The organism is Salinicoccus luteus DSM 17002, assembly GCF_000712035.1.
Lineage (GTDB): Bacteria > Bacillota > Bacilli > Staphylococcales > Salinicoccaceae > Salinicoccus > Salinicoccus luteus.
On sequence record NZ_JONV01000007.1, the window covers coordinates 115344 to 173014 of the forward strand.

The window sequence follows — 57671 nt, forward strand, 5'->3', positions numbered from 1 at the left end:
ACCTGCTTGGTAAACCGCTTCAAAATCCTCAAGCTCCGCAACCATATTGTTCGGATTCTGTCCGAGGTCGATCAATTCTTCCTCTCCATCGACCACCACTTCGACCGAGTCGATGATATTGGCGGAGCCATTGACTTTGATGTATCCCGCGTCCCCCTGGAGGAGGACGCTGTTTTCGCTTTTTGTATCCTTCGAGCCGATGCATGTAGCGACACTATTCCCATACTGCAGCACGCAGGCACCGGATGTATCGACGCCCCCTTCAAATTTGTTCGGGACATAGGTGACCGCTTCCGGCCGGCCAAGCAGCCTGATGACGAAATGCAGATTGTAGATATTCAGGTCGGCGAGTGCCCCGCCTGAGAATTCCAGATTGAACACGTTCGGGACCTCTCCGCCCTTCAGCTTGTCATAGCGGCTCGAGTACTGGGAGTAGTTCGCCTGGATGATTTTAAGCTCCCCGACCTTGTGCAGTTCCCGCCCAATCGCCTTGAAGTGCGGCAGATGGATGCCCGTTACGGCTTCAAACAGGAACAGCCCCTTATCCCTGCTCAATTCGATGAGGGTTTCGAGTTCCTCCACGGTGGAAGTGAACGGCTTCTCACATATGACATGCTTGCCCGCTTCCAGGGCCGCTTTTGCATATGCATAGTGGAGGCTGTTCGGCGAAGCGACATAGACCGTGTCGTACCCACCGTCAGCAAGCATCTCCTCTGCATCCGTAAAATAGTTCTGAACCGTATGCTTCTCCGCAAATGCCTTTGCCCGCTCCTCCGTGCGTGAATATACACCGTATACTTCAATTCCCTCGACCTGCCTGGCCGCCTCCATGAAACGATCTACGATGAACCCTGTACCGATGGTTGCTATTTTCATTGGAACCCTTCCTTTTTCTGTTTTATCTATAGTTTAACACATCAATATCACTCAAGTGCACACTTGAATAACGACGGGAATAGGATATAATATAATCAAATACTCATTTGAATGAGGGGATACGATGGAAATAAAAACATGTGATATAGAAAGCGTTGATGTCGACAAGGTTTCCCGGGTGAAAGCGCGTATTGATGCAGATGCGGTGGGAAAAGTCGCTGCCATCTTCAAGGCCCTCGGCGAGGTGAACCGCACACGGATCGTCAAGGCCCTGAGCCTGGAGGAGGCACTCTGTGTATGTGATATCGCCACCATCATCGATGCAACCATCGCCACGACTTCCCATCATCTGCGTTCATTGCACAGACAGGGCATCATAAAATCAAGGAAAGAAGGAAAAATGGTGTACTACAGTCTCGACGACGACCATATCCGACAGATTGTCAGTATGGCCTTCCTTCACCAGGAGGAGCTGACCCATCATGGCGAATGACAAGACAACCTACCGTATCGATGGATTCTCCTGTGCAAACTGCGCCCGCACCTTCGAGAAGAATGTTCAGCAGATAAAGGGCGTCGAAGATGCCCAGGTCAATTTCGGCGCTTCGAAAATAACCGTCCAGGGCGCCGCCACTGTAGAAGATATTGAGAAGGCAGGCGCCTTTGAACAGCTCAAAGTCGTGAATGCCAGCGGTCCTGCACCAGAAAGGCAGTCCTTCTTCAAAAAACACCGCATGGTCATTCTCTCAGCCATATTGATGCTCATCGGTTTCGGCCTCGTCATCTACTATGGCGGACAGAACCCCGTGACCACAGGCTTCTTTCTGGCCTCAGTCGTCACCGGCGGCTACAGGATGTTCTGGACCGGCTTGAACAACCTGACAAGACTGCGCTTTGACATGAAGACATTGATGACCGTCGCCATCATCGGCGCCGCCCTGATTGGGGAGTGGCCGGAGGCCTCAGTCGTCGTGGTGCTGTTTGCTATCAGCGAGGCCCTGGAGAGATATTCCATGGATAAGGCCCGGACCTCCATCCAGTCCCTTATGGAAATCGCTCCGAACACCGCTTCCGTGAAAACACAGGACGGCATCCGTGAAGTTGAAGTCGGAGATGTACAGATCCGGGACACAATCGTCGTCCGACCAGGTGAAAAACTGCCGATGGACGGCGTAATCTCCTCCGGGCATTCAAGCATCAACCAGTCCGCCATAACGGGAGAATCGCTGCCTGTTGAAGTATCCGGCGGCGAAGAAGTCTATGCCGGTACGCTCAACCAGAATGGCTACTTGGAAATTGAAGTGACGAAGAATGTAGAAGATACGACCATTGCGAAAATCATCCAGCTTGTGGAAGAGGCGCAGGAGAAGCGCGCCCCGGCACAGCAGTTCGTCGACCAGTTCGCCAAATACTATACGCCGGCAATCATGATGATTGCGGTGATGGTTGCGGTCATCCCCCCTCTCCTTTTCGGTGCCGAATGGATGACCTATATCTATCAAGGACTCGCGATACTCGTCGTCGGATGCCCGTGCGCCCTCGTCATCTCCACCCCGATTGCGATCGTCTCCGCCATTGGAAATGCTGCGAACAGGGGCGTATTGATCAAGGGCGGCGTCCACCTGGAGAAGATTGGCCAAAGCAGCCTTGTGGCCTTCGATAAGACGGGCACATTGACGAAGGGCGAGCCGCATGTCACAGACTTCGAAGCGGCTTCCGGCCGCTCACGGGAAGAAGTGCTCGCCATCACAGCTGCACTTGAATCCCACTCCGAGCATCCCATCGCCCAGTCGGTCATCAAGTATGCAGAGTCGGAAGGCATCCGTTATAGCGATATCGATATTAACCGGTTCAAAGCTGTGACAGGCACAGGTATTTCCGGGGAAATAGGACAGCACTTCTACGAAATCAGAAAGCCTGATGATGATGCGTTGTCGGTACAGTACCAGGACGCCGGCAAGACTGCCATGATCATCACAGAAGATGGCCATATCATCGGCCATATTGCCGTAATGGATGAGCTGAGGGAATCAAGCAGGCCAGCAATAGAAAAACTTCATAACCTTGGCATCCAGACAGCCATGTTGACCGGGGACAATGGAAACACAGCCGGCGCGATTGCACGTACACTCGGCATTGACAAGATATACGCAGGTCTTATGCCGGAAGACAAGCTCGATACCATCGAGGACCTGAAGAAGGATCATACCGTAGCGATGGTCGGAGACGGCATCAATGATGCACCAGCACTCGCGACCGCCAATGTCGGTGTCGCCATGGGCAAAGGGACCGATACTGCGCTTGAAACTGCGGATATGGCACTGATGGGCAACAGCATCCACCATCTCCCGTTTGCCATCGGGTTGAGCAGGAGAACATTGAACATCATCAAGGCCAATATCTCCTTCGCCATCATCATCAAAGTCATCGCACTGCTGCTCGTCATTCCAGGATGGCTGACTCTATGGATCGCCATCTTATCCGATATCGGCGCCACACTCATCGTTGCATTGAACGGGCTCAGGCTCCTGCACATGAAAGAGTAATGTATGCAAAGAAGGCGGTCATACCATCATGGTATGACCGCCTTCTTCTATTCTTCCTGCTTGATGATATGCACTTTTCTGATCATCTGATCTTCCATCACAGTGACCTTGAACTTCAAACCGACTTCCTCCAGTGTATCCCCTTCAGTGGGGAAATCGTTGAATTCCTTCAGCAGGAAACCGGAAAGGGTATCCTCCTCTTCGGGAATATCGGTATCGAAAATGGAGTTCAGACGGTGCAGGGTGATTTTCCCGTCACAGACGATCTCTGTTTCAGTCAACGATTCAACCAGCGCATCATTTCTGAGATCAGTCTCATCTTCTATTTCAAAACCAAGCATGGATTCTATAATGTCTTCGTGTGTCAAAATGCCTTCCGTACCGCCGAACTCGTCGATGACGACTGCCAGATGACGTCTTTCCTTCGTCATCTTCCTCAATACATATTCGACCGGTTGGAACTCATGGACGGTCAATGGATCGGCATCGCAGAAATCCATCAGGGGCCTGTCCGGGTCTACAGACCATTGGAGCAGATACTTCGAGTGGAAGACCCCGATGATATCATCCATGTCTTCACCATATACCGGATAGCGTGTAAACATATTATTGATTACATGGTCACGGACCTCCTCATATCCTGCAGTGGAGGATATGGCTTCCATCTCCGTCCTGGGAGTGGTCAGCACATCCTTTACGTTCAGATTGCGGAAATCGAGCACACCTCTGATCCTGTAGGATTCATCCTTCGCAAGCATCCCTTCGGAATCGGCAATATCCACGATGGTGCGGAGTTCATCCTTCGATACGGTGCCCGCCCCTTCAAGCTCTCCTTTCGAGAGCACTCTTGCTATCGCATCTGTCAGCCAGTTCAGTACTACTGTAATCGGCTTGAAAATGACGACAAAGAAAGTAATGACAGGTGCCACCGTTTTCGCAATCGGTTCGGGGAATGTAGCCGCAATCGATTTTGGAATGACCTCTGCAAACACGATGATTGTGACTGTGAGCACAGCTGAGGCGATCGCCACACTGATGCCGTAGTCAAGCGCCATTGTGGTCACCAATGTCGGCAGCAGGATGTTCGCAATGTTGTTGCCGATGAGTATGGTCGTGATGAATACACTTGGCCTGGAGATCAATCGGAGCAGCCGTTTGGCGCTTGCATCCCCATTATTCGCCCTCGACTGCAGCCTCATCTTATTCACTGCCGTCAGTGCGGTTTCACTCCCTGAAAAGAACAGGGAGACGAAAAGTAATATAATGATCGCAATGATCATTCTTTATCCTCCTTAAGTATGGAACTCTGATTATTTCATGATGCCTACTGTAAATGACTTTCTTCCAGTTTACCACTTATCAGCATAAATGTTTAACCGTTATACAACATCCTCCACAAAAAAATAGCCCGCCCCTTTCAGGAGCAGGCAGCATTTCCCGGTTATTTCCTGACGTCGTATCCCTGATCTTCAATCGCTTCGACCATGGATGATTCCGTCACTTTCGATTCATCATATTCAACATTGACATTATTAGCCTCCAGATTGACATCTGCGGATTTGACACCCTCCAGCCCTGAAAGGGCACCTTCTACGGAACTCTTGCAATGTCCACATGTCATACCTTCAACTTCAATTGTCTTTTGAGCCATTCAAAATCTCCTCCTAATTGTTTATATCCATATATTATATCTTTACCCGCTTCAGCCTCAATGAATTCGTCACGACACTGACCGAACTGAACGCCATTGCCGCACCTGCAACCCATGGGGCCAGGAGGCCGAGTGCTGCAATCGGAATGCCCGCACTGTTGTAGGCAAACGCCCAGAACAGATTCTGTTTGATATTGCGGATGGTTTTATGGCTGAGCCGGATGGCCTTCGGTATCAGTGTCAGTTCTCCGCCGAGAATTGTAATGTCTGCCGCTTCGATGGCTACTTCCGTACCGGTGCCGATTGCGATGCCGATATCTGCAGTAGCCAAAGCAGGTGCATCATTGACGCCGTCCCCGACCATTGCCACCGTTTTGCCTTCCTGCTGCACACTTTTCACCTTATCGGCCTTTTCTTCCGGCAGCACTTCGGCAATGACATTATCGATGCCGACACTGCGGGCGATGGCCTGGGCGGTACGTGTATTGTCCCCGGTCAGCATGATGACTTCCAGCCCTTCATCCTTGAGTGACGCGATCGCTTCTGCAGCACTTTCCTTCACTGTGTCCATGACGGCAACGATACCTTTGATCTCGCCATCTACAGCGACGATCATCGCAGTCTTGCCATCGTACTCGTACTGTTCCATTTCACTGGATATGGTTTCTTCGTCCATATTGTTATCCGTCATCAGCTTGCGTGTACCGACGAGTACTTTCCTGCCTTCAATGACTGCTTCGATACCGTGACCCGGTATCGCTTCGAAATCATCGACTTCTCCAAGCTCAATGTCCTGCTCTGCAGCATAGGCAACAATGGCTTCCGCCAATGGATGCTCGGAGCCCCTTTCGGCAGTCGCAAGCAGCTTCAGTGTCTCGGCATCCCCGGTGAAGTCGGTCACTTCAGGCTTGCCTTTGGTGATTGTACCGGTCTTGTCCATAATCACTACGTCCAGGGAATGGGTCTTCTCAAGATGTTCCCCGCCTTTGAAGAGGATGCCGCTCTCGGCACCTTTCCCTGTACCTACCATGATGGACGTTGGCGTCGCGAGCCCAAGGGCACATGGACATGCGATGACCAGTACCGCTATGGAAGCGACAAGCGCCGGTTCGATATTGCCCGGCTGGACGAGGAAATACCATGCCAGGAAAGTGATGATGGCGATGCCGACTACAATAGGCACAAAGTAGCCGGAAATGATATCCGCCATACGCTGGATTGGCGCTTTCTGTCCCTGTGCTTCCTCTACGACTTTGATGATGGAGGCGAGTGCTGTATCCTTGCCGACACGTGTCGCCTCGAATTCTATCGTGCCATTGACATTCAGCGTAGAGCCGACCACAGCACTCTCTGCTTCTTTTTCAATCGGGATGGATTCGCCGGTGATCATGGATTCATCAATGGCCGTCCGTCCTTTGACGACAGTCCCATCGACCGGAATCTTTTCGCCCGGTTTGACGACGATGCGATCCCCGACGATGACATCTTCCACAGGTATCATCATCTCGTCCCCGTCCCTTACCACACGTGCCTGCTTGGCCTGCATATCGAGCAGCTTTGAGATCGCTGTTGTGGTTCTGGACTTCGCCCGGTGCTCAAGATACTTGCCGAAAAGGATCAGTGTGATGATCAGGGCACTCGTTTCAAAGTACAGATGCGGATGATGGCTCGAGTCAGCCATCCATCTGGTCATTTCATATACACTGTAGAAGTATGCCGCACTTGTTCCCATCGCAACCAGTACATCCATATTCGCACTGCCGTTGCGCAGGTTCTTGTAGGCACCGTCATAGAACTGCCACCCGATGATGAACTGTACCGGCGTGGCGAGCGCGAGCTGGAACCATGGGTTCATCAGGATTGCCGGCATCTGCATGCCGAACAGGTGGTCCAGCATCGTCACGAGGAGCGGAAGTGAGAGGAGAGCCGAAATGATCAGCTTGATCTTCAGGCGGTTCAACTGCTTGTCTTTTGCATTCACCCTGTCCTCGGCACTCTGCTTCGGTTTTGCCCCATAACCGAGTTTTTCGACACGTGCAATCAGATCCCGGTCCGTCAGCATGTTCGGATTGTACTCGATGACTGCATTTTCCGTCGTCAGGTTGACTGTTGCAGATTTGACACCTTCCTGCCTGTTCAGCACCTTCTCGATACGGCTCGAACATGCTGCACATGTCATGCCCGTGATATCGAACTCCGCCTTCTCCATCTCGACACCATAGCCCAGTTTCTCGATTTTCCCTGTGATGTCTTCAATATTTACACTACTGCTGTCATACTCGACCGTCGCCTTTTCGGTCGTCAGGTTGACCGAAGCATCGACGTCGTCCATTCTATTCAAAACCTTCTCTATCCGGCTCGAACATGCAGCGCATGTCATGCCCGTGATATTCAGGTTGACTTGCTTGTCATTGCCCATTCCATTTCCCTCCTATTTGGAGAACTGCTTGAGTACCGCCATCAGTTCTTCGATGGAATCTTCGCCTTCACCTTTGGTGATGGCGTCTGTAACACAATGCTTCATATGACGCTCCGTCACTGTATAGCCGACGTTCTTCAATGCCGACTGTATCGCACTGATCTGAACAAGGATATCCACACAATAGCGGTCTTCATCGACCATCTTCTGGATGCCCCGCACCTGGCCTTCAATCCGCTTCAGCCGGTTCATCACCTTGTCCTTCTCCTCATCCGTGCGCGGCACGACAGCATGTTCATGGAGATGCTCACCCATTATGATCACTTCCTTAGTTTTTTCCTTATGTACATGATACCCCCATAGGGTATATTTGTCAATAAAAAAATCCGGAACATACGTCCCGGTCATTTGAACCTGTAATTGTTTATTTTTATCTTGTCGTTCGGCACGGCCGGAATATCATTGAATTCAAAACTGAAATCCTGTTCCGGCACATCATATTCCAGTCTGTTGACGAGAAAATCAAGCGTCGCCCGCATCATGACGATGGTCACGAATTCACCGGCACAGCGATGGCCGAAATCATAATCCCCTCCGCCCTGAGGAATGAAATTGAATGGTGTCTGCTGCCAGCCCTCAAACCTTTCCGGCATGAATGTCTGCGGATGCACCCAATCCGCCGGGTGACGGTTTGTACCATAGAGATCGAGCAGTGTCAGAGTGCCTTCCTCGAAATGGTATCCTTGCCATTCAAAATCCACATCGGTTCTTGCAGCTGCAAACGGGAAGAACGGATAGTACCTGCGGACTTCCTGGATGAACCATTCAAGCCGCTCCTGACCGGCGCCTGTAAGCTTCTCCCTTTCCTCGGGGAACTCATGCATCGCAAGTCCGATCATCGCAACCCATACACTGACTGCAGTCATCGGTCTCAGAAGGTTGAGGATTTCCACCGCTACAATCCCTTTATCCAGCAGCTCACCCTTTTCATCCCTGTGCCAGCTGAATGTATAGAGCGCCTTGCCATGGTCTATTTCCAACCGCCCTTCCCTGACGTCCTCCACAAATCCTTCAATCCAGTCGTTCGCCTCAGAACGTGCCCGTCTGCCCTTCCAGTGCTGGAGGCCGAGCGCCGCTGGGGACTCGAACAGATCTGAAATCTGTGCAGCACGCTCTTCCGTCTCCGACGCTTCCAGCGGGACACCCGTCCATTTGGCTGCAACCTGGAGAAAGACGACTTTGGCCGCTTCATAGAGCGCCACCGTCTCAAGACTCCCCGCCTCTTCAAAATATTGCTGCCAATAATGGAGGACCAGCATTTCTATTTCTTCCATCGCTTCATTGTCCATCAAGGCCATCATCATGGCTTTCCTGTTTTTATGCGCCTCTCCATCAAGCCCCTGTACGCCCCCTTCCCCAAACAATGTCTTCTTGACACGGGAGGGCGCAGCGTCCCTTCTTCTGAAGCGTGTATCATCATAGAACAGCTCTGCTGCTTCACTGCCCGTCAGACAGATTGCCTTTTCACCCATGATCCGTGTCTCAAACACATCCGAATCCAGGGATTCACTTCTGTTCATAATGAATTCGTATCCTTCTTTCAGTACACTCAATGTCCGGTCAAAGCCCGCATCTTCGGGCATTTTCTGTGCCACACTACCCCTCCTCGACCATTTATTATTATTGTACTCTTCCCGTTAATATACCCTTTATGCATGTAAAATAAAGTAAAGGAGTAGACCCGATTCCAGGTCTACTTCTTTTTTCCATCCGGTCTGAATACGATGAAATTCGTGATGGCGAAAAATAATCCTGCAATGATGCCAATCAGCCAATTATCAAACATGGTGCCGAAAAGCACCAGGAACAGTATTCCAGACCCTACGGTTATCGCAATATGCATACATCCTCACCTTTCCCTTGAACTGGCGATGAAAGACCTGCTAAAGTGCACTGAATATGCCTCTGACAAGTCTGAAGATCAAACCGATAGAGCTCAGAAACATTTCAAAAAGAAAATCGTACCAGTACCCATTCCTATGAAGCGGCTCTTCGTGATGGCCCTTTTTCCGATCTTTCCTTCCTCCCACAGCGCATCTCCTCCATCTCACTCATTTTATTCTCCTATACCCGGAACCTGGCGTCTCTACTGATGCTTCTCAAGAAACTCAAGCATGGTCCTATAGACGTTGATTTCATTTTCCTTCTTCGAAAAGCCATGACCCTCATCATCCAAGACAAGATAGTCGATCTCCCTGCCGGCATTCCTCAACTCTTCTACAATCTGGTCCGATTCCTCTTTCACGACCCGGGGGTCCTTTGCACCCTGGATGACGAGCATCGGCCTGGACATTGTACTGAGATAGGTGATTGGCGAATCTTTTTCGAAGCGCTCCCTGTCCGTCTCAGGATCACCGACCCAGCGTGTCATGATGGGCTTCCAGTGCTCCGGTACGGAATTGTAGAAGGTGAATAGGTTGGAGACGCCGAATATATCGACGACCGCCCTGAAGTACTCAGGATGCCTCCCGTGAAGGAGCAGTGCCATGTAGCCGCCATAGCTGCCGCCGACAAGGAAGAGCTTCTCGGGGGACGAGATGCCATTATCGAACAGCCACTTGATGCCTTCCACGTTATCCAGCCGTGGGCCTTCGCCCCAATCCTGCTCGACGAGCTTCACGAATGAAGCACCATATCCCGTACTTCCCCTGAAGTTCGGACAGAATATGTTGTAGCCGCGGTTCAGGAGCATCTGGAACATGGCACGGTAGAACTTGCGCTCGGCCGCCTGCGGCCCGCCGTGCGGCCAGAAGATCGTATAGCCATTCCGATTCTCCTCCTTTGCCCGGAACAGCAGCGCTTCAATCTCCATATCGTCAAAGGACTTGTAGCGTACGGTTTCAGGTTCCACCATGTCTTTCGAAGTAACCCCAAGTACCCGGTTCTTTGTAAGGACGGTCCACTTCTCAAGCTGATACTTCCATATGTTGAACGGCTCGGTCGCACTCCCGGCAAGGGCATAGAGGCTGCCGCTTTTCGTCACGGCAAGCTGCCTGATGGCATCAAAAGGCGTCTTTATCTCATCGGAGATGTCATGGTTCAGATCATAGTAGTACAGCTTATCTGCCACACCCTTCTCCGTCGTGATATACAGCATGTTCGTATGCCGGTTGAACTGCAGGCCCGACACCGATTCCTCGCCGAAATCCATCACTTTCGAGAACTGCTTCTCCGACAGGTTGTATTTTGCCAGATAGTCGTATTCACTCTCATAGTTCGTGCTGAACCAGACTTCATCGTCCTTTATGAACGTCATGTCGCCCACCGTATGGATCACTTCCGGATCGGGTGTAATGTATTCGGTCCCGTCCTTCGTTCTGATGAATCCGAGGATGTACGTATTCGCACGCACCTGCATATGTGCACTGTTTTCTTCACCGGCCGAGACATCCGTCAAATATGTCGGTGCCTCCGCCCCTTCATGGATCAGGCGTTCATCGCCCGTTTCGATATCAAACACTTTCGCATTCAGGAAACTTGGATTGCCTTCAGAAGTCACATAATAGACCTTCTGCCCGTCCTGGGACAGTTTGGAGAAGAAATATTTTTCATCCGCTCCCCCTGTAATCAGAGGTTTGGGAATCCCTCCGTCCGGGCCGATGGCATAAATCTGGAAATTCTCATCCCCATCATGATCAAACCCTGAAAGTACAAAACGATTTTGCGGATCATATTTGATGAAGTTTGCATTCTGGTCCTTCTGTGCAAACAGGTATGGATACGTCTCGGGGGTATCCATCGCCCATATATTCACCTTTCCGTTGAGGTTCGTTGTGAACAGGATGCGCTTCTCGTCCGGGCTCACAGTAAAGTTGTTGATGTTGTAGGATGTGAAAAACTGTTCCACTGTCGGTTTCGGAAATTCAATCATTGGCCAGACCCCTTTTTGTATAATTAGTTTCTCCTCCATTGTAGATTAAAATCATTTTTGTGACAATTTTGATAAATTGTTTTGTTATCTGCATGAAAAAAGCAGCATGCCAAATGGCATGCTGCTTCTCCCATTACTTGATGTTGATGACGACATCGTCATTTGTAACTGAACCGAGTTCCCTGGCAGCGATTTCCGTACCGGCCGGTCCTGTAATGATGATTGGAGTAATATCGCTCTTCGCGTTCTCCCTGATGTAGTCGAGGTCGACTTCCATCAATACGTCACCTTTTTTGATTTTGTCTCCAGCTGCGACTTTGAGGTCGAAGCCTTCGCCCTTCAGGTTGACTGTGTCGAGTCCGAAGTGGACGAGGAGCTCGAGTCCGCCTGCGTTGGTCAGACCGAGTGCGTGTTTTGTCGGGAAGTCCGTAACGACTTCACCGTCGAATGGTGCGCGGACGATACCGCTTGTCGGCTTGATGGCCACACCATCGCCCATCATCTTCTCGCTGAAGACCTGGTCCGGCACTTCAGTGAGCTCGACCGCTTCCCCTTCGATCGGGGAATAGATGTCCTTGTTGGCATCATCCATCATCTGTGTGCCTTCCGCCTCTTCGACATCGTCTTCCGTCGATTCCGTCACTGTCGCTTCGGCCGGTGAAGTGATTTCTCCATCGATGATCCTCTGCATGTCGTTTCTGATCTGGTCGGATTTCGGCCCGAAGATGGCCTGCATGTTCTTGCCGACCTTCATGACACCGGAGGCCCCAAGCGCCTTCAGTTCCGCCTCATCGACGGCAGCAGTATCTTTAACTTCAACACGGAGACGTGTGATGCAGGCGTCGAGGTGTTTGATGTTCTCTTCCCCACCCATTGCTGTGAGCACGTTGAACGGCAGTTCCTGTGCTGTGGATGTGGTGGTTTCCGCATTCGCATCTTCACGACCCGGCGTCTTGAGGTTCATCGTCTGGATGAGCACCCTGAACACGACATAGTAGATGACTGCGTAGACGATCCCTACGACAAGCACCCACCACCATTCCGTACGGTTCTGAAGAATACCGAACAGGAAGAAGTCGATGAATCCGCCCGAGAATGTATAGCCGAGATTCACATCAAGCAGATAGAGAATCAGGAAGCTCAGTCCATCGAGCAGTGCGTGGATGACATAGAGCAGTGGTGCAACGAACAGGAATGAGAATTCCAGCGGCTCAGTGATACCTGTCAGGAAACTTGTCAGTGCTGCAGATATCATGATACCGGCAACATACTTTTTGCGTTCAGGACGTGCGGCATGGTACATCGCCAGAGCCGCTGCAGGCAGACCGAACATCATGACCGGGAATTCACCCTGCATGAAGTTTCCTGCAGTCAGTTCAACGCCGTCACGCAGCTGGGCGAAGAAGATGTTCAGGTCGCCACGTACAATTTCTCCGGCTGCATTCGTATACGTACCGAATTCAAACCAGAATGGTGCGTGGAATATATGGTGCAGCCCGAATGGAATGAGCAGCCGTTTGATCGTACCGAATGCAAATACGCCGATTGCCGTATTCTCCTCCATCAGCCAGAGTGAAACTTCATTCATTCCGCTTTGGATCGGCGGCCAGATGACGAACATCGCCAGCCCGATGATGAATGAGAATACTGCTGTCACAATCGGCACAAAGCGTTTCCCGGCGAAGAATCCAAGGAAGTCCGGCAGATTGATGTTGTAGTATCTGTTGTAGGCCCAGGCGGCGATGACACCGATGATAATACCACCGAATACACCTGTCTGGATTGTCGGGATGCCGAGCACGTTGGCATAGGCAGGGTTTTCCGCTGCCATTTCCGGTGTGACTCCGGCAATCTGTCCCATTGTAACGTTCATGATCATGTAGCCGACGAAGGCCGCGACGGCTGCAACACCGTCACCCCTCGCAAGTCCGACGGCGACACCGAGTGCAAACAGCAGCGCCAAGTTGTCGAAGACGACGCCACCGGCTGCCTGGAGCATATCTGATAGGGCAATGAGCCAGCCGGCTTCAAGGAATGAAAGCCAGTCGACCATCGCTTCAGTCTGCATGGCGGCACCGATACCGAGCATGAGGCCGGCAGCAGGCAGTATGGCAACCGGGAGCATCAATGCTTTACCGATGCGCTGCAGCTGTCCAAAAAGCTTTTTGAACATAAGTATTTCCTCCTAAGTATGAATATTATTGTTTCATGAAGAATCCACAGAAAAAAGGACATGAGAATACAGGTATAGTTAAATAAACCATTCCTATAAACTCATGCCCTTGCGGTAACACGTCTATTTAGAATAATGCTTGAAATGCTGTATGTGCATCGTAAGATAGACGACTTCCGAGTCGTACACCTTGCGCTGCAGTTTGTTCTGTATCATCTTCACAATTTTTACAGCTATATTATAGCACACGGGGTATTCCGTTTTCAACAGTGAATCGAAAGCATCCTGCGACGGCACACTCTCACCCTTCATCACCCGCTGAACACAGAAGCTGATATGCCGCACGAAGCGGTCATACTGTATTGAGGACTGGTCGATCGTAGTATCAAGCCCCTGCTCGATGATGACGATCGCCTGATGGACGACTTCAGACAATACATTCATATCCCGGAGCGAGCGGTTGTATATGGACGAATGCACATGGAGGGCGATGAAGCCAACCTCCGCCTCGGGCAGATGGATGCCGTATTTCCTGTTGAACATGTCGACCACCGCTTCGGCGATGCTGTACTCCTTCGGATAGAGTGCCTTCGTCTCATTGACGAACGGATTGCTGATCTCGATGCCCTCCTCCAGCCGCTTCATGGCAAACAGGAGATGGTCCGTCAGTGACAGGAGGATCCTGTTATTGATGTCTTCTGTCGTCATGTCATCAATCAGCTCGATGGCTTCGAGCGTCGACTGGAACAGCTTCTCATCCGCCATCGTCAGGAGGGTCTGGTATCTGCTCGTATCCTGCTGACCTTCAAGCTTATATACCTTGTCCGCCTCTTCAATTTCGAGCGTATCCCCCTGCTTCTTCCCGAAGCCGATTCCACGGCCGATCAGCACGACTTCTTCAAATTCATCTTTTCCGATCACAACATTATTGTTCAGTGCCTTTTCAATCATTACCAAGTGAATATCCCACTTTCATCATCTGCTGTATCAAATACTATAGCAGGGGGCCCCAGGACGCAAGAAGCACGGCCGGATAAAAGACCGGCCGTCTGAACTTTTATTTCTAATGTGCTTTTGTGGCAAAGTTGACCAGGGCCCGGATGCCCGTCTCCAGACTTTTTTCGGAGAACACGATCTCGGGGCTGTGGAGTGAATAGCTGCTCTTCTCCTCATCCTTCATCCTTGTACCGATGCGGAATGCGGCACCGACATAGTCCTGCATGTAGAATGCAAAGTCCTCCGAACCCATGGACGGCTCTTTGAGTTCATGGAATTTCACATCGTCACCACTGTTGATGAAATCGTCCACGAGTTCCGGATTATTGATGACCGGCGGGCAGTACCGGCTGAATTCGACATGGCATCCGGCCTCTGCCATCTTCATCAGCCCACTCGTATAGTTCTCGATCATATCCTGCGCCAGTTCAAGCGACTTCTCGGAGAAGCTCCGGATGGTTCCACCGAAATTGCATTCATCCGGGATGACATTGTTCTTCTCTCCGGCATGGATCTGGCCAACGGTGATGACGACGGGTGTCGACGGGTTGTTGAAGCGCGACGCTATCCCCTGCATGAACTGGATGATGTTTGTTGCAAGATATACCGGGTCGGCCGTCTTTTCCGGGTGGGCTGCGTGCCCCCCTTTCACTTTCAGCTTCACATCGAAGCCGATCGATCCTGCCATCATCTCTTCCTCCCTGTATCCGACGAGCCCCTCTTCAAGGTTCGGCCACGTATGATACATGATCATTTTGTCGATCGGCACCTCGAGGCGCTTCAGTTCCTCTTTGATGTATTCAGCACCACCAAGTGTCTCTTCGGCAGGCTGGAAGATGAATACGAGGTTATATTTGAGGTCGTCATAGAGGTCGTCTATGACTTTTGCGAAGCCATAGACGATGCTTGTGTGGATATCGTGTCCGCATGCATGCATGACCCCTTCATTTTCAGACTTGAAATCGAGGTCTGTCTGCTCGGTGATCGGCAAAGCATCCATATCCGCACGTACACCGATATATTCGTAGCTCGGATCCTTCTCGAGCATGCCGATCAGCCCGGTCTTCTCCGAAAGCTCATAAAATTCAATGCGCGTATCCTCCAGTCCATTCGCCACGAGCTTCGTCGTCTCGTACTCTTCAAAACTCAGTTCCGGCGCCTGATGAAGCCGTCTCCTGAAATTTGTGACATGCTTCAGATGCTTGTCGATTGCTTCGTCTTTTGCAGTTGTTTGCGTGTCGGTTGCTTCGTCTTTCGCAGTCATTGAAAATCCACCTTCTTCATTTATTTTTTCGTTCTTATTAATAAGGGTTTCATATAATGTTTAGCCGATTCGGATATGCTTAAACGCACCTGTGAAATTTTATATCAGGAGGCACGCTTCCAAACATTTGTAATATGGGTAAAAAAAGAGGTATACTGTTTCTCAAGGAGTGATGATATGGATTATTCGATCTGTCCTAAATTTGAAAATGCCATGGGTGTTCTCGGTCAGAGATGGACAGGACTCATCATCCATCAGCTAATGGATGGACCCAAACGTTTCTGCAACCTTGAATCGTCCATGGGCGTCAGTGGCCGCGTCCTTTCGGAGCGCTTGAAGACGCTCGAAAAGGAAGGCATCGTCAAGCGTGAAGTCTACCCGGAAACCCCGGTCAGAATAGAGTATATGCTTACCGACAAAGGCAGGGCAATGGAGCCCTTCATGAAGGAGCTCCAGAAGTGGGCAGAGGAATGGTTTGAAGTTCCGCAGAATGTCTGAAACCTGGTGTGCCTGCAACAAAAACAGCGTGTGTCCGATTGGACACACGCTGTTTTTTATGGCCACAGGCCGAAAACATTCCAGAATGTGAAGGCGACAAGGATCGTGGCAAGGGCACTGATGATGGTGATGACGATGCCCGGCTTCACAAGGTCCTTCTGCCTGATGCGCCCCTCATTGTAGATGATGACATTCGGCATCGACTGGATGGCCAGGATGAAGCCGAACAGCAGGGTGATGGATGTGACGAAGGTCATCATGACTGGATTGAGGCCCACTTCGACTGAAATCGTAATGATGATCGGCACGAGTGTGACGACGGCAGTCGAGATATTGGTGACGACCATGTGGTAGAGCTGGGAGATGATGATCACCGTCACCATCGCAATCCAGGGGTTCGAGAACAGCTGGACCAGGGTATCCGTCAGCAGGGCGTCCGTCAGGACATCCAGTGCACCGGATTCGGTCAGGGCATACCCGAGTGACAGAGATGCGCCGATCAGCAGGATGAGGTCAAAATTGATGTTGACGACCTCCTTCCATTTTACGAAGCCGATCTTCGGCAGTGTAATCAGGACGACCGCGAGCATCGCCGGGATGACCGGGTGGAAGCCATGCACGGATTCGAGCATCCACAGCACCACAGTGAGGATGAGCACGGCGATGCATTTCCATTCGGCCACGGACAGTTTCCCGAACGCCCTGTAGGCGGTTTCCATCTCCTTATGTAACGACTCCGTATCGACCTCTTCCGGTGGGTAGAACCATAGCAGGACGAACGGGATGACGATTGTCAGTATGACCCACAGCGGCAGGGCGTAGAGGAACCATTGGAGGTAGGTGATGCTGTACTCCGTATAGGCGTTCAGCAGCTCGACGGCAAGTATATTGCTGACGGCACCGGTCAATACACCGACGGCACTGAGGTTGGTGGCGAAAGCGATGCCGACCATGATCAGCCTGCTGTAGTTCGACGACTCCCCCGCCCCGATGCTGTCCACCACCCGTGTTGCCAACGGCAGCAGGAGCGTGGCCCGTACACTATTGGTCGGGATGAAGAATGCAAGGAGCTGGATCAGCACGAATATCCCGATGAAAAGCCTCTTGAGCGAGGTTCCGAGCCTATAGACGAGCCCGTATGAAATCCTTGGAATCAGCGTCGTCTGACCGACTCCCTGGACAAGCATGACTCCTGCGACCACGAGGAAGACGGCCGGTGAGGAGAACCCGGAGAGCATGACATCGATGCTTACTGTCTGCAGTATGACGAGCAGGACCATGATGACCATCGACGTCATGCCGAAAGGGATCGGCTCGAAAGCCCACAGGATGAGTCCGAGCAGCAGAATCGACAGGGCGCTGCCTGCCGTCCAGCTGACTTCCGGAGTGATGGCGGCATATGCCAGTGAAATGAGGAATACGGCGGCCGCCAGCGACAATATGATGTTTTGGCGGGTGATGACGAATTCCGTCAAAAATTTATGACCGTTTTTCACGTGATCATCTCTTTTTCGTGAGTGTAGTTTTTAATGGATCATGCGCTTTTGCCTTCATGCCTGCCGTATACCATGTAGTACACGACGGCCCCTGCTGCGACAAGCAGGACCATCGAACTGTACAGTCCGCTGTAGCCGAGGGTCGGCACCAGTGTGCCGAGAATGTATGAGCCCACACCGAGGCCGAAATCGAGGGCGATGAAATAGGTGGAGGTTGCAAGACCGACATTCTTTGCATCCGCCACCTTGATGCAGAGCGCCTGGGTGATCGATTGGAAGTTTCCGTACCCGAAGCCGAGCAGTACGCCAGAAAGCAGCAGCATGAAGCCGGAAGTCGTCTGTCCGAGCACCAGGTACCCGATGCCCAGTACGGCAAAAGCCGGGTAGATGACGATATTCGCCCCCTTCTGGTCCATGAGGCGTCCCGTTATGGGCCGCGTAATCAGTATGACGATGGCATAGACGAGGAAGAAGTAGCTCGAAGCGGCGAAGATGTTCTGTTCTTCTGCAAACAGGGCGATGAACGAGAGCACCGTCGAATATGTCATGCAGATGATCAGCACCACAATGCCGATCGGCATGGCGTTCCTGTCGATCCATTCAAATTTCGGCTTCGGTTCTTTTGTCAGGTCGATTGTAGTGTTGTCGGTCCTGATGAAGATCGTGAACACACTTGCGATCAGGACGAGCGTGAATACGATCAGAAACAGCATCTGATAGTCGATGTGCTGAAGGAGGAAGAAGGCCATGAAGGGCCCGAGGGCCGTCGCCATGACGAAGCTCAGACTGAAGTAACTGATCCCTTCCCCCCTGCGCGACCTCGGCAGGGCAAGTGCTGCAATCGTCCCCACCGCTGTCGTTGCAACTCCGTTGGCCAGCCCGTTGAAGAAGCGGACGATCAGCAGCAGTTGAAGATTGTCTGCGACAAAATACAGTCCATAGGTGACGATGAACATGGCGGTACCGATATACATGATCTTTTTGGCGCCCATCAGGCTCAGCTGATGTCCGGTCAGCACCCTGCCGATCAGCGATCCGACGATGAAGATGCCGGCAACCAGTCCGGCCGTACTGGTCGATACTCCGAACTCATCCACTGCGTAGCCACTGATTGTGACCATCAGCAGGAACATCGCAAGCATGATGAAGAAGTTGAATATGAATACAATGATAAAATCCTTCGTCCAGAGACGTTCTCTATCCATTTGACCATTCCTTAATATGTAAGACTCTTTGAATATGACTAGTCATATCATACCATAATTGCCCTGCAGACCAGAAAAAAATACCGGCTCCATGAGCCGGTATTCCACTTATGAGTATATTTTGTTCTGCACTGCAAACTTATGTGCCTGACGGGCAACCTCGCGTCCTTCCTTGATCGCCCAGACGACGAGGCTCTGCCCACGCCTTGCATCTCCGGCAGCGAAGACCTTCCTTTTGTTCGTCTTGTAGTCATTGTCGTCAGCTGCGATCTTGTTGTTCGTCATCTGCAGCTGGAACGCTTTCGGCAATTCGCTCTCCACGCCTTCAAAACCGATGGAGAGGAGTACAAGGTCCGCCTTGAAATAGCGTTCCTGGTCTTCCATTGTGATGTCATTCAAAGGCTGCTGGCTGAGCACCTGCGTATTGATCCCCTTCAGGTCGCCGATGAGATCGACATCATATGCCATCGTCTGCACGCCGTAGGCGCGCGGCTCCTGGCCGAATGCCCCCTCGTATTCAGCATGGGCATAGTCGAGTTTGAACACCTGCTTCTGAAGCGGCCAGAATGGATTGCCATCCACCTTGTCCGGCAGACGGTCATATTTGTTCAGCTGGAAGACGGATTTGCATCCTTCCCTCAGCGACATCGCTACACAGTCGGCTCCGGTGTCCCCGCCGCCGATGACGATGACATGCTTGTCCTTTGCGGTGATGCTTGGTTCTTCGATTTCGCCGAACTGGTACTGCGTCTGTTCAGTCAGATAGTCCATTGCGAACTGTATATCCTTGCTCTGTCTGCCTTCAAGCTTCAAGTCCCTCTGCTTGCGTGCACCAGTCGCCACAATGATGGCATCGTACTTTTCATCGAGTTCGTCATATGTCACATCTTCGCCGACGTTGACATCACAGATGAACTGGATGCCTGCGGCCTCCATCAGTTCCACCCTGCGTTCCACTACAGCCTTATCAAGCTTCATGTTTGGTATGCCGTATCTGAGCAGACCACCGGGCTTGATGTCCCTTTCATACACATCGACATTATGTCCCCATGAATTCAGTTCGTCTGCAGCAGTCAGGCCGGCAGGTCCGCTTCCGATGATGGCTATGCGTGTATCCAGTCTGTGGTTCGGCATTCTTGGCTCGACCCATCCCTGCTCAAAGGCTTCATCGATGATTGTGCGTTCAATGCCTTTGATTGCGACCGGATCGTTGTTGATCGAAAGCACACATGAAGATTCACACGGCGCCGGACATACATTTCCGGTGAACTCCGGGAAATTGTTTGTTTCGGAAAGGCGTCTGTAGGCCTCCTTGAACTGCCCTTTATAGACAAGATCATTCCATTCGGGAATGTAGTTGCCGATCGGGCAGCCGACGGTCTCCTTCCCTACACCGACACCTGTCTGGCAGAATGGCGTGCCGCATTCCATACAGCGCGCCCCCTGCTCTTGTGCATCTTCATTACAGAAGCGATGCTGGAACGCCTCATAATTCGAAACTCTTGCTTTCAGATCTTCTTCCGACTGAGACTTTCTCTGATGTTTCATAAACCCTTTGAACTCACCCATCTCACATCGCTCCTTCCTAGAATATATTCATCTTCTCAAGTTCTTTTTCTTCAACTATCAATTCGCCATTGAACGCCTTCAGTTCTGCATCCTTCAGGGAGTAGCTGTTCTCGAGGCCATACCTGATCCTCTGCTGCATCCTCCTGTATTCGACAGGGATGACCTTGATGACTTCAATTTCACCGGATTCGATTTTTCCAATCGCCTCCTGGGCCCTCTGGCTGTTCGTGAAGTACTGGTGTCCGTAGAGCAGATGCTTCACCTTCTCCATTTCTTCATGGTCCTCCACCAGGCCGACTTCGATCATTTCATGGTTCATGTTGACCTGATTTTCGATGACCGACTTCCCATTTATGATATAGGCAATACCCCCGCTCATGCCCGCAGCGAAATTCTTCCCAATATCCCCGATGATGACTACACGGCCGCCTGTCATATACTCCAGCCCGTGGTCTCCAATACCTTCTACGACCACTTCTGCCCCACTGTTCCTGACGCCGAAACGCTCTCCGGCGACACCGTTGATGAACACCTGGCCCTTGATGGCGCCATACAGGCAGACATTGCCGACGATGATGTCACGGCTTCTTTCCTTGACCGGTGCCTGGACGATGACACGCCCACCGGATATGCCTTTGCCGACATAGTCGTTCAAGTCGCCCACATGGTGCATCGTCAGCCCTTGTGGAATGAAGGCGCCATAGCTCTGTCCGCCATGACCGAATGTATTGACCTTGTATGTGTCATGGTCGAGTGCCTCCATGCCCTGGACGTTCGTGATCAGGCTGCCGAGTTGTGTACCGATGTTCCTGTGTCTGTTTTTGACATGATAGGCCGCTTCATGCGGTGCCCCTGCCTCCACTTTTTCCTTGAAATCAGGAAGAAGGTTGAGATCATCAAGAGACCATTCGAATGGATGCTTCTGCACGTCGACTTTCCTTCTGTCTCCATCGATAGGTGTCAGTATTGGCGTAAGGTCGAGCTCACCAAGATGATGGTTCGCCGTCTTCTCCTTGTCCACTTCCAGGTGCTCCACGGCACCGACGAGATCATCCATAGACTTCAAGCCGAGTTCCGCCAGTATTTCACGGATGTCTTCAGCAATGAAGTGCATGAAGTTGACGACATGTTCCGCCTTTCCGGTATATAGTTTGCGCAGGTCGCCATTCTGTGTGGCGATGCCGACCGGACACGTATCCTTATGGCACACACGCATCATGACACAGCCGAGTACGACAAGCGGTGCTGTCGCAAACGCGAACTCCTCGGCACCAAGTGCACATGCGATCGCAACGTCCCTGCCCGTCATGAGCTTGCCATCCGTCTCCAATGTCACTCTGGACCTCAGGCCATTGAGCTGCAGCGTCTGATGCGCTTCCGTCAGTCCGAGTTCCCAAGGCAGACCGGCGTGCTGGATGCTTGTCAGCGGAGAGGCGCCAGTACCGCCATCGAACCCGCTGATGACAATTTTATCTGCATAGGCTTTCGCAACACCCGCAGCAATCGTCCCGACACCATTTTTGGCAACCAGCTTTACGGAAATGTCCGCTTCCTTGTTGGCATTCTTAAGGTCATGTATCAGCTGTGCCAGGTCCTCGATGGAATAGATGTCGTGGTGCGGCGGTGGTGAGATGAGTCCGACGCCCGGTGTGGAGTTCCTGATTTCAGCCACCCAAGGATAGACCTTCTGCCCCGGCAGCTGTCCACCTTCACCCGGCTTCGCCCCCTGGGCCACCTTGATCTGGATCTCCTTCGCACTGTTCAGGTATTCGCTGTTCACACCGAATCGTCCGGAGGCCACCTGCTTGATGGCACTGTTCAGGTTCCTGCCGTCCGCTTTCGACTCAAACCGTTCCGGATTCTCTCCGCCCTCGCCACTGTTGCTGCGTCCACCGATCTGGTTCATCGCTTCGGCAAGCGTCTCGTGGGCTTCCTGCGACAGGGAACCGAAACTCATTGCGCCCGTCTTGAAGCGCTTGACGATTTCCTCCTTCGGTTCCACCTGGTCGATTGGAATCGGCCGGCGGGACTTGAACTTCAGCAGATGACGGATGCTGGAATGATGGCTGTCATGCATGTTTTGCCTGTATTCCTCATATGCCTGCTTGTCATTCGTCCGGCAGGCCGCCTGAAGCAGACGGATGGAATTCGGGTTGATGACATGATCCTCTCCCTGCTGGCGCCACTGGAACCTGCTTCCGGACTCCAGATACTCGAGTCTCCTGTCCTGCATCTTTTTATTTCTGAAATCGATATCCTCGATGGAGAGTCCACCGATTTTCGATACGGCACCGCCAAAGTACTGGTCCATGACAGATTTTCCGATACCTACGGCTTCGAATACCTGGGCACCGTGATAGCTCTGCACCGTAGAGATGCCCATCTTCGCCATGACTTTGATGAGCCCCTCGGTCAATGCCTTGTTGTAGGCGCCGACCACCGTCTCATCCCCTTCCGATACGGAGACGAGCGTCTCCTGTGCAATATGCGGATAGACTGCATTGGCACCGAAGCCGATCAGTGTCGCCACATGATGCACTTCGCGCACTTCCGCCGTCTTCACGACGATGCTTGTGAGCGTACGGCGTTCGTGGTCGATCAGTGCCTGATGAACCGCACTTGTCGCAAGGAGCGAAGGAATGGCATATCGCCCCTCCTCCTCAAGGATGCGTGCATCCGTCAGTACGAGCACGCCATGTTTTTCAGCCAGTTCTGCAGCCTGTGACTGGATATGGGACAATGCATCCTTCAATGCACCTGTATATGTGATGTCGATTTCAGCAACCCCGAGCCGCTTCACATCTTCACGCGCAAGCACCCGCCCGTCGATGACAGGCAGTTCGAGCTGTACACGGTCGACCGCCTTGACTCCAGGGTCGAGCAGATGCCCTTCCCTGCCGAGGTATGTGATCTCACTCGTGACGATCTTCTCGCGATAGGAATCAAGCGGCGGATTGGTGACCTGTGCAAAGTGCTGTTTGAAATAGTCGAACAGCAGCTTCGAATGGCTCGACAGGAAGGCGAGCGGCTGGTCGAAGCCCATCGCCCCGATCGGATCCTTCACCTGCGAAGTCAAAGGCTTCATGTACTTCTCTATATCTTCCTTCGTATATCCGAAGCGTACCAGTACATTGTGCAGTGTATCCTTGTCCAACGAACTGCGTTTGAATGGCGCCGGTTCCACATTTTCGCTGCGCTTCTGGTTCATCCATTCACTGTATGGCTTCGATGTTGCGATGCCGTGCTTCAGCTCATCGTTTTCGATGATCTTCGACTGGTCGAAATCGACAAGCAGCAGCTTGCCCGGACTGAGCTGCCCTTTATAGAGGATTTCGGACTCCTCGATGTCCACGACACCCACTTCCGAGGAGTAGATGATTTCATTGCTTTTCGTTACATAGTATCGTCCCGGACGCAGACCGTTGCGGTCTGTCAGCGCACCGAGCTTATGATTGTCACAGAAGCTGATCATCGTCGGCCCATCCCACGGCTCCATGAGATAGCTGTAGAATTCATAAAAGTCCTTGATGACCGGATTATCGTAGTCCTGATACTTCCATGGTTCAGGAATCATGATCATCGCCGCCTGTTCAGGCGGCATGGAGAGGCTCAGGAACTCCATGACATTATCGACGATGGCGGAGTCACTGCCCGATTCGTCAATGATCGCTTCGACCCTTCTGCCCCTCTCACCGAACGTATCCACCAGCCACTGCTTCGTACGCGCCTTCATCCAGTTCGAGTTGCCTTTGATGGTGTTGATCTCACCGTTATGCATCAGAAGACGGTTTGGATGGGCCCTTGCCCAGCTTGGGAATGTATTCGTACTGAAACGGGAGTGGACGGAACCGAACTTCGATACGTAGCGCGGGTCACTGAGGTCCACATAGAACTGCCTGATCTGATCCGAACGCAGCCAGCCCTTATAGACGATCGTCTCATTGGAGAAGGAAGCGACATAATGTTCGACATCAGCCGCTTCAAGCGCCTGCTCGATCATTTTCCTCATGAAGTAGAGGTCGAGGGCGTCACTGCAGTCCGTAATCACCTGCATGAACTGCGGGAGTGTTTCACGGACGTTATCCGCCAGGGCACCTTCGTCGACCGGAAGTTCCCTGAAGGAAATCACATGCTGCCCCTCCGCTTCCACCGTCTTCTCTACAATTTCCCTGAAAGTTTCAAGAGATGCCTGACTGTCGATCAGGTACATCCCGACAGAGTATTGACCGAATTCCGGCAGCGCCTCCACTTCCTCTTCCAGGAGCGCATGCGGAATTTCAGTCATGATACCAGCGCCATCACCAGTGATGCCGTCAGCGCCGACACCTCCCCGATGATCTAACCTCTCTAACATTTCAAGAGATTTGATGACAATTCCATGGGAGCGCACATTATCCATGTTGGCATAGAATCCAATACCACATGCATCATGCTCGTTCATGAAATGATATAAACCTTCTTGTTTAATTGGCTGATACAAACTCATATCAGGTCACCTCTTTTTCAGAATATTTTAGTAAGTATATACTACCATTAAACCTACCTATACAATCAATATATCAATGATATAATATTAATATCAGAATTAGATTGATGGTGAAAATATGGAGATAAAACAGTTGAAATACTTTATCGAAACCGCCAGGCAGGAACACATGACGGAAGCTGCCCTGTCCCTGAACGTCGCCCAGTCGGCACTTTCAAGACAGATTGGGCTTCTGGAGGAAGACTTGGGGATCAAGCTTTTCAAAAGGGTCGGACGGAACATCAAATTGACAGATGAAGGAAGAATATTTTTTGAAGATGCTGTCAATATCATGGAATCGGTGGAAAAATCGAGGGAGAAGCTGAATGCAGAGGCCATCCAAAAAAGATATACATTAAATATCCACCTCACCCGTTCAGATATGACCTCCAAGGTGCTGCAGTCGCTGAACCAGTTTCTGAGGCAGAATGAAGAGATCGAATTCAATATCCACACATTGGATGAATCATCCATTGAAGACAGGCTTTTGGATGAAACACTCGATATCGTCATTTCTGCCCAAAGGACTGAAGATCCTCTCATACAGAGTGCCCTTCTATTCGAGCAGAACTATCATTATGTATTCCGTGAAAGCAACAGGGTCCAGCTGCCGACACAGGCATCCCTGAATGAACTGGAGGAATTTCCACTCATCTCCTTCCAGCCGGTATTCGACATCAGTCAGATGTTCAAGAGGCGCAGCATCGAAATATATCAGGATATGACGATCATCCAGCATCTGCTGATCGAGCATGGCCACGTGGCGATACTCACTCATGAAGAGGCAAAGCAGCTCACCTACAGCTATCCGAAGTTCACCGTCCACAGCCTCAATCATCTGAACATCAAGCATCCCATGTATGTCAGCATGCGCAAGGATAACCAGAAACCCTTCGTGAAGAGATGGTACAGCCAGCTGCGCCAGACCTTCAGCCCTTTATTCGACCCCTACTCCGATTAGGGGACCGAAGAATTGGGTAGAAGGGATACAGTTATCAAATAGGAGGGAATTTCATGGACAGGGAAGAATTCAAGGATACACTGAAAGAAATTCTGGACAATAATAATATCGGTACGATGGCGACAATTCGTGACAATAAGCCGATGAACCGCTACATGTACTTCTACAATGACGAACTTACGCTTTACACGTACACAAGAAAAGATACGTATAAGATCGACGACCTGGAAGCAAATCCATACGCCCACATCCTGCTTGGATATGAAGAGCGGGAAGACAGGGGTGAGAGCTATGTCGAAATCCTCGGAAAGGCCAGCCTGCCTGAAGAAGTAACCCCTGATGTCGACGAAATGCTCGCCAAGCTCGGCAACCTCTACCAGAAACTGAAAGGCGAGGACGACCTCCAGGCAATAAAGATCGACATCGAAACGGTACGGATCATGAACGATGACGATGCGGAATCCGTTACTGTAGAACTATAGAAACCGAATAAAAAGCCTGCCCGTTGAACGGGCAGGCTTTTTGAATGCCAATTTTCGTATTTTCAGATGATGCCCTGAATCCTGAGCACCACTTCTGCAATCAGGGCCGATCCGAGGAATGTGCCGATGAACACCAGTATCGCTACGACAAGGGACCGCCATCCCATATCCTTGAAATCGGTCCAGTTCCGGCCGATGGATATGCCGGCATAGGCCAAAATGGGTGTAGTGATGGCCAAAAGTTCCACCTGGCTCGTCCACTGGACGACATAGCCCGACCCGGGAAACCAGGGAACGGAAACGATGATGCCGATCAGTGCGATGTATCCGACCGCAGGAATATTGACGGGTATGTATTCCTCCATGATCATACCGAGCAGCGCGATGGCAATAAGAACAAGGATTCCCGGCACAGCCGCCCAGGAGTAGATGTCATAGCCTATCATATTGCCGAGCAGTGTCACACCGGCGAATATCAAAAGTATCAATGTCCAGTCTATTATCTTCTTCATCCCTCTATTCTCCTCCGGCTTCATTTTTATTCATTACAGCATAGATCTTGTTTGCCAGCGGCAATCCGATAAACATGCTGACATAGAGTCCGGTTGCCAGTGAAATCAGGTTGCTGGCCCCCGCCAGTGCAATGATCTGCGACTCAAGTTCGGGATAGGCTGCGATTAGCGTCCCGCTTCCAGCAGCCATCATGCTGCCGCTGCCCACACCGGAAGCAAGCGCAAAGGATAACGGATGGATCGGCGTCAATGTAGCCAGCAGACCGGCAATGAGGCCGAGGAAGATCGCACCGAAGACGGTGCCGAAAATATACATCGTCATGACCCCTCTGCCTTCCGGAGAGTTGAAGCCGTACCGGTCCATGATCAGCCCCACATTCGGCTCCCTGCCGATGGAGTGGGCCATCCCCACGCTTTCCCGCTTCATGCCGAGCCATATCGCCACAGGCAGGGCCAGCAGTATGGTCCCCAGATTGCCGAGTTCCTGCAGGAGGAGTGCCGGCCCGACAGCAAGCAGCTCCTGAATCTGCGGCCCGATGACCACACCGATCTTGGCGATCAGGACACCCACCCCCATGACGATGAGCGGTTCGGCATGCTTCGACTGCCTCTTTGAAACGACAGGCGTGAAATAAAGGCCGAATCCGATGACCAGTGCATACAGCATCGGCAGCAGCAGTATGGCGCCCGGTCCGACGGGTATCGAAATCTGCCCAATCAGTTCCGTCAGCACCACAATGGCCAGTACGGCGGCATGCAGGCGCCAGTCCTTAAGAATTGCTTTCAGCTCCACTTTTTCGTTCATGATACATCCCCTTTTCCTTCCGGTATCCATATACCCGACATTCATTAATTTGAATATTACCACAGGTATTGCGTCTCCACAATTCGCCTACAGATAGAAAAGGATGACCTCCCGGCCATCCTTTTCATCATTATTTTTCCTTCAGTCTTCTGATCAGCTCTCCCGTAACTTCCTCCGTCTTCTTGCCACCGCCGACATCCGGCGTCAGGAAGCCGTCTGCCGTCACACGTTCCATCGTATCAAGGAGTAGCGTACCCATCTCCTCCTCGCCATGATGGTCGAGCAGCATTTTTGCGGTCCAGAGTTGTCCGATCGGGTTGGCGATGCCTTTGCCGACAATATCCGGCGCAGAGCCATGCACGGGCTCGAACATTGAAGGATGCTTCCCGTTCAGGTTGAGATTGGCTGATGGTGCGATGCCGATGCTCCCCATGATTGCAGCACCGATGTCGGTCAGTACGTCGCCGAAGAGGTTGCTTGCGACGATGACGTCATAGCGCTCCGGATGGGTGACGAATGTCGCGGCCAGTGCATCGATGTGCTGGGAGGATGTTTCAATATTCCCATGCTTTTCTGCAGTCTCCTTGAATACTTCATCCCAGAATGGCATGGAATGGAAGATGCCATTGGACTTTGTTGCGCTGGTCACATGCCCGCCCCGGGATTTGGCCAATTCGAATGCATGCTCCATCGCCTGCTTTGTTGCACGTCTCGAGAAGACGTTGTTCTGTATGGCGATTTCGTTGTCGCCCTGGTACATCCGCCCACCGACGGAACTGTATTCCCCTTCACTGTTCTCACGGACGACCACAAGGTCGAAGTCTTTCGGATTCAGCAAGGGAGACCGGATGCCTTCAAATACTTTCGCAGGACGCACATTGATTTCAAGTTCAAACTCCCTTCTGATCTTGAGCAGAAGTCCCCAGAGGGAGATGTGGTCCGGCACTTTTGAAATGTCGCCGACGGCTCCCAGAAAGACACTGTCCGACTGTCCGAGCCGCTCCAGTCCATCTTCAGCCATCATGGCCCCATGCTCCAGGTAATAGTCACATCCATAGTCGAAATGCTCATATTCAAACGCAAGTCCACCATGCAGTTCTGCAATGGTGTCCAAAACCTTCAGGGCGTGCGGGACGACTTCTGTTCCAATGCCGTCACCCGGCACTACGGCAAGTTTTATCTTTTTCATAATTTCCTCCTGTTTGTCTATGTTGGATTATGGCCAGAAACCGATCCATCTCCAATAAGTATACGCGATGACGATCATGATTGCGATGCTCGCAAGCGTCAGCCACAGGCCCGGCCACAGAAAATCCTTCTGGCTGACCCTGCCTGTACTGTGCACCACGACATTCGGCATGGTTTCCACTATGAGAAGAAATCCGAGCAGCATTGAGATTGCTGAAGCGAAGACGATGACTACCGGGTCCACACCAGACTGTACGGACAGGCTGATCAGGACAGGCATGAGGGTGATGACCGCCGTAGATACGTTGGTGACCCCCAAGTGATAGATCTGGGACACGATGATGGTGATGGGGATGGCAAGCCAGGGATTGCTGAAGACATCCAGAACAATCTGCGGAGATACCAGCACCTCCAGAAGATCGATGGCTCCGGACTCTATCAATGAATACCCCAAAGAGAGCGTGGCCCCGATCAGCAGCACCATGCCGAAGTTGATGTCGAGCATACGCTTCCAGGCAGCAAATCCCGTCACCGGTACGGACATCAATATGACAGCAAGCAGTGCCCCGAATGTCGGATGATATCCATGCCAGGACTCGGTGAACCAGATCAGTATGGTAACCACAAGTATCCCGATGCACTTCTTTTCATCAATCGACAGAGTGCCCAGCGCATCATATTTGCTCTTCATTTCAATCTGCAGCTTCTCGAATGAGTATGACTCCGGCGGATAGCATTTCCATACAATGTACATCGTCGCCAGGACGAGCAGCAACCACATTGGTGCAGCATATATGAACCATTGAAGATAGGATGTCGACACACCTTCATACAGCCTGAGTATTTCAACCGCCAGAATGTTCCCTATTGCCGCTGTAAGCACCACCGCGCCACTGACATTTCCTCCGAAAGCGGCACCGATATACATCAGCTTATTGAAGTTGGACCTTTCGTCCACGCCGGTCTCCTCTATAATATTGCTCAATATCGGAAGCATCAGGGAGGCCCGGACAGCCGTGGCGGGAATGAAGAAGGCCTGTACCTGCATCAGGATGAAGAAGCCGATATAGATGCCCTTGGCCGACTTTCCCATGAGCGAGAGCAGAAAATAGGTCATCCGCTTTACGAGCAGCGTCTGGTTCACTCCCACTGCCATCATCATGCCGCCGATGATGAGGAAGACGGCCGGAGATGCGAAGCCGCTCAGGATTACATCCATCTCGACCGGCTTCATCACAATGAGCAGGACGATGATGACGATTGAAGTCAGTTCGATTGGGATGGGCGCAAATGCCCACAGCACAAGACCGAACACCATGATGGCGATCGTACTCCTGGCAGGCCAGGAAACTGTATCGGGCAGAAATATGAGCACCGCTATGAACAGCAGCACGGCTGAAGCGAATACGGCTGCCTGCCCCCATCTTACCCCATTGGTATGCTTATGTTTTTCCGCCATCTCATCAATCCTCCATAAGACATTTTGCGATATAAAGAAATGCAGCATACTATGCTGCATTTCAGATTCCTCTATGTCATGTTCATCTGCTTGCCGCTTCTAGTGGTGGGCTGCGACTTTTTTTCACGCGCCTTCGGCTTATCCTTGTTTATATACTTCTGCATCAGCATTGCGACGATGATCAGTCCAACCGCTATAATGTCGGTATACAGGCTGGAGAGCATCAGCAGCACTGCAATGACGAGCAGCACCGCCCGCACATACCATGGTGACAGTTTCCTGAAGAACCACCCCTGGACGGCTGCGGACAGGAAGTAGACGCCGACAAGTGCTGTAATCGTCGCAAGTGCAATACTCAAGGTGCTGTCGCTCAAGAGCAGCAGTTCCGGACTGTAGAACATCATGAATGGTACGATGAACGCCGCCAGTCCGATTTTGAAGGCTTCACCAGCAGTTTTCATCGGGTTGGTGCCGGTAATGCCGGCAGCTGCAAATGCCGCAAGTGCCACCGGTGGAGTGATTGCAGAGATGACCGCGTAATAGAAGACGAACATATGGGCCAAAATAGGTTCCATACCCATCCTTACAAGACCCGGTGCCACCACAGATGCTGCAACGGCGTAGGCTGCCGTCGTCGGCATGCCCATTCCAAGGATGATGGAAAGTATCATCGCAAAGACCAGGGCGATCAGCATGTTGCTGTCGGCAATGGTAAGCAGCATCGTACTGAAGCGCTGCCCGACACCCGTCAATGCAATGACACCGACAATGATTCCGGCACATGCAACAATCGCAATCAGCTGCAGTGCATTTTTCATCCCAAGCTCAAATGCTTCGAGCACGTTCATGAAACCCATGCGCGTCTCCTTGCTGACCAGACTGAGCAGGAAGCAGACCACAATGCCCACTGTACCAGCAAATATCACACTGTAACCGCTTGTAAGAAGGCCTATAAGAAGTACAATCGGGATGAAGAGGTATGCTTTTTTAAGCAGATACATCTTGTCCGGAAGCATTTTCAGCGGGAGGCCCTTCAGCCCTTCCTTAAGTGCCTGGAAGTCGACCATGAAGTACACGGAGACGAAGTACAGGATGGCTGGTATTGTCGCAGCCAATATGACTTCCGAATACGGAATGCCTGTAATCTCCGCCATCAGGAAGGCGCCTGCACCCATGATCGGCGGCAACAGCTGCCCGCCGGCAGACGCAGTCGCTTCAGTTGCTGCAGCAAAACGCGCCCTGTACCCCGTCTTTTTCATGAGCGGAATCGTGAGTGATCCCGTAGCGACAACGTTGCCTGCAGAAGTACCATTGATCATTCCCATCAGACCGGAAGAAAACACGGCGACCTTCGCAGGTCCGCCCCTCATCCAGCCCGCAAGGCGGAAGGCCACATCAATGAAATATTGGCCGACACCCGACATCTGGAGGAAAGCACCAAAGATGATGAAGAGAATGATGTATTTTGAGGAAACATCCGTCGTCACGCCGAATACACCATCGAGGCCATAGATGTAAGTCGCGAACCTTTCAAATGAATATCCGTTATGGTTGAGTATCCCCGGCAGGTATGGACCCGCGAAGGAATAGAGGATGAATACACCCGCCAGAATGGGAAGCGTCCATCCGCTTGTTCTTCTTGTTATTTCCAGCACAAGCAGTATCCCCACTGTTGCGACGACCACATCCAGCGTCGTCGGCGTTACACCGAAACGGAACACGAGTGTCGAAAGGTTGGCGAATATATAATATCCGACAAATATTGCGGCACCAATCATCACCCAGTCGAGAATCGGTATCCGATTGGATTCGGTCTTCCATCCTTTATAGAACATCAGTGTCAACACGGTGCCGAACAGAATATGCGTACTTCTGAATACCCATGGGTCGATCGGATTGAAGTTGAGGATATAGAGGTGGTACAGTGCACCCACTACCGCAATGATCATGAAGGTATATCTTTTCCATCCTGTGAAATTCCTGGTCTTGGGCGACGCCTCCAGCGCATCCTCCACCACTTCCGTATCCAGTTTGCCGTCTTCCTCAATATCCGGATCTTTTTCAAGATCCGTCAAGTCATTTTTATCCCGCGGCTCATGCCGCTCTTCATTCTCTTCATGCAGATCTTTCCTGGACATCTTATCCCCCCTTAGAGGTTTCCGCATCCAGAATCCGGATGCGGAAACAGTTAAGCTATGATCGTTTATTCACTGCTTTCTTCCCATTCAGCCGGATATACTTCATCCGGAAGCTCTACGCCGATTTCTTCATAGTAGCGGATGGCACCCGGGTGCATCGGATAGTCGGTATTGTTCAGGATTGCTTCAGGGTCCTCAGCTTCTTCGGCAGAGCTGTGTGTATTGATCATCTGGTCGATGTTTTCGTGATACATTTTCACAAGATCGTAGACGAAATCGGAGTTCGCCTCCTTCTGTACTACGCCGAAGTTGAACTGGGCAATCGTTTCAATCGGTCCTTCCTGTGAATCATAGGTGCCTTCAGGGATTGTGAACTCCTTGAAGTAGGAAAGCTCCTCCATGACCGCTTCACGGTTCTCCCCTTCGATACCGTAAATGTTGATGTCGGCCTGCGTCTCCGCTTCAACTACCGCCGAGATTGGAAGCCCTGCTGAGAAGCCGATGTGCTCAAGCTGGCCATCCAGCATCTGTGAAACCATGTCACTCGCTCCGGCAGCCACCTGCTCTCCTGTCTCGATGCCCAGCGTTTCATAGATGATCGGGTTATATGTTCCCGGTGTACCACCGGCAGGACCCACACCGACACGTTCCCCTTCATGCTCCTCTATGCTCGTGACCCCTGTGGATTCGAGCGAGAACCAGTTGAAAGGTGTGTCATACATCGGGAAGATGACACGGATATCCTGATATTCCTTTTCCGCCCATTCCCCTTCACCGGTATAGCCTTCATACAGCGGACCTTCAGTCACCATACCGAGCTGTACATCATCCGCATCGAGCAGCTGAATGTTGTGGACCGGACCACCTGTCACTTCCACGTTCGAAGTTATGTCAAGGTGTTCCTCAAGCATCGTGGCAAAGCCGCCGCCCCATATATAGTAGGTGCCGCCCTGCGAAGCTGTACCGATCGTCACCGTGCTCGGATATTCATTCTCTTCAAAATCAGCTTCGGCTTCTTCTCCGCCTCCGCTGTCTCCACCGTCTCCACCACATGCTGCCATTACGCCAACTGTCAGAATGAGCATCATCAAAAACCATAACTTTTTCATAAATGTTATCCCCTTTGTTTAATGTTTAGTAAGACCTCGGCATGCCCAGGACATGCTGTCCAATGTAGGAAAGGATCATGTTATTGTTCACTGGTGCCACCTGGTACATCCGCGTCTCCCTGAACTTCCGTTCTATATCGTACTCATCCACGAAACCGTTTCCCCCGTAAGTATTGATCGCGACATTCGCCGCTTCCCAACTGGCCTCGCTGGATATCAGCTTGGCCGTATTCGCCTCTTCTCCACAGTTCTCACCCGTATCGAACTTTTCAGCCGCCTTGTATCTCAGGGCATCCGCTGCTTTGATCGAGGCATACGCTCTGGCGATTGGAAACTGGACCCCCTGGTTCTCTCCGATTTTTTTGTTGAACACCTCCCTTTCGCTTGCATAGCCGGTTGCCCTGTCGATGAAGAAGTAGCCATCCCCGATGCTCTCTGAAGCAAGCAGAATCCGTTCGGCATTCATACCGTCGAGCACATACTTGAAGCCTTTCCCCTCCTCACCGATAACGCTGTCGGCAGGAATCTTCATATCCTTGTACCAGATCTTGTTCGTTGCATAGTTGAACATCGTCCTTACCGGCTCCACCTCAAGGGCATCGGGCTGTTCTTCCCTGATTTCACGCAGGTCGACAAGGAAAAGCGTCATTCCATGTGACTTCTTCTCCACTTCCTCAAGCGGTGTCGTACGGGCCAGGAGGAGCAGGAGGTCGGACTGCAGAATCCGGCTCGTCCAGTTCTTGTGTCCATTGATGACATACCCGTCCGCCTGCTTCTCGGCGAAGGTGGTGATTGCCGTCGTATTTGACCCCGCTTCAGGTTCGGTGATCGAAAAGGCCTGCATGCGTATTTCACCACTTGCGATACCGGGCAGATATTTCTCCTTCTGTTCTTTATTGCCATGTCTGAGCAATGACCCCATCGTATACATCTGGGCGTGGCAGGCAGCAGCATGCCCTCCCGCCCTGTGTATCTCTTCAAGGATGATCGTCGCCTCGGTGAGGCCATACCCCTTGCCGCCATACTCCGGAGGAATGAGCACCGACAGGTAGCCCTCTTCAGTCAGTGCATCCACGAATGCCTGTGGATATTCCCTGTCCGGATCGAGCCGCCTCCAGTATTCATTGCCGAATGAGTCGCACAGCGCCCGCACTTTAAGGCGCAGGTCCTCCCTCTCCGCTTCACTCAAAGTAATCGTTTCAGTACCAATCAATTCACTCATTGCTGCATCCCCTTTTATTGGTTTGGTGATTCTTCAAATTGCTTGTGTGCCTCCTTGTACCAGTCGTTTCCATGACTGTCGTTTATGACGATGCATGGAAAGTCCTCAACCTCGAGCTTTCTGATCGCTTCCGTCCCGAGGTCTTCATAGGCGATCACCTCGGAGGAGATGATCTTTTGGGCAAGCAGTGCCCCTGTACCTCCGATTGCTGCCATATAGACTGCAGAATGCTTTTTTATTGAAGCGATCACTTCTTCGTTTCTGTAGCCTTTGCCGATCATGCCCTTCAGGCCTTCTTCCATCAGTCTCGGCGCATAGGCGTCCATACGGCTGCTTGTCGTCGGGCCGGCCGAACCGATGACACTATCGGGCTTGTTCGGTGTGGGACCCACATAGTAGATGACCTGGCCTTCCAGCGCGACGGGCAGTGTCCCCCCCTTTTCCAGCTGCTCCACCATCCGCTTGTGTGCTGCATCCCGCGCCGTATAGAGCGTTCCCGTCAACAGTACCTGTTCACCACTCCTCAGTTTCTCGACCGCCCCTCTTTCGAAGGGGACCTTCAGTCTGATGCTCATGACTATTCCTCCCTACATCACGAAATGCTTATGCCGGCTTGCATGGCAGTTCAGGTTTACGGCGACGGGCAATGCCGCAATATGGCATGGTGCCGTCTCCACTTTGATGTCGAGCGCCGTCGTACTGCCTCCCATGCCCTGCGGGCCGATGCCTAGCTTATTGACTTCCGTCATCAATTCCTCTTCCAACCCCGCAATTTCAGGGTCTTCATGCCTCTCGCCGACAGGACGGAACAGCGATTTCTTGGCAAGGTATGGGGATACTTCGAAGTTGCCACCGATGCCGATGCCGATTACAAGCGGCGGGCAGGCATTCGGGCCGGCTTCACGGACGGTGTCGAGAATGAACTTCTTGACCCCCTCCATTCCGGCACTCGGGGTAAGCATCTTCATTGCACTCATGTTCTCTGCGCCACCCCCTTTGGCGGACATCTGGACTTCCAGGCCGTCCCCTTCCACAAGTTCTATATGGATGACGGCGGGCGTGTTGTCTCCGGTATTCCTGCGATTGATGGGGTCATCCACTATGGAATACCTCAAGTATCCTTCATCATAGCCCTTTTTGACCCCCTCATTGATGGCCTCCTGCAAAGACCCTCCGGCGATGTGGCAGTCCTGTCCAAGCTTTACTATGAAGACCGATACGCCGGTATCCTGGCACATGGGCACCCTGTTGGAAGTGGCGATATCCGCATTTTCTATCAGCTGGTTCAGAATCGATTTGCCGGCCTCGGACTTCTCGGTCCTGACCGACTCCTTGAAGGCATTGACGACATCCTCTCCCAGATCGTAGTTCGCTTCCTGGCATATCCTGGCCACTTCATCGACGATATCCTGGTATGCTATCTCTTTCATCCTCTGCCTCCTTCACTGCCCTTTCTGGGCATCGAGCACCTTCTGCAGGAGTGCGTCGCCCTGCTTTGGTGCATGTTCCCTCTTATAGACCATCATCGTCCGCTTGAATGAAATGACCACCTCACCCCGCTGGTTGTAGCCGAAAGTCTTCACATTGACGATGCCGACATGGGGACGGGATTTTGATTCCCTGAGTCCGGTCACTTCCGAATAGGAGTAGATGGTGTCCCCTTCAAACACCGGATTGGGAAGCTTGATATCGTCCCATCCGAGGTTCGCCATCGCATTTTGCGAAATGTCGGTGACCGACTGGCCGGTCACCAGCGCCAGTGTGAATGTCGAATCGACAAGCGGCTGTCCGAAATCCGTCTGTTCTGAATAATAGTCGTCAAAATGGATTGGATTCGTGTTCTGGGTCAACAGCGTCATATAGATGTTGTCCGTCTTTGTCACCGTCCTGCCGAGTGGGTGGGGATAGATGTCCCCTTCGGAAAAATCCTCATAGTACCTGCCTGTCCAGCCCTGTTGAATGCTCATGAATTTCCTCCTATTTATTGAATGTTTCAGACTTCAGTCCAAGTTCCTCCAAAATGCTGTCCGTATGCTCACCAAGTCCCGGCACCGGCTTCATCACCGCTTCGAAGCCGTTCATCGTCACCGGCGGCACAAGTGCACTGATCCGCCCTTCCGGTGTCTCCACATCCTTCCAGCGGTCCCTCGCCTTCAGCTGCGGATGATTGAAGAAATCCTTCATTGTATTGAGCCTTGCATTGGCGATTTTTGCATTTTCGACGCGTTCAATGACGGTTTCGGATGTAAGGTTGGAAAACTGCTCCTCGATCAGTGCCTTCAAGGCCGCCCTGTTCTCCGAGCGCAGCGAATTGGTGTTGAACCGTGCATCATTCTTAAGCTCCGGGTCATCCAGCACCCTGTCACAGAACTGTGCCCACTCGCGTTCATTCTGCAGGCCGATGAACACGGTCTTGCCATCTCCACAGACGAACGGTCCATAGGGATAGATGGTCGAATGGCTCGCCCCCGTGCGTTTCGGCTCCTTGTTTCCATAGGCGGCGTAGTATGCAGGATAACCCATCCATTCACCGAGCGCCTCCAGCATGGAGACTTCCATGACCGTCCCCCTGCCCGTCTTCATGCGGTTCATCAAAGCGGTGAGCACGCCCGTATAGGCGTACATGCCTGCTGCGATATCCGCGATGGATATGCCTGCTTTCGATGGCTCCTCTTCCGTTCCGGTCACCGATACGAGTCCCGCTTCACATTGGACCAGCAGGTCATAGGCCTTCTTCTGTTCATATGGGCCGCCCTTGCCGTAGCCCGAGAGGCTGCAGACAACAAGTTCAGGATGCTTTTCAACCAGCTCTTCAGGGACGAACCCCATGCGCTCAAGTGCACCGGGCGCCAGGTTCTGTATCAGTACATCCGCTTTTCCAATCAGCTTCGACAATGCTTCCTTCCCTTCGTCCGATTTGAGGTCGAGGGCGATCGACTCCTTTGAACGGTTGCACCATACGAAATGGCTCGACATTCCATTGACGGTCGTATCATATCCTCTGGCGAAATCACCGACATCAGGCCTCTCGACCTTTATTACTCTTGCCCCAAGATCCGCAAGCTGTCTCGTTGCGAAAGGGACGGCAATGGCCTGCTCCAAAGAGACGACCGTTATACCTTCCAGTGGCAGCATGAAACTCCTCCTTTTTAGTAAACGCTTTCATTTTCAAGTAATTTTTTAGCCCGCTCAGCTACAGGGGCATCTATCATCTTTCCATTCACTTGCAGGGCACCATCGCCTTCATTGAATGAAGTTTCATATGCTTCGACGATTTTCCTCGCTTCCTCGATTTCACGCGCTGTCGGCCCGAATACTTCATTGATTGTTTCCAGCTGCTTGGGATGTATGACCAGTCTGCCCTGGAAACCCGTGCCCCTGCTCCTGATCGAAGCGGCTTTCAGGCCCTCCGGATCGTTGAAATCCGTATAGACTGAATCTATCGGCGGGGCGATGCCGGCAGCACTCGATGCCGTCACCAGCACGGAGCGTGCATAGAGCAGCGCGTCCCCTTCGTCTTTTGGGATGCTGACATCAAGCATGTAATCCTCGGCACCGAATGCCAGTGCTTCAATGCGTTCGTTGGATTGTGCAATCTCAGCGGCGTTGATGATGCCCCTCCCGGTCTCAATCAATGGCACAATGCGGATCGACCCTGATGGCAAATCATTTTCCCTCTCATAATGGCTGAGCAGAAAATCTGCAATCATCATCTCATCCCGGGTGTCCACCTTCGGGATGACGATACCGTCAGGAACAGCATCAGTGAGTGTTGCGATATCATCGATGAAGAACGGACTGTGGACATCATTCACTCGTACAAATCTTCTATTTTTCGATGCTGGCTGTCCAAGGGCCGCCTTCACCATTCCCCTTGCTTCCTTCTTATCTTTGGGAACGACACTATCCTCAAGATCAAAGATGAGTACATCGGCCTTAAGCTCCTTTGCCTTATCCAGGAACTTCTCTTTGGCGCCAGGGATGAAAATCCATGTTTTATTCATTATACATCCCCTCGTCTTGGATATTGTAGATTGGATACAATTAAAGTGTAAAATAAATCCAATCCTTTGTAAATATAGTTTTTGGAATTTATTGATTTTTCTATCTATTTTCCTTTTGTGCCTTCAGAACTTCTATCAGATCCTCGCGTGTCCGGTTGATGTGATGGGAAAGTTCGTCTGCCGCCCTCTCTGCATCCCTGTTTGAGATGGCTTCCAGAATGACGCCATGCTCCCGATTGGACTTTTCAATCTGGCCGGGAATTACATATGGTGTATCCTTCGCAATCCCGTGCGATACCCTTGCCATCAGACCATGCACCCTTTTGCTCCTGCATCCGCTGAGGGAGATGGTATGGAACCTTCTGTTCAGATCCACATATTCCTCCTTCTCGAATGTATCCATCATCTTCAGATGCAGCTTCTGCATCTCATCAAGCGCTTCATCCGTCAGGTGCGGGATGCTCTTTCTGAGGGCCAGGGACTCGAGCATTGTACGAAGTTCGTATATTTCATCGATGTCATCGATGGTCAGTTCATTGACGACCGCCCCCTTGTGGGGTTCAAGCGTTATCAGCCCCTCCATCTCCAGCGTCTTCAGCGCTTCCCTTACAGGCATCCTGCTTACACCGAGCTGCTCCGCCAAATCAGCCTGGACCAGATGCTGTCCGGGTGCCAGATCCCCTTTCAGAATCGCCTGCCTTAAAATTGTCGTTACAGAATTCGGCAGTACTTCCCTTTGTGCCATCTCAAGTTTCATAACGCTCACCTTTTCCCATATCTTGATTATTATTTTATATCTACCCGGTTTTTAGGAAAAAGCATTTCCAAATCTTCAACTTCCTCAAGTGAAAGGACCTTCTGGGCGATTTGTTCACGCTCAGGTTGATCTACCCTCCGACTCAGCTGCATGAATTTATCCACTAGCTCATCCTTCGTCACCGGGTGCTCCGGATCCCCTTTCGGATAATCCGTATCGAGCTCGATGGTCTCCCCATTTTTCAACGTCACCTTCGCAAGCGCTCCCCACTGGTTCGGATAGGCGCCGTCCTTGGCCGAATCGACATAAACCTGGACCTTGGACATCAATCCCCTTATTTCCTCATTCCACAAGTTCTCCTCATTGAATGTGTAGAGGCTGCCCTCCTGCATCACAAAAGCATGTGCTGTACAGTACTGGAGGCTGAATTTGCCCTGATAGACAGTCATCGGGTTGTCATTGTCCGTAATGTTGATGGCAACCTGATAGGTGCCGATCTCGATGTTCTCAATGTCATCCGCATCGAACCCCCGATCCCTGGACAGTCCGGAGATGAGGTCCATCGCATGATGGGTGTGCCTGCAGGAGGCATGTACCTTAAAGGAGTTCTCCATTATCTTGTACGTCTCCCCCAGGCCCTCCGTCACTTTTGAAACATCGTACGTATCACTCATCGCTTCGAAGAAACCGCGGTTCCCCTCCAATATACGGGTGGCTGCAGTGAAATCCTTCTGGGCCAGAAGACCGGCGATCACCCCGTTCATCGCCGCTTTTCCGGGATGGAGCTGCTTCGACATCGCACCATCTTCGATGAACTCCCATAAACCGGCCGCCTGTGTGCCCGCACTGCCAAGTGCATGGACAATCTGTGCTTCAGACAGGCCGAGCAGTTTTGACACAGCTGCTGCCGCACCGAACGTGCCGCATGTTGCGGTGTTATGCCAATAGTAGTAGTGGGAAGGCGTTACCGCCTCACCGATTCTGAAGCAAACTTCATAGCCGGCAACGACTGCAGTGATCAGATCCTTGCCGGAAAGGCCGTCCCGTTCGGCAATCGCCAGTGCAGCCGGGATGACGACGGTCGCTGCATGGATGATGGAACCCTTATGGATATCGTCCTGTTCGACGATATGGCTCGATGCACCATTGAGCAGAGCTGCATTCGCTACAGATGACTTCCCGCCCGTGATCAACGTCGCATGCTCATGTCCTCCAAGCTCTCTGACCATCTCCTCCACCTTCGCAATTGGCGGCGTATCTGACCCCGCAATGGCAGAACTGAAATAGTCGAGGATGCAAAGCTTCGTAAATTCCACAACGTCATCCGGCAGCTGCTCATAGGAGACCGACCGGATATATGATGCGAGTGACTCACTTAATTTCATCATGACACCCCTTTGTTTGAAGTTACACCCATTATATTGGATACAATAGCCAATATCAAATATTTTCTGAAAACTTAGCCAATATAAAAAGACTTTGCCGAAGCAAAGTCTTCAATTAAAATGATAAATTTTCATAAATGTACATAATAAGTGTCTCCAGATTCTATTCCAGCTCAAGGTCCTGGGAAGTCGCCTTCCGGATTTCTTTCAACAATGCACTGTCTTCTATTAAAGAGTGTCCATATGATGGGATGACTTCTTTTATTTTAGGCTCCCATTTCTCCAGATATTGCGGGAAGTTCTTTTCAAAGACCTCCAGCACAACAGATACAGACGTAGAGGCGCCCGGGGATTCTCCAAGCAGGGCTATGACGGAGTTGTCCTCAGAATGAACGACCTCTGTTCCAAACTGGATATATCCTTTCCCGTACTCTTCAGTATCTTTAATCACCTGCACACGTTTTCCCGCTATGATCAAGTCCCAATCCTCGTCTTTTGCCCCAGGAACAAATTTCCGCAGCTCCTTCATCCGGTCCGCCTTGTCCATCATGACCTGCTGAATGGAATACTTCACCAGTGGAACGTTCTTGGCGCCGGCCGACAGCATGGTTAATATGTTGCTCGGGTTAATAGACCTGAAAAGGTCAAGATTGGAACCATGCTTCAGGAATTTAGGGCCTATGGCCGCGAAAGGACCGAACAATAGACTCTGATCGCCCTGGATATACCGTCTGTCCAAATGAGGCACGGTCATCGGAGGCGTGTTTGGCGGCTCCTTCCCATAAACTTTGGCACCGTGCTGCTCCACTATTTCTGGGTTCGTACACACTAAAAATGCACCGCTTATCGGGAAACCGCCAAGATTTCTGCTCTCAGGAATTTTTGTCTTCTGTAGCATCGGTATGGCATTGCCTCCAGCACCGATGAAGAGATAATCCGCTACATGGTATTCAACCTTATCCGCTTCAAGATTACGGACCTTGACGCCCCATTTACCATCTCTTCTTCTTTCGAAATCAAGCACCTCGTGATTGTAATGCACTTCTGCATTATCATGTTCACTGATGTTCTTCATCATTTTCCGGGTGAGTTCACCGAAATTGACATCAGTTCCTGTATCTATTTTACTCGCAGCTACAGGCTCTTCTGATGTACGTCCTTCTGTCATTAGAGGAATCCATTTTTCCATTTCTTTGAGATCCTCTGTATACTCCATGCCTTCAAACATCGGTAATGGGGATAATGCCTCGTACCGTTTCCTCAGGAAATTTACATTATCCGCACCTTGCACAAAACTGATATGGGGTAATGGGCGGATGAATTCCTGCGGATTTTGAATCTCTTTATTTTTGACCAGAAAGGACCAGAATTGCTTGGAAACTTCAAACTGCTCATTTATTTCTTTTGCCTTTTCAATATCTATGGAGCCGTCTTCCTGTTCCACTGTATAGTTCAGCTCACATAGCGCAGCATGACCCGTTCCGGCATTGTTCCTTTCATTTGAACTTTCTATCGCTGGCTTGTCCAACCTTTCAAACAGTTTAATATTCCAATCCGGCTCGATATTCTTTAAAAATGAACCAAAAGTACTGCTCAAGATGCCAGCACCAATCAGAATGACTTTTTTAGGTTCTGTGTTATCCATTTTATGGTCACCTTTCTCATTTAAAATAATCTATTCCAATAATGTTTTTTAATTTGCTTCTGCATGCTTCCGGGAACGTACAAGCATTGTAAATATTGTTGCCAATATAGCGATGATAATGAAGAATCCGATATTCAAGCCTAAACCGTTCACCCATACATACCCGACAGCCCCGGCAAGCACAATGTAGAACACCGTTGGAATGAGCAGGCGGGAAATCAATGTTCCCTCCTTGCCGATGAGTCCTGCGGCCGCACTTGCTGCCACGACATTATGCACACAGATCATATTTCCTGCTGCACCGCCGACTGCCTGGAGTGCAACGATATAGAGCGGGTTGGCACCAATCTCGTCGGCTACCCCGAACTGGAAGAGGCCGAACATCATGTTGCTGACCGTGTTGCTGCCGGCAGCAAAGGCGCCCATCGCCCCAATGGCTGGAGAGATCAGCGGCCAGCTGTCGCCGAACAGGCTTGCGGCACCTTGTGCCAGCACGAGCGGCATCGAATCGAACCCGGCATCATTGATGCCTGAATTGATGAAAACCTGTACGAGGGGCACGGAGACAATCAATGCAGCCATTGCGGCGAGGATTGTCCTGCCTGATACTTTGAACGCATTGGCCATCCCTTTCCCATCGACCCGATGCAGCCATCCTGTAAATACCGCCACTACTATGAATACTACACCTGGAATCATGAATGGGGTAAGGCTGTGGTTGATTCCCGTACCGAATATGTTTTCGAAGGAGATCACCCAGCCTGAAACAATCGGCTTCAATCCCAGCGCCTCCACACGCGTGACGACAAGCAGCAGGGCAACGAGGACATACGGCAGCCAGGCCCTGATCATTGAAATCTCTTTCGTCGGCCTCACTTCTGCAGAAATGTCACTGAACCAGGATTTCTGCCATGTCTCCCGGGGTTCGAAATCGAATGTCTGCTTCGGCATGAGGAACCCTTTCTTCGCCAGAGGAATGACAATCGCCATACCGACCAGTCCACCGAGGAGCGACGGGAATTCCGGCCCCAGGAAATTGGCCACCAGTGTAAACGGAATGACGAAGGCCAGACCTGCAAAGAGCGCAAACGGCCAGACGGCGAAACCTTCCCTGAAACTTCTGTTCCTGCCGAAGAATTTTGTCAGCATGACCGACATGAGCAGCGGAATGAACAATCCGACGAGGGCATGGAATATCGACACCTGCCCGCCCACATCAAAGATGAAGTTCGACATCTCCTGTCCAGTGCCTCCTATGTAACTGTTCACCACCGGCTGGTTTTCAAGGCTTGTATTTACCCCGACGAGGATCGGCGTCCCCACCGCGCCATACGAAACCGGCGTGGACTGCAGCATCAGTGCAATCATCACCGCTGCAAGTGCGGGAAATCCGAGAGCGATCAGAAGCGGTCCGACGATGGTTGCCGGTGCACCCCATCCTGCAGCCCCCTCAAGAAATGTGCCGAAGAGCCAGGCAACGATGATCGCCTGCACCCTTCTGTCCGGTGAAATGCTCGTGAATGAGGAGCGGATGGTATCCACGGCACCGCTTTCCTTCAATACATTCAGCAGCAGCACCGCACCAAAGACGATGACACCGACTTCAAGTGCCGTCATGACCCCTTTCAGTGAAGCAGCTGAAATGCTGACCGCCCCCATCTGCCAGCCGAAGTATGCGATAAGCACAGTGATGATGAAACTGTAGAGCATCCCCTTTTTGGCGGACCACCTCAGTACGACAAGGAAAAAGAAAATCGACAATATTGGCAAAAGACTTAACAGAACCAGCATAAACAGCCCCCATATCCCTAGTTTGATTATAGTCATCTAGTCATCAGATGACTATACCTTTGTCTACACATTTTATGAAAACGGTTTCCAAATGTCAAACTTTTTTTCAAAAAAAAGAGACCTTTCGGTCCCACTTCATTTATGATGACTCAGCAATACCGACTCCACCCCATTCAGATGCGTAAGCATCGCGTCGATTGCTGCTTCAGCATCCTTTCTTTCAATCGCTTCGTATATGGACTTGTGCTCATCATAAATCCTTCTGATGGATTTCTTCTCTTCATAAAGCCAGATCCTTCTTGTTTCCTTCATCGTCTCGATCATCTTTTCCGAAACACTCTCGAGCAGATCCACGAGCATACGGTTGCCCGTCGCTTCTGCAATCGTCATATGGAACTCATAATCCGCCTGCTCCCCCAGTTCATTGTTCATGACCGCCGTCTGCATTTTCTCCAGCGTCTCACGAAGCTTCTCCAGGTCCTTTTCATCTGCATGGCCGCAGGCCATTTCAACACAGCCGACTTCGATGATTTTTCTGAGACTGAGAAGGTTCTCGATATCCTTTCTCGTAATGATTTCGAATTCATGTTCGAAGCCGAGCGGCATCCTTTCCTTTACATATGACCCCTGGCCGTGTTTTACTTCAATGACATCCATTACCCTGAGGGTATTCAGCGCTTCCCTTATGGAAGCCGAAGATACTTGATACGATTCCGCCAGCCTGCTGATTGACGGCAGCTTGTCTCCAGGGTTCAATATGCCTTTTTTTATATCTTCCATGATCAGGTCTGCAATCTCTTCATGCACTTTTTTTCTCGAAATACCCATTTGGATTTACCTCTTTTACATTATTAATGTCCATATATGATAGCACAAAACCAATAATTACAGTAATTTATCATTATATGAATATTTTGTAATGAAAATGAAATCGAAATTATCTGAAAAAATGTTGATTTATGCCGTCAAAATTGATAAGATGTATACAATTTTTAAATGCAGGGAGGCATTCGATATGTTGACACTCACTTTTTCAATCCTACTTCTCATACTCGGCTATATGGTGTATGGAAAGATTGTTGAGAGGATTTTTGTCATCGATGATAGCAACGAAACGCCGGCTTACAAAAGCGGCGATGGTGTCGATTATATTCCAATGCACCCGATCAAAGGCTGGCTGGTACAGTTACTTAACATCGCAGGGCTCGGCCCTGTGTTCGGCGCAGTGGCGGGTGCACTTTATGGACCTGTCGCACTCATTTGGATTGTAGTTGGCTGTATCTTCGCTGGCGCAGTACACGATTATTTTTCAGGAATGCTGAGCATACGCAATAACGGCTCTCAATTTCCTGCACTTGTTGAGAAATATCTTGGAAAAAGCGTAAAGCTTTTCATCTATGTTGTTTCTTTGGCACTCATGATTCTGGTTACAGCAGCCTTCACCGCTGGACCTGCTGAACTGATATCTATAAAAACAGGTGGAGCCATTCCATTCTTCGTCGCACTCGTACTTATTTTTGCGTATTTCCTGCTTGCAGCAATGCTGCCGATCAATAAGATCATCGGCAAGATTTACCCCGTGTTTGGTGCCATACTGATCATCATGGCACTGGCCGTATTCGGCGGGCTCCTCCTATCCGGCGTCCAGATACCGAATCTCACATTATCCACGGCACACCCTGAAGGGCTTCCTGTATGGCCGCTGCTCATGGTCACCATATCATGCGGGGCCATCTCGGGCTTCCACTCCACCCAGAGTCCGATCATCGCCCGTACGGTAAGGAAGGAATCTGAAGGACGCAAAGTCTTCTTCGGCGCCATGATTGCAGAAGGCATCATCGCACTTATCTGGGCCACAGCCGGAATGACATTCTTCGGCGGCACTAACGGCCTCGGAGCAGCGCTTGCGAACGGTGGACCTGCAGGCGTCATCGATTCCATCTCAATCGGTTACCTTGGCACTGCCGGCGCTTTTCTGGCATTTATGGGAGCGATCGTGCTGCCGATCACGACCGGGGATACCGCACTCCGTTCATCCAGGATGATCCTGACCGAGGCAGCAGGGAAGTTCGTCAAAGTTGCAGACCGGCCAAAACTGTTCATCATGACGGCCTGTGTCGCAATTCCTTCGTTCCTGCTTGCCACAATCGACTATTCCTTCTTATGGAGGTACTTGGGATTCACGAACCAAACGGTTTCAGCAACAATGCTGTGGGTAGCAGCCGCCTACCTGATCAAGGAAGAGAAATTGCACTTCATTGCAGGGATTCCTGCAATATTCATGACTGGCGTAGTCGGAACATACTTCTTCTACGCACCGGAGACATTGAACATGTCCTATGAGATTTCACTCGTCCTCGGAATGATTCCGGTCATCGCAACAACTGCTCTGTATGTCAGGGCTGTGTACAGACAGAAAGCAAGAAACGTTGCTGAACCCACGCATATCGGTTAACTAATAAGGAGGAATTAATATGGGACAAACATTACAGATAGAACGGGCAAATCACTTGAAGGAAAAACCGGATGTTTCCACAGTAAAATTTGGAACCGTCTTTACAGACTATATGTTCACGAATAAATATACGCCGGAATATGGATGGTCGGAACCTTCCATCATCCCCTATCAGAATCTGGTACTTTCCCCAAGCTGCCAGGCCATCCATTATGGCCAGTCAGTGTTTGAAGGGCTCAAGGCATACAAGAGCGGAGAAGATGTGCTACTCTTCAGACCGGATGAAAACTTCAAGCGGATGAACCAGTCACTCTCCCGCCTGTCCATGCCGGAAATCAACGAAGAGAACGCGCTGGAAGCACTCTACGAATTGCTGAAGGTCGAACGCGACTGGGTACCGGACGGCCCTGGACAGTCACTGTACGTGCGGCCTTTCGTATTTGCGGATGAACCGTTCCTTGGCGTCAGACCATCTGAAACTTACCAGTTCAACATCATCCTCTCCCCTGTCGCAAGCTATTATGGCGGCCAGGCTGATCCGACCAGCATCTATGTTGAAGATGATTTCGTCCGTTCCGTACGTGGCGGCGTCGGTTCTGCGAAAGTCAGCGGCAACTATGCGGCCAGCCTGCTTGCTCAGAAGAAGGCCAATGAACTTGGATATGAACAGGTACTCTGGCTCGATGGCGTCGATCAGAAATATGTTGAAGAAGTCGGCAGCATGAACATCTTCTTCGTGCGCGATGGTGAACTCGTCACACCTAAACTGAACGGCTCCATCCTGCCTGGCATCACACGCAAGTCGATCATCGAACTCGCAAAATACAAGGGATATACCGTAAGGGAAGAGAAGATCCACATCGACGACCTTGCCAACGATCTGCATAGCGGCAGAATCACGGAAGTCTTCGGTGCAGGAACTGCGGTAGTCATCTCTCCTGTCGGCAAGCTCAATATCCATGGTGTCGACCATATCGTCAATGAAAACCAGGTCGGCCCAATTTCCCAGGAGCTTTATGACAACCTGACGGACATCCAGTATGGTCGGGCAGAAGACCCATTCGGCTGGGTCGTAAGGATATAGAACGCAAAAAGTGGCATGTGAGTAGATCTCACATGCCACTTTTTTATGGGATCAGCCTTCTATGGTCGACGACGTCCCTATTGAATGACTTTAAAAGCTACTTCTCCGACATTTTCATATTCCGCCTTATATGCGCCCGGCTTCAGCGGCACCGGAAGATTGAAGGTACCTGAAGAGATGAAGAGCCCGGGGCTCAATGCCTTGCCCCGTACTGCAAGAGTGCCGGCCAGCCACTTCACCGCACTGGCGGGATGGCCGAGCACTTCCGTCGAAAAGCCTTCCTTGATGACGATGCCATCACGTGACAATGTGCCTTTGATGGCGTCGAGTGCAGCATAATCATAGCTTTTCGGTTCACCATACACCACTGCACCGTTTACTGCGCCGTCGGCGATGATTTCAGTCAGGGCTGCATTCGGGAACCAGTCCTTATACCGGCCATCCGGCACTTCGGCACCCGGCGCCACCCTGCATTTCTTCATGATGTCCGTCTCCGTGTCTTCCGGGAATATCTCTTCATCGACCAGAAAGACCAGTTCCATTTCAAGGAGCGGTATATTATAGTCGCCCAGATTGATTTCTTTACGCACCGTACGGTCGGTCATGGCACCGTATAAAGGGGAGTCACTGTGGAAAAGATCCTGGGTCTCCCGGCTCGTCAGGCTGATCTTATAACCCATGAGGACTTCATCATTCTCCTCCTTTAATTTCAGCACACCTTCCTGTATGCGATAGGCGGCCTCTTTCGATTCAATATCAAGTGTACCCAATTCCAATGGTTCATTCGCTGCATACGCAGTGTATAGCTGTTCGACAATCGACATGAAAACCCTCCTTCATTTTATACTAAATATAACACAGCTTTCCGGGAAATTTTTCTGGAGTTCATTCAATTTTTATCTGTTTTTTACATCCAGTTAACATTCTTAGTCCGGATTTAATATCCCCTTGCTATGATGGGATCATCTTGAATAGGAGGAGATACACACTTATGAAAAAATGGTTTACTGCTTCACTTCTAACTTTATTTGTTCTGGCATCCGTCTTCGGTTCCAATCCGGCTACCGCTGCAGGTGGAGGATCAGGGGCGCAGGATGCAGATGCAGATCAGAATACTGACGTCCCAAAAAACGTGATATACCTGATTGGTGACGGAATGGGTGTTACATACAACACCGCCTACAGATACTATAAGAATGGCGGATTTTCGGAAGATATGGCCGATACTGAATTCGATCATCACCTTGTCGGACAGCAGAAGACACATCCGCATGACGAAGAGGAGAACATCACAGATTCAGCCGCTTCCGCCACAGCAATGGCTACAGGCTCCAAAACCTACAATAATGCCATTGCCGTCGACCATGAACTGAACGAACTCGAAACTGCACTCGAGGTCGCCAAAGCGTCAGACAAGTCCACAGGACTCGTGGCAACAAGCGAAATTACACATGCGACACCGGCAAGCTTCGGCGCCCATGACGAATCCAGGCATAATCATGCCGAGATCGCCGATGACTATTTTGATGAAAGAATAAATGACCAGATGAAAGTCGATGTCCTGCTTGGCGGCGGCATCGAATACTTCGATCGTGAAGACCGCAACCTGATTGAAGAATTCCAGAATGAAGGATATGACTTCGTCAGCAATGCCCAGGAAATGCAGCAGTCACAGAACAGCCAGCTGCTCGGCCTGTTCTCAGAAGGTGGACTGCCAAAGAAATGGGACCGCACGGAAGAGATTCCTTCCCTGGAAAGCATGACACAGACGGCGCTTGATACACTGAGCCAGAATGAAGAAGGCTTCTTCCTGATGGTTGAAGGCAGCCAGATCGACTGGGCTGGCCATGCCAATGACATCGCTGGTGCAATGAGCGAGATGGAAGACTTCGAAGCGGCATTCGCCGCAGCAATAGACTTTGCTGAACAGGATGGAGAAACGCTTGTTGTTGCTACGGCAGACCATAACACAGGTGGCTTCTCCCTCGGACTGGATGGGGAGTATAACTGGAATGCAGAACCACTCCATGAGATGCACCGCACACCTGAATTCATCACCGAAGAAATCCTCGAAACTGAAGACATCGAAGGTACACTGGATGCATACATCGACTGGGCATTCACATCAGAGGAAATCGGTGCGCTGGAAGAAGCGCTGCTCCTTCCGACAGCCGACCGCTATGGTGAAATCGAAGGCATCATCAAAGGGGCCGTCGACAAGCGTACCTTCACCGGCTGGACGACAGGGGGACACACTGGGGAAGACGTCAATGTCTACGCCTATGGTCCAGGCAAGGAAAACTTCCAGGGGCTTACAGACAATATCGAACATGGCGACTTCATCAAGTCATTCATGGCGCAATAACAATTAGTATATGAAAAGAACCGGCACACTGCATTAAGCATGGCAGTATGCCGGTTCTTTATTTTCATCTCCTCAGAATACCACCGCAAGGAACACCAGTTTCGATTCTCCTGTGTTCACAATGCCGTGGGACTCGCCCTTCGTGATCAGGCATAAATCATGGGGCCCCACCGGCCTGTACTCTCCATCCGCATCGATGAAGTCCGCCTGACCACTCAGAATATAGTAGCCTTCGGAATCATCGAGATGCTCGTGATAGCCGATGCTGCCGCCTTTTTCGATCACCACTTTCGCGAAGAGGTCAAGCCCCTTCACGTCATGCGGGTCCAGATGCCTGGATATGGCCACGCTGCCGTTTCCACCATGTAGATCCGTGAAGTGTTCTGCAGCTTTTGGTTTCAGTATCATGGTTTGCCTCCTCTACTCGAATAGTCCGGGCAGGAATGTTGAAAGTGGCGGGAAGAAGATGATGATTGCCACCATCACGCCCACGATGGCCAATACATGGAGGATATAGGGTAGCGTCTCCTCTATTCCCATCTTCCTGTCCGTGATGCTGCACCCTGCAATCAGCGACAGTCCGACAGGCGGCGTAATGTTCGCGAGTGCAAAGTTCATGATCAGCACCATTCCGAAATGCACCGGGTCAATGCCATACTGGGTGGCAATCGGCATGAATATCGGACTCAGGAGGACAATCAGTGATGTCACTTCCGTCAAAGTTCCGAGAATCAGCAGGATGATCGACACGATGATCAGGAACATCCATGGAGATGTCGCATATTCCAGAAAGAAGTTAGAGATCATGACGGGTATCCGATTCGCCGTCAATACATATGTAAATGCATTGGCTGCCGAGATGATGATGAGGATCGTCGCAGATGTGACGGCGGAGGATACCATGATTTCCCTGTATGTCCTGAAGTTGAGTTCCCTGTATACAAGAGCAAGGATGAAACCATAGGCAACCGCTATCACAGCCGCTTCCGTCGCTGTGGCAAAGCCGCTGAAGATGCTCCCGAGGATGAATATCGGTGTGAGCAGCGGAAAGAATGCCTGCCACGCAATCTTCCAGAACTCCTTGCCCTTCGGTGTTTCGACCGAAATCTCCCCATACCCCTTCTTCCTGGCGATGACAGCGACATATACAGACAGGGCCACCGTCAGCAATATGCCTGGGATGACGCCCGCTATAAACAGGTCACCGATTGAAATGTTGGCCGTAATGCCCAGGATGACCATCGTGATGCTTGGCGGAATGATGAGTCCCAGCACACCTGCAGGACCGATGATGCTCGCGATGAAGGAGTTGCTGTACTTCTCTTCCTGAAGCCGTGGCACAAGCACTGAACCGACCGCATAGGTCGTTGCTACAGTGGATCCGGATACTGCGCCGAACAGCGCCGTCGTCACGACGGTGGTGATGGCCGTCCCGCCTGTGAACCGTCCGACGATTGCACTGGATAGTGCCATCAGCCGCCTGGTCAATCCACCTTTGCCCATGATGTTGCCTGCCAGTATAAATAGCGGCAGGGCAAGATAGGAGAAGCTGTCGACGCCTGCAAACATCCTCTGTATGACGATTTCAAGGGACACGCCGCCAAGCAGCAGCATGGCGATTGATACAAGGCCGATGACATAGGCAATCGGCATGCCGATGAAGAGCAGTGCGAAAAATATGAGCAGTATGAGTACGATCATCATGATGCCGTCTCCCCTTCCTCTTCAGTCGCAGAGCCTGTCAGGTTGATTGCAATGAAGTAGATTGAAAAGAGTCCGCTTACCGGAATTGCCAGATAGGATATGCCGACCGGCATCTGCAGTGTTGATGTCGTCTGTGACATGGCGCTCATCGACAGCATGAATCCATAGTATGTCAGCACGGCATAGAATGCGATGATCAGAATGTTGACCAGAACATAGAGTATCCGCCGGTATTTCGTTCTGAACTTGTTGACGAAATAATTGACCGCCAGGTGCATCTTCTCATAGATTGCCAGGCTGCTGCCAAGGAAGGTCAGCCAGACGATGAACAGTCTGGACAGCTCCTCTGTGCCCGGCATCGAGTAGTTGAAGAATCTGGTGATGACCTGAAGCAGGACGATGAATGTAAGCAGTGTGATTGTAATGATGCACATCCATGTCAGTACTTTGACAAGAATCCTTGTAAGTCCCATTTCATTTACGCCCCTTTGTCGGATGGTATCCTATTCTTCCCATCCGGATGCTTCTCTGTAGACATTCATAAGTTCTTCACCGAAGACATCCTCTTCCCACTGCTCATATACAGGCATCATCGCCTCGCGGAATGCTTCGGTATTGACATCATCATTGATCTGCATGCCGTTCTCTTCGAGCTCAGTAAGGTACTCCTCTTCCATCGTATCGTTCATTTCGGCAACCTCTTCCGAAATGCTGGAGGCCTCCTCCCGGATGAGCTGCTGATCATCTTCTGAAATCTGATCCCAAGTATCCGTTTCGACCACCATCATTACAGTATTGTAGAAGTGGCCGGTCAGGGAAAGATAATCCTGAACTTCATAGAACTTTGCCGCATTGATGACGGACAGCGGGTTCTCCTGTGCATCGAGCGCCCCTTGCTGGAGCGCGCCATATACTTCACTGAACGCCATGACTGTCGGCAATGCACCCACCTCTTCGAATGCATCGACCCTGAGCGCCGTTTCCGCCACACGGATATTCACGCCTTCAAGGTCTTCAGGCTCGACAATCGGTTTCTCATTGTTGGTGACATGCCTTGGTCCCCACTCGAGATACCCAATTTGGGTCAGCCCCTGTTCGGAGATGATATCAGCCAGCTGTTCACCGAATTCACCCTTGTATGCTTCACGCGCATTCTCTACATCCTTCCACATATACGGCAGATCTTCGATGGCCATCTTCATATCGAGCGTCTGCATGGAGCCGATCATGATCGCTCCAGCCTGCATGGAACCGACCTGGATCTGCTCAAGCATTTCCGTTTCGGACCCCAGCTGACTGTCCGGATAGATATCAAATTCCACACGTCCTTCCGTCTCTTCAGCAACCGTCTCCGCCATTTCATCAATCTTGTCGGCAGCCGGAGTGCCTGGTGACAATGCATGACCCAACTGCAGTGTTACGGGCTCCGTGTTCTCTGCACTACCTGATCCATCCGATGAGCCGCCTTCTTCACCCGACCCTCCGCATGCGGTCAATACGAATGACATGCCCAACGCAGCAACTAAACCTGAAAACTTCTTATTCATTTTATCTCTCCTTATAAAAATCCATAATTTTGCATAATTTATACAAAACAATATACTATCAAGGGATGTATGTCAATATTTATTAATATTAATGTATTATTATAAACAAACTCTTATATAAACATACAGAGGTTGCGTTCATACTTTTATAAACCTATAATTAGCGCTATATGCAATTGAATAATAAAGGAGAGCTTATATGCTGAATATAAATCCAATAGCAAAGACACTTGAAGTTCCCGGAATCCGAGTGTTTGCCAATAGGGTGGCTGAGTATGAGGATGGAGTAAACCTTACCATCGGACAGCCGGATTTCCCGACACCGGAAAACATTAAAGAAGCTGGTATGTCTGCCATACGCGAAAATAAAACGGGATACTCCCATAATGCAGGGCTGCCGAAACTGAGACAAAGTATTTCAGACTTTTTCGTGGACACATACGGCTTTAAATATGCACCTGAAGATGAAATCATTGTTACCAATGGTGCCAGCGAGGGATTGGACTCTGTGCTCAGAACGATTATTGAGCCTGGGGATGAAGTCATTCTCCCCTCCCCTTCATATTCCGGCTACGAGGCATTGATTAGACTTAATGGTGGCGTACCGGTCCACCTGGATATTTCAGGCACGCATTTCAAGCCGGATGCCCATGAAATCAAAAAATTAATTACAGAACGGACGAAAGCGATTATATTTAACCATCCATCAAATCCGACAGGGGTCTCCCTTTCCCATGAGGAAACAGAGAATATCGCAACCATGCTTGAACAGGAGAGCATATTTGTCATATCCGATGAAATATATAGCGAAAACACTTTTGCCGGCAAACATGTTTCCTTTGGTGCCTTCGACATTTTGCATGACAGACTCTTTATTATTCACGGTCTCTCGAAATCCCATGCCATGACGGGCTGGCGGCTCGGTTTTGTACTGGGTGCTGCAGACTATATGAAATATGTACTCAGAGTCCACCTGAATAATTCAATCTGTGCTTCCCTTCCCAGCCAGCACGCTGCAATCGAAGCCTTGGACCACACAAGAAACTTCCCGGGAGAAATGAACGAAAGATATATCAAGCGCAGGGATTTTATTCATAAGAAGCTGAACGATATGGGACTTGAATGTGAAACACCCACTGGGGCATTCTACATTTTTCCAAGTGTGGAGCAGACAGGGCTCGATGATCTCACTTTTGCTGAAAGACTTCTGGCAGAAGAACATGTCGCTGTTGTACCCGGATCTACATTTTCCAAAGAAGGCAGAAATCATATAAGGATTTCCTATGCCAGTTCCATGAAGAACCTGGAAGAAGGTATGCGCCGTATGGAGCGTTTCCTTGATAGACACCGGAAAAGGCCAAGTATAAATAAAGATTCTAATAAATAAGGGGGACCAGCAATGTTCTGGAACACACAGCAGCAACTCGAAGATCTGATATGCCAGCTGGTATCATGGGACAGCCGTACAGGTACCGAAGGGGAGCTGCACTTCCCCTTCAAGCTGAAAGATGAGCTGTCGAAGCTCGACTACTACAGGGAGCATCCGCATCATATTGCCCTGCATGATGCCGGCAGGGAGAGGAATGCCCTGACTGCACTCTACAGGCATGATGATGTGGAGAAGACGATTGTCCTGATGAGCCATTTCGACACTGTACATACAAAGGAGTTCGGCTCCAAGAGTCATCTCGCCTTCACCCCCCGTGAACTCGGCAACCGCTTCAGGGAAATTGCAGACGATTTCTCGCCGGATAATAAAAGGGACGCACTGTCGGGGGAATACTTATACGGTCGCGGCACAATGGATATGAAGATGGGGCTTGCCCTGCATATGCATCTGATCGAGAAGGCGGCCGAAGAGGAGTGGCCGATCAATCTTCTGCTCCTGACCGTACCCGATGAGGAAGTGGATTCCGCCGGCATGCGTGCGGCTGTGGACCAGCTTGAATCCATCGCCGAGGAACACGGACTGGACTATTCCCTGTTCCTCAACAGTGAACCGAGTTTCACCCAGTATCCTGATGATCCGAACTACTATTTCTATTCCGGGTCCATCGGGAAAATCATGCCTTCCGCCCTCTTCTATGGGGTCGAAACGCATGTAGGGGAACCGTTGAGAGGACTCAACGCCCATTATATGTCTTCATTTTTAAACCAGGAGATGGAATTCACCGACATCTTTTCCGAAGAGGAATATGGGGAAAGATCGCCTCTGCCCGTCGCGTTGAAATATTATGATATGAAAAAAGACTATTCAGCACAGACTTCAAACCATGTCGCCGTCCTATATAATGTATTCACGATGCAGCAGAATGCCGAAGATATTTTCAGCAAATATCATTACCTGGTCGAACAGACGATGAATCAATGCCAAAAGCAGTATGATGAGATCTGTGAAAGGGAAAACATCCCGCCAGTCGGCAGAATCCGCACCATGTCCTATCAGGCACTCCATACGTATATTACGGAAAAATTCGGACAGGAGAAGGTCGATCGGATCATTGCAGAATATATAGGCCGTGACGACCTCGACGACCGGGAAAAATCGATGCACATCGCCAACCGTATGATCACCTACTGCAAGGAGCTCGTACCACTCGTCGTCACACTCTTTGCACCCCCATATTATCCGGCAGTCAATGCTTCGGAAGATCCGCTGGTCAGAAGCCTTTCTTCACTGACGAATGATTTCCTCGGCGAAAACTACGGCATCGAGCCGAAAGAGATCCATTACTTCAACGGCATATCCGACCTGAGCTACGTCACCTATGACAAGCATGATGACGGTTGGGAATCGTATCAGGCCAATACTCCGGTATGGGGCAGAACCTACTCCATACCATTCGAATCCATGCAGAAGCTCCAGGCACCGCTCATCAACATCGGTCCGTTCGGCAAGGATCCGCACAAGCTCACCGAACGGCTCCACAAGAAGAGTGCCTTTGAAATCACACCGAAACTGCTGGAGGCTGTAGTAAAACACTGCATCACCCATTGAAACTCCATGCCATCACGCAAAAACAGGCTATCGAGATGAACTCGATAGCCTGTTTTTTATATTTCATCAGTCATGCGTTCTGCTTCTCTTTTGCGAGTTCCTGTGCAACACCGACGATCCAGTCTTCCTGGCCGCCGACGGCGCCCATTTCGGATATCCTTGTCAGAATGTCCCGGGCATCGACACCATACTCTTTTCCTGCACGTTCAGCAAACAGCAGGAAGCTGGAGTAGACGCCTGTGTAGCCCAGCGTCAATGACAGGCGGTCGATCTGTACAGGTCTTTCCATCATCGGCTTCATCAGATTCTCTGCCGCATCCATCGTCTTGTACAGGTCGAGGTTGTGTGAGATGTCCATCCGGTTCATCACTGCCACCAGCTGTTCTGTCGCCGTGTTTCCTGCACCGGCTCCCATGCCGGCGAGGCTTGCATCTATCCGGTTGGCCCCTTCTTCAATCGCTACGATGGAGTTCGCCACACCAAGAGAGAGGTTGTTGTGGCCGTGGAAGCCGATTTCCGTTCCGCTGGAGAGGTTTTCCTTGAACAGGGAAACACGCTTTCTTGTATCATCCATTGTCAGGGCACCGGCGGAGTCGACCACATAGATTGTGCCTGCACCGTACGATTCCATCTTTTTCGCTTCTTCCAGAAGGTTTTCAGGTGTGGTCCTGTGGGACATCATGAGGAAACCGACTGTATCCATGCCGAGTTGCGCCGCTTTGCCGATATGCTGCTCCGACACATCCGCTTCTGTACAGTGTGTGGCGACCCTGGCCACTTGTGCGCCGTATGAATGGGCTTTTTCCAAATGTTCGATGACACCGATGCCGGGAAGCAGGAGGACGCCGACTTTTGCGTTTTTGGCGTTCTCTACAGCTGTCCTGATGATACCCTCTTCACTTTCCTTTGAA

The 57671-nt window shown here is 50.9% G+C and carries 48 protein-coding genes (2 of these 48 cut by a window edge); 10 read left to right on the plus strand and 38 right to left on the minus strand.

What is annotated here, in order from left to right:
* Positions 1-876: the 5' portion of a Gfo/Idh/MocA family protein gene (locus BO53_RS0103295; RefSeq protein WP_031545404.1), read on the minus strand. 108 nt of this gene lie to the left of the window's left edge; only the first 876 of its 984 coding nucleotides appear in the window; the start codon lies at positions 874-876; the stop codon falls past the left edge of the window.
* A gap of 124 nt (positions 877-1000) precedes the next feature.
* On the opposite strand from BO53_RS0103295, the gene BO53_RS0103300 reads away from it, so the two are divergent.
* Entirely contained in the window at positions 1001-1369 is a 369-nt protein-coding gene (locus BO53_RS0103300) for an ArsR/SmtB family transcription factor (RefSeq protein WP_031545406.1), read from the plus strand.
* Positions 1359-3422, plus strand: a complete 2064-nt coding sequence (locus BO53_RS0103305) for a heavy metal translocating P-type ATPase (RefSeq protein WP_031545407.1) — start codon at positions 1359-1361, stop codon at positions 3420-3422. Before BO53_RS0103300 ends, BO53_RS0103305 begins: the two co-directional genes overlap by 11 nt.
* Before the next feature lie 47 nt (positions 3423-3469).
* Here BO53_RS0103305 and BO53_RS0103310 read toward each other — a convergent pair whose 3' ends face one another.
* From BO53_RS0103310 to BO53_RS0103360, 10 genes are all read right to left on the minus strand, one after another.
* Positions 3470-4702 (minus strand): hemolysin family protein, encoded by a 1233-nt coding sequence (locus BO53_RS0103310; protein ID WP_031545409.1) that lies wholly within the window; start codon positions 4700-4702, stop codon positions 3470-3472.
* Between the two features lie 161 nt (positions 4703-4863).
* Positions 4864-5073, minus strand: coding sequence for a copper chaperone CopZ (gene copZ, locus BO53_RS0103315; RefSeq protein WP_031545411.1), 210 nt, complete (start codon positions 5071-5073; stop codon positions 4864-4866).
* A gap of 34 nt (positions 5074-5107) precedes the next feature.
* Entirely contained in the window at positions 5108-7492 is a 2385-nt protein-coding gene (locus BO53_RS0103320; RefSeq protein ID WP_031545413.1) for a heavy metal translocating P-type ATPase, read from the minus strand.
* 12 nt (positions 7493-7504) lie between these two features.
* Positions 7505-7807: a metal-sensing transcriptional repressor gene (locus tag BO53_RS0103325; RefSeq protein WP_031545415.1), complete on the minus strand. Its 303-nt coding sequence runs from the start codon at positions 7805-7807 to the stop codon at positions 7505-7507.
* Positions 7808-7896: 89 nt separating this feature from the next.
* Complete coding sequence (locus BO53_RS0103330) at positions 7897-9147, minus strand: cytochrome P450 (RefSeq protein WP_245608181.1); 1251 nt, start codon at positions 9145-9147, stop codon at positions 7897-7899.
* Between the two features lie 98 nt (positions 9148-9245).
* Positions 9246-9395, minus strand: a complete 150-nt coding sequence (locus tag BO53_RS13840; RefSeq protein ID WP_156956082.1) for a hypothetical protein — start codon at positions 9393-9395, stop codon at positions 9246-9248.
* A 243-nt stretch (positions 9396-9638) separates the two neighbouring features.
* The gene (locus BO53_RS0103345; protein WP_031545420.1) at positions 9639-11423 is read right to left on the minus strand and encodes a S9 family peptidase; all 1785 of its coding nucleotides are present in this window, start codon (positions 11421-11423) and stop codon (positions 9639-9641) included.
* Between the two features lie 133 nt (positions 11424-11556).
* Positions 11557-13596, minus strand: a complete 2040-nt coding sequence (gene ptsG / locus BO53_RS0103350) for a glucose-specific PTS transporter subunit IIBC (protein ID WP_031545423.1) — start codon at positions 13594-13596, stop codon at positions 11557-11559.
* Positions 13597-13719: 123 nt separating this feature from the next.
* The gene (glcT, locus tag BO53_RS0103355) at positions 13720-14547 is read right to left on the minus strand and encodes a glucose PTS transporter transcription antiterminator GlcT (RefSeq protein ID WP_031545425.1); all 828 of its coding nucleotides are present in this window, start codon (positions 14545-14547) and stop codon (positions 13720-13722) included.
* 112 nt (positions 14548-14659) lie between these two features.
* Entirely contained in the window at positions 14660-15856 is a 1197-nt protein-coding gene (locus BO53_RS0103360) for a M20 metallopeptidase family protein (protein WP_051682989.1), read from the minus strand.
* Between the two features lie 177 nt (positions 15857-16033).
* On the opposite strand from BO53_RS0103360, the gene BO53_RS0103365 reads away from it, so the two are divergent.
* Complete coding sequence (locus BO53_RS0103365) at positions 16034-16354, plus strand: winged helix-turn-helix transcriptional regulator (RefSeq protein WP_031545429.1); 321 nt, start codon at positions 16034-16036, stop codon at positions 16352-16354.
* A 56-nt stretch (positions 16355-16410) separates the two neighbouring features.
* Here BO53_RS0103365 and BO53_RS0103370 read toward each other — a convergent pair whose 3' ends face one another.
* The 4 genes from BO53_RS0103370 to gltB form a co-directional block, all read right to left on the minus strand.
* Positions 16411-17850: an SLC13 family permease gene (locus BO53_RS0103370; protein WP_051682990.1), complete on the minus strand. Its 1440-nt coding sequence runs from the start codon at positions 17848-17850 to the stop codon at positions 16411-16413.
* 38 nt (positions 17851-17888) lie between these two features.
* Complete coding sequence (locus tag BO53_RS0103375) at positions 17889-19055, minus strand: MFS transporter (protein WP_031545433.1); 1167 nt, start codon at positions 19053-19055, stop codon at positions 17889-17891.
* A 108-nt stretch (positions 19056-19163) separates the two neighbouring features.
* On the minus strand, positions 19164-20624 hold the full coding sequence (locus tag BO53_RS0103380) for a glutamate synthase subunit beta (protein ID WP_031545435.1): 1461 nt from the start codon (positions 20622-20624) through the stop codon (positions 19164-19166).
* A 16-nt stretch (positions 20625-20640) separates the two neighbouring features.
* Positions 20641-25110, minus strand: a complete 4470-nt coding sequence (gene gltB, locus BO53_RS0103385) for a glutamate synthase large subunit (protein WP_031545437.1) — start codon at positions 25108-25110, stop codon at positions 20641-20643.
* Positions 25111-25228: 118 nt separating this feature from the next.
* Between gltB and BO53_RS0103390 the strand changes: the two genes are divergently transcribed.
* The gene (locus BO53_RS0103390) at positions 25229-26110 is read left to right on the plus strand and encodes a LysR family transcriptional regulator (RefSeq protein WP_031545439.1); all 882 of its coding nucleotides are present in this window, start codon (positions 25229-25231) and stop codon (positions 26108-26110) included.
* Between the two features lie 53 nt (positions 26111-26163).
* A complete protein-coding gene (locus BO53_RS0103395; protein WP_031545441.1) occupies positions 26164-26592 on the plus strand; it encodes a pyridoxamine 5'-phosphate oxidase family protein in 429 nt (142 codons plus the stop codon).
* Between the two features lie 62 nt (positions 26593-26654).
* Here the strand turns inward: BO53_RS0103395 and BO53_RS0103400 are convergent, their stop codons facing one another.
* The 17 genes from BO53_RS0103400 to BO53_RS0103480 all read right to left on the minus strand — a co-directional run bounded on the left by BO53_RS0103400 (position 26655) and on the right by BO53_RS0103480 (position 45435).
* Positions 26655-27104 (minus strand): hypothetical protein, encoded by a 450-nt coding sequence (locus BO53_RS0103400; RefSeq protein ID WP_031545442.1) that lies wholly within the window; start codon positions 27102-27104, stop codon positions 26655-26657.
* A gap of 4 nt (positions 27105-27108) precedes the next feature.
* The gene (locus tag BO53_RS0103405) at positions 27109-27909 is read right to left on the minus strand and encodes a DUF3100 domain-containing protein (protein ID WP_031545444.1); all 801 of its coding nucleotides are present in this window, start codon (positions 27907-27909) and stop codon (positions 27109-27111) included.
* 130 nt (positions 27910-28039) lie between these two features.
* Entirely contained in the window at positions 28040-29098 is a 1059-nt protein-coding gene (locus tag BO53_RS0103410; protein WP_031545446.1) for a tartrate dehydrogenase, read from the minus strand.
* 27 nt (positions 29099-29125) lie between these two features.
* Complete coding sequence (locus tag BO53_RS0103415; RefSeq protein WP_031545448.1) at positions 29126-30556, minus strand: SLC13 family permease; 1431 nt, start codon at positions 30554-30556, stop codon at positions 29126-29128.
* Positions 30557-30627: 71 nt separating this feature from the next.
* Positions 30628-32694, minus strand: coding sequence for a TRAP transporter permease (locus BO53_RS0103420; protein ID WP_084184868.1), 2067 nt, complete (start codon positions 32692-32694; stop codon positions 30628-30630).
* A 65-nt stretch (positions 32695-32759) separates the two neighbouring features.
* A complete protein-coding gene (locus BO53_RS0103425; protein WP_031545452.1) occupies positions 32760-33803 on the minus strand; it encodes a TAXI family TRAP transporter solute-binding subunit in 1044 nt (347 codons plus the stop codon).
* 25 nt (positions 33804-33828) lie between these two features.
* Complete coding sequence (locus tag BO53_RS0103430; protein WP_051682991.1) at positions 33829-35025, minus strand: acyl-CoA dehydrogenase family protein; 1197 nt, start codon at positions 35023-35025, stop codon at positions 33829-33831.
* 14 nt (positions 35026-35039) lie between these two features.
* Positions 35040-35600 (minus strand): Fe-S-containing hydro-lyase, encoded by a 561-nt coding sequence (locus tag BO53_RS0103435; protein WP_031545456.1) that lies wholly within the window; start codon positions 35598-35600, stop codon positions 35040-35042.
* A 12-nt stretch (positions 35601-35612) separates the two neighbouring features.
* A complete protein-coding gene (locus BO53_RS0103440) occupies positions 35613-36455 on the minus strand; it encodes a fumarate hydratase (protein WP_031545458.1) in 843 nt (280 codons plus the stop codon).
* A gap of 12 nt (positions 36456-36467) precedes the next feature.
* On the minus strand, positions 36468-36992 hold the full coding sequence (locus BO53_RS0103445; protein WP_031545460.1) for a MaoC family dehydratase: 525 nt from the start codon (positions 36990-36992) through the stop codon (positions 36468-36470).
* A gap of 10 nt (positions 36993-37002) precedes the next feature.
* The gene (locus tag BO53_RS0103450) at positions 37003-38160 is read right to left on the minus strand and encodes a CaiB/BaiF CoA transferase family protein (RefSeq protein WP_031545462.1); all 1158 of its coding nucleotides are present in this window, start codon (positions 38158-38160) and stop codon (positions 37003-37005) included.
* A 14-nt stretch (positions 38161-38174) separates the two neighbouring features.
* On the minus strand, positions 38175-39029 hold the full coding sequence (locus BO53_RS0103455) for an HpcH/HpaI aldolase/citrate lyase family protein (protein ID WP_031545464.1): 855 nt from the start codon (positions 39027-39029) through the stop codon (positions 38175-38177).
* 100 nt (positions 39030-39129) lie between these two features.
* Positions 39130-39786, minus strand: a complete 657-nt coding sequence (locus BO53_RS0103460; RefSeq protein WP_031545465.1) for a GntR family transcriptional regulator — start codon at positions 39784-39786, stop codon at positions 39130-39132.
* 29 nt (positions 39787-39815) lie between these two features.
* Positions 39816-41171: an MmgE/PrpD family protein gene (locus BO53_RS0103465; RefSeq protein ID WP_031545467.1), complete on the minus strand. Its 1356-nt coding sequence runs from the start codon at positions 41169-41171 to the stop codon at positions 39816-39818.
* Positions 41172-41334: 163 nt separating this feature from the next.
* Positions 41335-42816, minus strand: coding sequence for a malate dehydrogenase (quinone) (mqo, locus tag BO53_RS0103470; RefSeq protein ID WP_031545469.1), 1482 nt, complete (start codon positions 42814-42816; stop codon positions 41335-41337).
* A gap of 48 nt (positions 42817-42864) precedes the next feature.
* The gene (locus BO53_RS0103475; protein WP_031545472.1) at positions 42865-44607 is read right to left on the minus strand and encodes an L-lactate permease; all 1743 of its coding nucleotides are present in this window, start codon (positions 44605-44607) and stop codon (positions 42865-42867) included.
* A gap of 135 nt (positions 44608-44742) precedes the next feature.
* Positions 44743-45435: a FadR/GntR family transcriptional regulator gene (locus tag BO53_RS0103480; protein WP_031545474.1), complete on the minus strand. Its 693-nt coding sequence runs from the start codon at positions 45433-45435 to the stop codon at positions 44743-44745.
* A gap of 187 nt (positions 45436-45622) precedes the next feature.
* Here BO53_RS0103480 and BO53_RS0103485 point away from each other — a divergent pair, with 187 nt between their 5' ends.
* Together BO53_RS0103485 and BO53_RS0103490 are read left to right on the plus strand one after the other, a co-directional pair.
* Positions 45623-47062 carry a carbon starvation CstA family protein gene (locus BO53_RS0103485; protein ID WP_031545475.1) on the plus strand — a complete coding sequence of 480 codons (1440 nt, stop codon included), beginning with the start codon at positions 45623-45625 and terminating at the stop codon, positions 47060-47062.
* Positions 47063-47081: 19 nt separating this feature from the next.
* Complete coding sequence (locus tag BO53_RS0103490; RefSeq protein ID WP_031545478.1) at positions 47082-48146, plus strand: branched-chain amino acid aminotransferase; 1065 nt, start codon at positions 47082-47084, stop codon at positions 48144-48146.
* A gap of 77 nt (positions 48147-48223) precedes the next feature.
* On the opposite strand, the gene BO53_RS0103495 is transcribed toward BO53_RS0103490, so the two are convergent.
* Positions 48224-48970, minus strand: a complete 747-nt coding sequence (locus tag BO53_RS0103495; RefSeq protein ID WP_031545480.1) for a 2-keto-4-pentenoate hydratase — start codon at positions 48968-48970, stop codon at positions 48224-48226.
* A 167-nt stretch (positions 48971-49137) separates the two neighbouring features.
* Between BO53_RS0103495 and BO53_RS0103500 the strand changes: the two genes are divergently transcribed.
* The gene (locus BO53_RS0103500) at positions 49138-50511 is read left to right on the plus strand and encodes an alkaline phosphatase (RefSeq protein WP_031545481.1); all 1374 of its coding nucleotides are present in this window, start codon (positions 49138-49140) and stop codon (positions 50509-50511) included.
* Positions 50512-50583: 72 nt separating this feature from the next.
* Here BO53_RS0103500 and BO53_RS0103505 read toward each other — a convergent pair whose 3' ends face one another.
* From BO53_RS0103505 to BO53_RS0103520, 4 genes are read right to left on the minus strand one after another with little or no spacing between them, the layout of a single operon-like run.
* Positions 50584-50919 carry a cupin domain-containing protein gene (locus BO53_RS0103505; RefSeq protein ID WP_031545483.1) on the minus strand — a complete coding sequence of 112 codons (336 nt, stop codon included), beginning with the start codon at positions 50917-50919 and terminating at the stop codon, positions 50584-50586.
* 12 nt (positions 50920-50931) lie between these two features.
* Positions 50932-52215 (minus strand): TRAP transporter large permease, encoded by a 1284-nt coding sequence (locus BO53_RS0103510; RefSeq protein WP_211250554.1) that lies wholly within the window; start codon positions 52213-52215, stop codon positions 50932-50934.
* Positions 52212-52688, minus strand: coding sequence for a TRAP transporter small permease (locus BO53_RS0103515; protein WP_031545487.1), 477 nt, complete (start codon positions 52686-52688; stop codon positions 52212-52214). The genes BO53_RS0103510 and BO53_RS0103515 overlap by 4 nt, the downstream gene beginning before the upstream one ends.
* A gap of 30 nt (positions 52689-52718) precedes the next feature.
* A complete protein-coding gene (locus BO53_RS0103520; RefSeq protein WP_031545489.1) occupies positions 52719-53762 on the minus strand; it encodes a DctP family TRAP transporter solute-binding subunit in 1044 nt (347 codons plus the stop codon).
* A 199-nt stretch (positions 53763-53961) separates the two neighbouring features.
* Between BO53_RS0103520 and BO53_RS0103525 the strand changes: the two genes are divergently transcribed.
* Together BO53_RS0103525 and BO53_RS0103530 are read left to right on the plus strand one after the other, a co-directional pair.
* On the plus strand, positions 53962-55149 hold the full coding sequence (locus BO53_RS0103525) for an aminotransferase class I/II-fold pyridoxal phosphate-dependent enzyme (protein ID WP_031545491.1): 1188 nt from the start codon (positions 53962-53964) through the stop codon (positions 55147-55149).
* Positions 55150-55161: 12 nt separating this feature from the next.
* Positions 55162-56760, plus strand: coding sequence for a M20/M25/M40 family metallo-hydrolase (locus tag BO53_RS0103530; protein WP_031545493.1), 1599 nt, complete (start codon positions 55162-55164; stop codon positions 56758-56760).
* Positions 56761-56830: 70 nt separating this feature from the next.
* Here the strand turns inward: BO53_RS0103530 and dmpG are convergent, their stop codons facing one another.
* Positions 56831-57671 carry the 3' portion of a 4-hydroxy-2-oxovalerate aldolase gene (dmpG, locus tag BO53_RS0103535; protein ID WP_031545495.1) on the minus strand. 179 nt of this gene lie beyond the right edge of the window, so 841 of the gene's 1020 nt are visible here — the last part of the coding sequence; its start codon lies beyond the right edge, outside the window; its stop codon occupies positions 56831-56833.

Coding starts and splice junctions, on each gene's coding strand:
- gltB (WP_031545437.1), bottom strand. CDS start 25,110: ATGAGTTTGTATCAGCCAATTAAACAAGAAGGTTTATATCATTTCATG.
- BO53_RS13840 (WP_156956082.1), bottom strand. CDS start 9,395: ATGCATATTGCGATAACCGTAGGGTCTGGAATACTGTTCCTGGTGCTT.
- BO53_RS0103465 (WP_031545467.1), bottom strand. CDS start 41,171: ATGAAATTAAGTGAGTCACTCGCATCATATATCCGGTCGGTCTCCTAT.
- BO53_RS0103345 (WP_031545420.1), bottom strand. CDS start 11,423: ATGATTGAATTTCCGAAACCGACAGTGGAACAGTTTTTCACATCCTAC.
- BO53_RS0103395 (WP_031545441.1), top strand. CDS start 26,164: ATGGACAGGGAAGAATTCAAGGATACACTGAAAGAAATTCTGGACAAT.
- BO53_RS0103310 (WP_031545409.1), bottom strand. CDS start 4,702: ATGATCATTGCGATCATTATATTACTTTTCGTCTCCCTGTTCTTTTCA.
- ptsG (WP_031545423.1), bottom strand. CDS start 13,596: ATGTTCAAAAAGCTTTTTGGACAGCTGCAGCGCATCGGTAAAGCATTG.
- BO53_RS0103505 (WP_031545483.1), bottom strand. CDS start 50,919: ATGATACTGAAACCAAAAGCTGCAGAACACTTCACGGATCTACATGGT.
- BO53_RS0103495 (WP_031545480.1), bottom strand. CDS start 48,970: ATGTCGATTGTCGAACAGCTATACACTGCGTATGCAGCGAATGAACCA.
- BO53_RS0103430 (WP_051682991.1), bottom strand. CDS start 35,025: ATGAGTGAATTGATTGGTACTGAAACGATTACTTTGAGTGAAGCGGAG.
- BO53_RS0103305 (WP_031545407.1), top strand. CDS start 1,359: ATGGCGAATGACAAGACAACCTACCGTATCGATGGATTCTCCTGTGCA.
- copZ (WP_031545411.1), bottom strand. CDS start 5,073: ATGGCTCAAAAGACAATTGAAGTTGAAGGTATGACATGTGGACATTGC.
- BO53_RS0103475 (WP_031545472.1), bottom strand. CDS start 44,607: ATGCTGGTTCTGTTAAGTCTTTTGCCAATATTGTCGATTTTCTTTTTC.
- mqo (WP_031545469.1), bottom strand. CDS start 42,816: ATGGATAACACAGAACCTAAAAAAGTCATTCTGATTGGTGCTGGCATC.
- BO53_RS0103390 (WP_031545439.1), top strand. CDS start 25,229: ATGGAGATAAAACAGTTGAAATACTTTATCGAAACCGCCAGGCAGGAA.
- BO53_RS0103425 (WP_031545452.1), bottom strand. CDS start 33,803: ATGAAAAAGTTATGGTTTTTGATGATGCTCATTCTGACAGTTGGCGTA.
- BO53_RS0103460 (WP_031545465.1), bottom strand. CDS start 39,786: ATGAAACTTGAGATGGCACAAAGGGAAGTACTGCCGAATTCTGTAACG.
- BO53_RS0103325 (WP_031545415.1), bottom strand. CDS start 7,807: ATGGGTGAGCATCTCCATGAACATGCTGTCGTGCCGCGCACGGATGAG.
- BO53_RS0103530 (WP_031545493.1), top strand. CDS start 55,162: ATGTTCTGGAACACACAGCAGCAACTCGAAGATCTGATATGCCAGCTG.
- BO53_RS0103420 (WP_084184868.1), bottom strand. CDS start 32,694: ATGTCCAGGAAAGATCTGCATGAAGAGAATGAAGAGCGGCATGAGCCG.
- BO53_RS0103520 (WP_031545489.1), bottom strand. CDS start 53,762: ATGAATAAGAAGTTTTCAGGTTTAGTTGCTGCGTTGGGCATGTCATTC.
- BO53_RS0103450 (WP_031545462.1), bottom strand. CDS start 38,160: ATGCTGCCACTGGAAGGTATAACGGTCGTCTCTTTGGAGCAGGCCATT.
- BO53_RS0103435 (WP_031545456.1), bottom strand. CDS start 35,600: ATGAGCATCAGACTGAAGGTCCCCTTCGAAAGAGGGGCGGTCGAGAAA.
- BO53_RS0103410 (WP_031545446.1), bottom strand. CDS start 29,098: ATGAAAAAGATAAAACTTGCCGTAGTGCCGGGTGACGGCATTGGAACA.
- glcT (WP_031545425.1), bottom strand. CDS start 14,547: ATGATTGAAAAGGCACTGAACAATAATGTTGTGATCGGAAAAGATGAA.
- BO53_RS0103405 (WP_031545444.1), bottom strand. CDS start 27,909: ATGAACGAAAAAGTGGAGCTGAAAGCAATTCTTAAGGACTGGCGCCTG.
- BO53_RS0103500 (WP_031545481.1), top strand. CDS start 49,138: ATGAAAAAATGGTTTACTGCTTCACTTCTAACTTTATTTGTTCTGGCA.
- BO53_RS0103440 (WP_031545458.1), bottom strand. CDS start 36,455: ATGAAAGAGATAGCATACCAGGATATCGTCGATGAAGTGGCCAGGATA.
- BO53_RS0103365 (WP_031545429.1), top strand. CDS start 16,034: ATGGATTATTCGATCTGTCCTAAATTTGAAAATGCCATGGGTGTTCTC.
- BO53_RS0103445 (WP_031545460.1), bottom strand. CDS start 36,992: ATGAGCATTCAACAGGGCTGGACAGGCAGGTACTATGAGGATTTTTCC.
- BO53_RS0103485 (WP_031545475.1), top strand. CDS start 45,623: ATGTTGACACTCACTTTTTCAATCCTACTTCTCATACTCGGCTATATG.
- BO53_RS0103455 (WP_031545464.1), bottom strand. CDS start 39,029: ATGAATAAAACATGGATTTTCATCCCTGGCGCCAAAGAGAAGTTCCTG.
- BO53_RS0103415 (WP_031545448.1), bottom strand. CDS start 30,556: ATGGCGGAAAAACATAAGCATACCAATGGGGTAAGATGGGGGCAGGCA.
- BO53_RS0103525 (WP_031545491.1), top strand. CDS start 53,962: ATGCTGAATATAAATCCAATAGCAAAGACACTTGAAGTTCCCGGAATC.
- BO53_RS0103480 (WP_031545474.1), bottom strand. CDS start 45,435: ATGGGTATTTCGAGAAAAAAAGTGCATGAAGAGATTGCAGACCTGATC.
- BO53_RS0103300 (WP_031545406.1), top strand. CDS start 1,001: ATGGAAATAAAAACATGTGATATAGAAAGCGTTGATGTCGACAAGGTT.
- BO53_RS0103400 (WP_031545442.1), bottom strand. CDS start 27,104: ATGAAGAAGATAATAGACTGGACATTGATACTTTTGATATTCGCCGGT.
- BO53_RS0103380 (WP_031545435.1), bottom strand. CDS start 20,624: ATGGGTGAGTTCAAAGGGTTTATGAAACATCAGAGAAAGTCTCAGTCG.
- BO53_RS0103510 (WP_211250554.1), bottom strand. CDS start 52,215: ATGATGATCGTACTCATACTGCTCATATTTTTCGCACTGCTCTTCATC.
- BO53_RS0103515 (WP_031545487.1), bottom strand. CDS start 52,688: ATGGGACTTACAAGGATTCTTGTCAAAGTACTGACATGGATGTGCATC.
- BO53_RS0103360 (WP_051682989.1), bottom strand. CDS start 15,856: ATGACTGCGAAAGACGAAGCAACCGACACGCAAACAACTGCAAAAGAC.
- BO53_RS0103490 (WP_031545478.1), top strand. CDS start 47,082: ATGGGACAAACATTACAGATAGAACGGGCAAATCACTTGAAGGAAAAA.
- BO53_RS0103375 (WP_031545433.1), bottom strand. CDS start 19,055: ATGGATAGAGAACGTCTCTGGACGAAGGATTTTATCATTGTATTCATA.
- BO53_RS0103320 (WP_031545413.1), bottom strand. CDS start 7,492: ATGGGCAATGACAAGCAAGTCAACCTGAATATCACGGGCATGACATGC.